50 protein-coding genes (1 of these 50 only partly in view) are annotated in these 57,671 nt (G+C 72.7%); 18 read left to right on the top strand and 32 right to left on the bottom strand.

The window, feature by feature from the left end:
- Positions 1–622, bottom strand: the 5' portion of a protein-coding gene (locus tag ACZ4M5_RS10845) for an SDR family oxidoreductase (RefSeq protein ID WP_467735190.1). Its footprint begins 500 nt before the window's first position; the window shows 622 of its 1,122 coding nt (coding positions 1–622); its start codon is at positions 620–622; its stop codon lies off the left edge, out of view.
- Positions 623–814: 192 nt separating this feature from the next.
- On the opposite strand from ACZ4M5_RS10845, the gene ACZ4M5_RS10840 reads away from it, so the two are divergent.
- Together ACZ4M5_RS10840 and ACZ4M5_RS10835 are read left to right on the top strand one after the other, a co-directional pair.
- On the top strand, positions 815–2,293 hold the full coding sequence (locus ACZ4M5_RS10840; RefSeq protein ID WP_467735188.1) for a zinc-dependent metalloprotease: 1,479 nt from the start codon (positions 815–817) through the stop codon (positions 2,291–2,293).
- Entirely contained in the window at positions 2,290–2,817 is a 528-nt protein-coding gene (locus ACZ4M5_RS10835) for an NUDIX hydrolase (protein WP_467735186.1), read from the top strand. Before ACZ4M5_RS10840 ends, ACZ4M5_RS10835 begins: the two co-directional genes overlap by 4 nt.
- 187 nt (positions 2,818–3,004) lie before the next feature.
- Here ACZ4M5_RS10835 and ACZ4M5_RS10830 read toward each other — a convergent pair whose 3' ends face one another.
- The 4 genes from ACZ4M5_RS10830 to ACZ4M5_RS10815 all read right to left on the bottom strand — a co-directional run bounded on the left by ACZ4M5_RS10830 (position 3,005) and on the right by ACZ4M5_RS10815 (position 6,922).
- Positions 3,005–3,760, bottom strand: a complete 756-nt coding sequence (locus ACZ4M5_RS10830) for an AIM24 family protein (RefSeq protein ID WP_467735184.1) — start codon at positions 3,758–3,760, stop codon at positions 3,005–3,007.
- 16 nt (positions 3,761–3,776) lie between these two features.
- On the bottom strand, positions 3,777–4,457 hold the full coding sequence (locus ACZ4M5_RS10825; RefSeq protein ID WP_333936841.1) for an AIM24 family protein: 681 nt from the start codon (positions 4,455–4,457) through the stop codon (positions 3,777–3,779).
- Between the two features lie 11 nt (positions 4,458–4,468).
- Positions 4,469–6,172, bottom strand: a complete 1,704-nt coding sequence (locus ACZ4M5_RS10820; RefSeq protein ID WP_467735182.1) for a TerD family protein — start codon at positions 6,170–6,172, stop codon at positions 4,469–4,471.
- Positions 6,173–6,310: 138 nt separating this feature from the next.
- On the bottom strand, positions 6,311–6,922 hold the full coding sequence (locus tag ACZ4M5_RS10815; protein ID WP_467735180.1) for a M48 metallopeptidase family protein: 612 nt from the start codon (positions 6,920–6,922) through the stop codon (positions 6,311–6,313).
- A gap of 205 nt (positions 6,923–7,127) precedes the next feature.
- On the opposite strand from ACZ4M5_RS10815, the gene ACZ4M5_RS10810 reads away from it, so the two are divergent.
- Together ACZ4M5_RS10810 and ACZ4M5_RS10805 are read left to right on the top strand one after the other, a co-directional pair.
- The gene (locus tag ACZ4M5_RS10810) at positions 7,128–8,342 is read left to right on the top strand and encodes a ThiF family adenylyltransferase (protein WP_467735178.1); all 1,215 of its coding nucleotides are present in this window, start codon (positions 7,128–7,130) and stop codon (positions 8,340–8,342) included.
- Positions 8,335–9,705 (top strand): ABC1 kinase family protein, encoded by a 1,371-nt coding sequence (locus tag ACZ4M5_RS10805; RefSeq protein ID WP_467735176.1) that lies wholly within the window; start codon positions 8,335–8,337, stop codon positions 9,703–9,705. The genes ACZ4M5_RS10810 and ACZ4M5_RS10805 overlap by 8 nt, the downstream gene beginning before the upstream one ends.
- A gap of 27 nt (positions 9,706–9,732) precedes the next feature.
- Here ACZ4M5_RS10805 and ACZ4M5_RS10800 read toward each other — a convergent pair whose 3' ends face one another.
- From ACZ4M5_RS10800 to ACZ4M5_RS10765, 8 genes are all read right to left on the bottom strand, one after another.
- Positions 9,733–9,957: a hypothetical protein gene (locus tag ACZ4M5_RS10800; protein ID WP_467735174.1), complete on the bottom strand. Its 225-nt coding sequence runs from the start codon at positions 9,955–9,957 to the stop codon at positions 9,733–9,735.
- A 154-nt stretch (positions 9,958–10,111) separates the two neighbouring features.
- Positions 10,112–10,435: a hypothetical protein gene (locus tag ACZ4M5_RS10795; RefSeq protein WP_376332539.1), complete on the bottom strand. Its 324-nt coding sequence runs from the start codon at positions 10,433–10,435 to the stop codon at positions 10,112–10,114.
- Positions 10,432–10,800, bottom strand: a complete 369-nt coding sequence (locus ACZ4M5_RS10790; RefSeq protein WP_037766327.1) for a WhiB family transcriptional regulator — start codon at positions 10,798–10,800, stop codon at positions 10,432–10,434. Before ACZ4M5_RS10790 ends, ACZ4M5_RS10795 begins: the two co-directional genes overlap by 4 nt.
- 173 nt (positions 10,801–10,973) lie before the next feature.
- Positions 10,974–11,300, bottom strand: a complete 327-nt coding sequence (locus ACZ4M5_RS10785) for a hypothetical protein (RefSeq protein WP_369193809.1) — start codon at positions 11,298–11,300, stop codon at positions 10,974–10,976.
- A 165-nt stretch (positions 11,301–11,465) separates the two neighbouring features.
- Positions 11,466–13,718: an ATP-dependent DNA helicase UvrD2 gene (locus ACZ4M5_RS10780; protein WP_467735171.1), complete on the bottom strand. Its 2,253-nt coding sequence runs from the start codon at positions 13,716–13,718 to the stop codon at positions 11,466–11,468.
- A gap of 366 nt (positions 13,719–14,084) precedes the next feature.
- Positions 14,085–14,312: a hypothetical protein gene (locus ACZ4M5_RS10775; RefSeq protein ID WP_467735169.1), complete on the bottom strand. Its 228-nt coding sequence runs from the start codon at positions 14,310–14,312 to the stop codon at positions 14,085–14,087.
- Between the two features lie 58 nt (positions 14,313–14,370).
- Positions 14,371–14,511 (bottom strand): hypothetical protein, encoded by a 141-nt coding sequence (locus ACZ4M5_RS10770; protein WP_467735167.1) that lies wholly within the window; start codon positions 14,509–14,511, stop codon positions 14,371–14,373.
- 536 nt (positions 14,512–15,047) lie between these two features.
- Positions 15,048–15,203, bottom strand: coding sequence for a DUF6131 family protein (locus ACZ4M5_RS10765; RefSeq protein ID WP_467735165.1), 156 nt, complete (start codon positions 15,201–15,203; stop codon positions 15,048–15,050).
- A 243-nt stretch (positions 15,204–15,446) separates the two neighbouring features.
- Here ACZ4M5_RS10765 and ACZ4M5_RS10760 point away from each other — a divergent pair, with 243 nt between their 5' ends.
- The 5 genes from ACZ4M5_RS10760 to ACZ4M5_RS10740 all read left to right on the top strand — a co-directional run bounded on the left by ACZ4M5_RS10760 (position 15,447) and on the right by ACZ4M5_RS10740 (position 18,382).
- Positions 15,447–15,716, top strand: a complete 270-nt coding sequence (locus tag ACZ4M5_RS10760; RefSeq protein ID WP_467735163.1) for a hypothetical protein — start codon at positions 15,447–15,449, stop codon at positions 15,714–15,716.
- A gap of 316 nt (positions 15,717–16,032) precedes the next feature.
- Positions 16,033–16,593, top strand: coding sequence for a DUF5994 family protein (locus ACZ4M5_RS10755; RefSeq protein WP_467735161.1), 561 nt, complete (start codon positions 16,033–16,035; stop codon positions 16,591–16,593).
- Between the two features lie 31 nt (positions 16,594–16,624).
- Complete coding sequence (locus ACZ4M5_RS10750) at positions 16,625–16,909, top strand: hypothetical protein (protein WP_467735159.1); 285 nt, start codon at positions 16,625–16,627, stop codon at positions 16,907–16,909.
- A 412-nt stretch (positions 16,910–17,321) separates the two neighbouring features.
- On the top strand, positions 17,322–17,693 hold the full coding sequence (locus tag ACZ4M5_RS10745; RefSeq protein ID WP_467735157.1) for an STAS domain-containing protein: 372 nt from the start codon (positions 17,322–17,324) through the stop codon (positions 17,691–17,693).
- A gap of 95 nt (positions 17,694–17,788) precedes the next feature.
- Positions 17,789–18,382, top strand: a complete 594-nt coding sequence (locus ACZ4M5_RS10740) for a hypothetical protein (RefSeq protein ID WP_467735155.1) — start codon at positions 17,789–17,791, stop codon at positions 18,380–18,382.
- A 280-nt stretch (positions 18,383–18,662) separates the two neighbouring features.
- Here ACZ4M5_RS10740 and ACZ4M5_RS10735 read toward each other — a convergent pair whose 3' ends face one another.
- Positions 18,663–19,493, bottom strand: a complete 831-nt coding sequence (locus tag ACZ4M5_RS10735; protein ID WP_467735153.1) for a ribonuclease BN — start codon at positions 19,491–19,493, stop codon at positions 18,663–18,665.
- Between the two features lie 255 nt (positions 19,494–19,748).
- Between ACZ4M5_RS10735 and ACZ4M5_RS10730 the strand changes: the two genes are divergently transcribed.
- Positions 19,749–19,991, top strand: a complete 243-nt coding sequence (locus ACZ4M5_RS10730; RefSeq protein ID WP_333936850.1) for a mycoredoxin — start codon at positions 19,749–19,751, stop codon at positions 19,989–19,991.
- 75 nt (positions 19,992–20,066) lie between these two features.
- Here the strand turns inward: ACZ4M5_RS10730 and nudC are convergent, their stop codons facing one another.
- From nudC to ACZ4M5_RS10705, 5 genes are all read right to left on the bottom strand, one after another.
- On the bottom strand, positions 20,067–21,011 hold the full coding sequence (gene nudC, locus ACZ4M5_RS10725; RefSeq protein ID WP_398106656.1) for an NAD(+) diphosphatase: 945 nt from the start codon (positions 21,009–21,011) through the stop codon (positions 20,067–20,069).
- Positions 21,012–21,166: 155 nt separating this feature from the next.
- The gene (locus ACZ4M5_RS10720; RefSeq protein ID WP_467735150.1) at positions 21,167–22,570 is read right to left on the bottom strand and encodes a dipeptidase; all 1,404 of its coding nucleotides are present in this window, start codon (positions 22,568–22,570) and stop codon (positions 21,167–21,169) included.
- A gap of 10 nt (positions 22,571–22,580) precedes the next feature.
- Positions 22,581–26,168, bottom strand: a complete 3,588-nt coding sequence (locus tag ACZ4M5_RS10715; protein WP_467735148.1) for a UvrD-helicase domain-containing protein — start codon at positions 26,166–26,168, stop codon at positions 22,581–22,583.
- Between the two features lie 91 nt (positions 26,169–26,259).
- The gene (locus ACZ4M5_RS10710; protein WP_467735146.1) at positions 26,260–29,811 is read right to left on the bottom strand and encodes an ATP-dependent helicase; all 3,552 of its coding nucleotides are present in this window, start codon (positions 29,809–29,811) and stop codon (positions 26,260–26,262) included.
- A gap of 266 nt (positions 29,812–30,077) precedes the next feature.
- Positions 30,078–30,467: an MGMT family protein gene (locus tag ACZ4M5_RS10705; protein ID WP_467735144.1), complete on the bottom strand. Its 390-nt coding sequence runs from the start codon at positions 30,465–30,467 to the stop codon at positions 30,078–30,080.
- A 186-nt stretch (positions 30,468–30,653) separates the two neighbouring features.
- On the opposite strand from ACZ4M5_RS10705, the gene ACZ4M5_RS10700 reads away from it, so the two are divergent.
- From ACZ4M5_RS10700 to ACZ4M5_RS10690, 3 genes are all read left to right on the top strand, one after another.
- Positions 30,654–33,377, top strand: a complete 2,724-nt coding sequence (locus tag ACZ4M5_RS10700; protein ID WP_467735142.1) for a lysylphosphatidylglycerol synthase transmembrane domain-containing protein — start codon at positions 30,654–30,656, stop codon at positions 33,375–33,377.
- A gap of 111 nt (positions 33,378–33,488) precedes the next feature.
- Positions 33,489–35,036, top strand: coding sequence for an alpha/beta fold hydrolase (locus tag ACZ4M5_RS10695; RefSeq protein ID WP_467735140.1), 1,548 nt, complete (start codon positions 33,489–33,491; stop codon positions 35,034–35,036).
- A gap of 168 nt (positions 35,037–35,204) precedes the next feature.
- Positions 35,205–36,677: an alpha/beta hydrolase gene (locus ACZ4M5_RS10690; RefSeq protein ID WP_467735138.1), complete on the top strand. Its 1,473-nt coding sequence runs from the start codon at positions 35,205–35,207 to the stop codon at positions 36,675–36,677.
- A 98-nt stretch (positions 36,678–36,775) separates the two neighbouring features.
- Here ACZ4M5_RS10690 and moeZ read toward each other — a convergent pair whose 3' ends face one another.
- From moeZ to ACZ4M5_RS10630, 12 genes are all read right to left on the bottom strand, one after another.
- The gene (moeZ, locus tag ACZ4M5_RS10685; protein ID WP_333936861.1) at positions 36,776–37,954 is read right to left on the bottom strand and encodes an adenylyltransferase/sulfurtransferase MoeZ; all 1,179 of its coding nucleotides are present in this window, start codon (positions 37,952–37,954) and stop codon (positions 36,776–36,778) included.
- Between the two features lie 63 nt (positions 37,955–38,017).
- Complete coding sequence (locus tag ACZ4M5_RS10680) at positions 38,018–38,767, bottom strand: spherulation-specific family 4 protein (protein ID WP_467735135.1); 750 nt, start codon at positions 38,765–38,767, stop codon at positions 38,018–38,020.
- Positions 38,755–39,714, bottom strand: a complete 960-nt coding sequence (locus ACZ4M5_RS10675; protein ID WP_369193827.1) for an NAD-dependent epimerase/dehydratase family protein — start codon at positions 39,712–39,714, stop codon at positions 38,755–38,757. The genes ACZ4M5_RS10680 and ACZ4M5_RS10675 overlap by 13 nt, the downstream gene beginning before the upstream one ends.
- 162 nt (positions 39,715–39,876) lie before the next feature.
- Positions 39,877–41,256, bottom strand: a complete 1,380-nt coding sequence (locus ACZ4M5_RS10670) for a hypothetical protein (RefSeq protein WP_467735565.1) — start codon at positions 41,254–41,256, stop codon at positions 39,877–39,879.
- 452 nt (positions 41,257–41,708) lie between these two features.
- Positions 41,709–43,457 carry a DUF3492 domain-containing protein gene (locus ACZ4M5_RS10665; RefSeq protein ID WP_467735133.1) on the bottom strand — a complete coding sequence of 583 codons (1,749 nt, stop codon included), beginning with the start codon at positions 43,455–43,457 and terminating at the stop codon, positions 41,709–41,711.
- A 270-nt stretch (positions 43,458–43,727) separates the two neighbouring features.
- Entirely contained in the window at positions 43,728–45,392 is a 1,665-nt protein-coding gene (locus ACZ4M5_RS10660; RefSeq protein ID WP_467735131.1) for a dipeptide ABC transporter ATP-binding protein, read from the bottom strand.
- Entirely contained in the window at positions 45,389–46,387 is a 999-nt protein-coding gene (locus ACZ4M5_RS10655; protein WP_467735129.1) for an ABC transporter permease, read from the bottom strand. The genes ACZ4M5_RS10660 and ACZ4M5_RS10655 overlap by 4 nt, the downstream gene beginning before the upstream one ends.
- Positions 46,384–47,376 (bottom strand): ABC transporter permease, encoded by a 993-nt coding sequence (locus tag ACZ4M5_RS10650; protein WP_467735127.1) that lies wholly within the window; start codon positions 47,374–47,376, stop codon positions 46,384–46,386. Before ACZ4M5_RS10650 ends, ACZ4M5_RS10655 begins: the two co-directional genes overlap by 4 nt.
- Before the next feature lie 4 nt (positions 47,377–47,380).
- Positions 47,381–49,099: an ABC transporter substrate-binding protein gene (locus ACZ4M5_RS10645; protein ID WP_467735125.1), complete on the bottom strand. Its 1,719-nt coding sequence runs from the start codon at positions 49,097–49,099 to the stop codon at positions 47,381–47,383.
- Between the two features lie 188 nt (positions 49,100–49,287).
- Positions 49,288–49,380 carry an Ms4533A family Cys-rich leader peptide gene (locus ACZ4M5_RS10640; RefSeq protein ID WP_332836563.1) on the bottom strand — a complete coding sequence of 31 codons (93 nt, stop codon included), beginning with the start codon at positions 49,378–49,380 and terminating at the stop codon, positions 49,288–49,290.
- Between the two features lie 68 nt (positions 49,381–49,448).
- Positions 49,449–51,119 carry a DUF3152 domain-containing protein gene (locus tag ACZ4M5_RS10635; protein WP_467735122.1) on the bottom strand — a complete coding sequence of 557 codons (1,671 nt, stop codon included), beginning with the start codon at positions 51,117–51,119 and terminating at the stop codon, positions 49,449–49,451.
- Between the two features lie 8 nt (positions 51,120–51,127).
- A complete protein-coding gene (locus ACZ4M5_RS10630) occupies positions 51,128–52,168 on the bottom strand; it encodes an alpha/beta fold hydrolase (RefSeq protein WP_467735120.1) in 1,041 nt (346 codons plus the stop codon).
- A 245-nt stretch (positions 52,169–52,413) separates the two neighbouring features.
- On the opposite strand from ACZ4M5_RS10630, the gene ACZ4M5_RS10625 reads away from it, so the two are divergent.
- From ACZ4M5_RS10625 to ACZ4M5_RS10610, 4 genes are all read left to right on the top strand, one after another.
- Positions 52,414–52,638 (top strand): hypothetical protein, encoded by a 225-nt coding sequence (locus ACZ4M5_RS10625; protein WP_467735118.1) that lies wholly within the window; start codon positions 52,414–52,416, stop codon positions 52,636–52,638.
- Positions 52,639–52,845: 207 nt separating this feature from the next.
- Complete coding sequence (locus ACZ4M5_RS10620) at positions 52,846–53,493, top strand: TetR/AcrR family transcriptional regulator (protein ID WP_467735116.1); 648 nt, start codon at positions 52,846–52,848, stop codon at positions 53,491–53,493.
- 135 nt (positions 53,494–53,628) lie between these two features.
- Positions 53,629–53,856 (top strand): DUF3107 domain-containing protein, encoded by a 228-nt coding sequence (locus tag ACZ4M5_RS10615; protein ID WP_397696155.1) that lies wholly within the window; start codon positions 53,629–53,631, stop codon positions 53,854–53,856.
- 218 nt (positions 53,857–54,074) lie between these two features.
- Complete coding sequence (locus tag ACZ4M5_RS10610) at positions 54,075–54,344, top strand: hypothetical protein (RefSeq protein ID WP_467735114.1); 270 nt, start codon at positions 54,075–54,077, stop codon at positions 54,342–54,344.
- Positions 54,345–54,441: 97 nt separating this feature from the next.
- Here ACZ4M5_RS10610 and ACZ4M5_RS10605 read toward each other — a convergent pair whose 3' ends face one another.
- Positions 54,442–55,191 carry a ferritin-like domain-containing protein gene (locus tag ACZ4M5_RS10605; protein ID WP_467735112.1) on the bottom strand — a complete coding sequence of 250 codons (750 nt, stop codon included), beginning with the start codon at positions 55,189–55,191 and terminating at the stop codon, positions 54,442–54,444.
- Between the two features lie 476 nt (positions 55,192–55,667).
- Here ACZ4M5_RS10605 and ACZ4M5_RS10600 point away from each other — a divergent pair.
- Positions 55,668–57,671 (top strand): DEAD/DEAH box helicase (locus ACZ4M5_RS10600; protein WP_467735110.1); only part of this gene is annotated, 2,004 nt, incomplete at its 3' end.

Here is a 57,671-nt window from a genome sequence, read left to right as displayed (position 1 = left end):
GGGGCGACTCGAAGTACCGGGTCAGGGCCGTGTCGGTGCCGCCGACCAGGACCGCCGGCCGCACCACGGTGACGTTGAGCCCGGGGTGCGCGCGGGGAGCCCGGCGCGCCAGGCGCTCGACCTCCAGCAGGTCGCCGACCCCGGTCGCCTCGGCCGTGGCCCGCAGCTCCGCGTCCTCCGACAGCGGCAGCTCGTTGTCCGGCAGTGCCCCGTAGACCATCGCCGAGGTGCACAGCACGACCCGGTGGACCCCGGCCGCCGCGGCGGCCGTCAGGACGGTCTGCGTCCCCCGTACGTTGTAGGCCGTCCGGGCGGCCGCGTCGGTCTCCAGGTCGAGGTCCAGCGCCAGGTGGACGACCACGTCGGCGCCGCGCAGCTTGTCGGCGATGGCCGGGTCCCGGACGTCGAGGATGTGCCACTGCGCGGCGGCGCACTCGCCGCGCCGCTCGTCGATGGCCACGACCTGCTTGACCTCGTCGGACGCCGCGAGCCGCTCCGTGAGCAGGGCTCCTACGCCGTAGGCGGCGCCGGTGACCGCGACGACGGGTCCGCGCGGCGCGGGACTCGCGGAACTGGTTGACTGGTTTCGCGCTGCGCGAACCTGCGGATCTGGGGAACTCACCGGGCGTCTCCAGCGGTTGTCTTCAGTACGAGCACGTGCCACGCGTGCGTACCAGGTGGCATCCATCCTGCCGCAGGCCGTCAGTCGGCGACGCACCGAGGCCCGATCCGCCCCAGGTGTCTACGCTGGGTGGTGTTGTCGGGCAGCCGTGCCGCCGGAAAGAACCGGCGGCCCTACCAGCCGAGGAATCCCGTGAGTGACACCCCATTCGGATTCGGCCTTCCGCCGGAGGAGCCGGACGACGGCGACGAGGGCAAGAAGAAGGACCAGCAGAGCGGTGGTGGTCAGGGACCGGCCAACCCGTTCGGTTTCGGCGGCCTGCCCGGAGCCGGAGGCTTCGGCGGAGGCCCCGGTGGCCCCGGCGGCCCCGGTGCGGACAATCCGTTCGCAGCCATGTTCGGGTCGCTGAACCCCACCGACCTGGGCGCCGCGTTCCAGCAGCTGGGCCAGATGCTCTCCTACGAGGGCGGCCCGGTGAACTGGGACATGGCCAAGCAGATCGCCCGCCAGACGGTGTCCCAGGGCTCCCCTGACGGCACCAAGGACGCGAGCGTCGGCCCCGCCGAGCGCCGTGCCGTCGAGGAGGCCGTCCGCCTGGCCGACCTGTGGCTCGACGACGCCACCTCCCTGCCGTCCGGCGCCGCCTCGGCGGTCGCCTGGAGCCGCGCGGAGTGGGTCGAGGCGACCCTGCCCGCGTGGAAGGAGCTGGTCGATCCGGTCGCCGAGCGCGTCGGCACCGCCATGGGCGACGTCCTGCCGGAGGAGATGCAGGCCATGGCCGGCCCGCTGATCGGCATGATGCGCTCGATGGGCGGCGCGATGTTCGGCACGCAGATCGGTCAGGCCGTCGGCGTGCTCGCCGGCGAGGTCGTCGGCTCGTCCGACGTCGGCCTGCCGCTCGGCCCGGCCCGCAAGGCCGCCCTGCTGCCGGTGAACATCGAGGCGTTCGGCAAGGACCTGAGCGTCCCCCAGGAGGAGGTGCGGCTCTACCTCGCCCTGCGCGAGGCCGCCCACCAGCGCCTCTTCGCGCACGTGCCGTGGCTGCGCTCGCACCTGTTCGGCGCGGTCGACGGCTACGCGCGCGGCATCAAGGTCGACACGGCCAAGCTCGAGGACGTGGTCGGCCAGTTCGACCCGCAGAACCCCGAGCAGTTGCAGGAGGCCCTCCAGCAGGGCATGTTCCAGCCCGAGGACACGCCCGAGCAGAAGGCCGCACTGGCCCGGCTGGAGACCGCTCTGGCGCTCGTGGAGGGCTGGGTGGACGCGGTGGTCCACGCCGCCGCGAAGCCCCGCCTGTCGTCCGCCGACGCCCTGCGGGAGACGCTGCGCCGCCGCCGCGCCTCGGGCGGGCCGGCCGAGCAGACGTTCGCCACGCTGATCGGCCTGGAGCTGCGTCCGCGCCGTCTGCGGGACGCCTCGCGTCTGTGGGCCTCGCTCACGGACGCGCGCGGGGTCGACGGCCGGGACGCCCTGTGGCACCACCCGGACATGCTGCCGACGGCGACCGACCTGGACGATCCGGACGGCTTCGTGCACCGCGAGCAGATCGACTTCTCCGAGCTGGACAAGATGCTCGGCGAGGCGGCCGGCAAGCCGGACCTCAAGAAGCCCAAGACCGAGGACGGCGACGACGGCGGCGAGGACGAGCGCAAGGGTGACGACGCCGGGTGAGCCTGTACGACGACGCGGTCCTCGTCCTGAAGGGGTACGAGGACCAGACGGAGTTGCGTGAGGCCTACCTCGCCCATCTGGCGGAACACCCGGACGGTCTGTGGAAGGCCTGCCACGCCGGCCACCTCACGGCGAGCGGTCTGGTCGTCGACCCCGAGCGCGGCCGGGTGCTGCTGACCCTGCACAGGAAGCTGCGGATGTGGCTGCAGATGGGCGGCCACTGCGAGCCCGGTGACACCTCGCTCGCGGCCGCGGCCCTGCGCGAGGCGACGGAGGAGTCCGGCGTCCCCGGGCTCTCCCTGCTGCCCGGCGGCCCGGTGCGCCTGGACCGGCACCCGATCCCGGCCCCGTGCCACTGGCACTTCGACGTCCAGTACGGCGTCCTGGCGCCCCCGGACGCCGTGCACGCCGTCAGCGACGAGTCCCTCGACGTGCGCTGGTTCGGCTACGACGAGGTCGCGGACGTGGCCGACGAGTCGGTCGTCCGGCTCCTGGCGGCCACGCGCGCGAGGCTCGCGGCCTGACCCTCGGTAAGCCGCCCGACCATCGGTGAGGGGCGACCGCTCGTGCGGCCGCCCCTTGCCTTCGCATCCTGGCCGTGGGCTGCGCACCGTCACAGGCGCGGGGAACTGCGCGAGCACGCACGGACGGCCCTCGGCCGGGACCAGATGGCACAGCCCCGGCCCCGTCCCGGCCCAACCCGCGGAGCACTCAGCTCCAGACGTTGCCCTGGTTCTGCCCCCGGGCGCCCTGCTGACCCATCCCGTACTGCGCGGCGAGGCCCGAGCCGATCTGGGCGTTCTGCGGCGGCAGCAGTTCACTCGGCTGGACCAACGCGAAGCCGGAACCCATGAAGCTGAGCTCCCAGCCCTCGCCGGTGTTCCCACGCCGCCGCCACACGCCCGAGGAGTGCGTCTGTGCCTGCATCTGCACGCGCAGGCTCGTCGACCAGGCGACGATCGCGTCGGCGTCGCAGTTGACGTACTTGTCGGGCGTCACCTGCATCAGCAGCGGCATGCCGGAGGTCATCAGGGCGACCTTGCCCCGGCCGCTGATGTTGAGCTGGTACTTCCCGGAGCCGGCGATGCCGTAGAGGCTGTCGACGGCGATGACCTCGTGGTGCAGCGAGGAGTCCATCGCCAGCACGTAACTGCTGTCGACGGTCAGGCCCTCCTGGTCCACCTCCATGACGTGCACGTGCTGCTTGAGGTTGGCCAGGTAGACCGTGCCCTGCCCGTGGCAGCGCATCAGGTCCAGGCCCTCCCCGGTCCGGGCACGCGCGCGTGACTGCTGGTTCGTCTGGAACTCGGCGTCGAACTCGACGAGCCCCTGGTAGGCGACCATGGTCCCCTTGCGGGCCAGCACGTCGTCGTGGCCCTCCAGGCTGACGCGCAGCATCTGCTTGTTCTGCAGGCTCCAGCGTTCCTGGGTCTGCTGATCGTTGTAGGCGAAAATCGGGCTCTGCATGGCGTGTTGCTCCCCCTCAGCCCCGGAACCGGAGGCGGTCGGTGCTGTCCTCGCTGGGCTGGACGACGACGATGCCCTGACCGGAGAAGGCCATCTGGTAGGCCTCGCCGCTGCCGCGGCCGATCAGCGACTGGGCCCGGAAGCTGCGCTTGCCCTTCACCTTGAGGTTCGGGGACCAGGCCACGAGGGCGTCCGGGTCGACGTAGGTCTCGTCCTCGCCGCCTCCGCAGTCGACGACGATGGGCTTGCCCCGGGAGGTCAGCGCCACCCAGCCCTGTCCGGAGATCCTGGTGTTCCACAGGCCCTGGCCGGCGAACTTCGCCAGGCCCTTGACCCGCTCGACGCCCCAGTTCAGGTGGGCGTCGAAGGCCAGCAGGTTGGTGGCGTTGACCGAGATGCCGTCGCCGTTGAGATTGATGACGACGACGTTCGCCCCGTAGTCGGCCAGGTAGAGCAGGCCGTCGCCGGAGCACTTCATCAGGGGCGCGCCCTCGCCGGTGAGCCAGTCCTTGGCGATCTGGCGCACGGCCGGCGGGTTGGGCTCGTACTGGACGAACCCTTCGTAGGCGACCATCGACCCCACGCGCGCGAGGAGGTCGTTGCCCGTCTGCATGGCGACCTTCAGCATGTGGTTGCCGTGGTTCTCCATACGGGCGGTGACGGGTGCGGGGGCGTAGCCCGCGAGCGGCTGGTTCATCGGGCTCTCCCTCAGATCTCGTACGGCTGGACGACGATGAAGTTGCCGGGGGCTCCCCGGAACTGGAGGTTGATGCTCTCGCCGGTGTCGCCCGGGTAGGCGTTGCGGCGCATCCGCACCTGGCTGGAGACGATCACCTGCGCGGCCGACGACCAGGCGACCACGGCGTTGCAGTCGGCGAACGTCGTGGGCGTGACCGGGAGCACCACGGGCGTGCCGTGCGTCTTGACGACGACCGTGCCGGTGCCCGTGAACTGCATCGTGAACAGCGCGCCGCCGGGGATGCCGTGTCCCTCGATGCGGCGGACCTCGTACTGCAGGCTCTCGTCGAAGGCCAGGACGTTCTCGGCGGAGACGCAGATGCCGTCGCCCTGGAGCTCGATGGGGTGCAGCATCGTCGAGTTCTCGGCGAGGAACACCTGCCCCTGGCCGGTGCAGCGCATCAGCTGCATCTCCTGGCCGGTGGCGTTGCCGACGATCCGGCCGGAGAAGCCGGCCCCCTTGTAGCTGAAGTCGACCTTGCCCTGGTAGAGCACCATGCTGCCCTGACGGGCCAGGACGGGCTGTCCGCCGACGCCGAGGTCGACGCGTACCAGTTTCTTGTTCTGCTGGGTCCAGCGCTGGCCGGTGGGCGTCTCCTTGAACTGCTGCAGCGCGGCGGCCACACCGGGGCCCTGTCCGGCACCGGCCTGCGGGGCGGCCTGCTGCGGGACGCCGTGGGGCGCCTGACCGTACGGCTGCTGCCCGTAGCCCGGCGGCGGGGTGGGCTGGCCGTAGCCGGGGGGCGGTGCCGGGGCGTGCGGGGCCGCGGGCTGGCCGTAGCCGGGAGGCGGCGGGGGCGTCTGGCCCGGGGGCTGGCCGTACGGCGCCGGCTGCTGGCCGGGCTGTCCGTAGGGAGGCGGTGCCGCGGTCGGCGGGGGCACCGGGGAACCGCCGGGCGGGGTGTGCAGGGGCGCGACGATGGTCGGGGCGGCGTGCACCTGGGGCGCGGGCGCCGGTGCCGGGGGCGGAGTGGCGCCCGGCGGGGGCGCGAAGCCCTGCGCGGCGGGCTGCGCCGCCGGAGCGGGAGGCGCGCCCGGGGCGGGAGCGGGGGCCGGAGGCGTGCCCGGGGCCGCGAAAGCGGGCGGGGCGAAGCCAGGGGCGGCGCCGGTCTGGGGCTGCTGCGGGGCGGGGGCCGGAGCCTCCTCCTCGGCCACCTCGCCGCCGAAGTTCTTCAGCAGCGCATCCAGCCCGCCGTCGAAGCCCTGACCGACGGCGGCGAACCGCCACACGTCCTTGAGGTAGAAGTCACCGAGCATCACGGCCCGCTCGGTGGAGAACTCCGAGCCGCTGAAGGAGTAGCGGGCCACCTCCTCACCGCCGGCGACGATCCGGATGTATCCCGAGGTGATCTGCGACATCTGTCCGGCGCCGTCGATCGTCGCCGTGAAGGACAGCTTGTGGATCTGCGGCGGGATCCGGTCGAGCGTGACCCGGAAGGACTCCGTGTCGCCCGCCTGGGCGCCCAGGAGCTGGACGGCCTCCTCGGGGGACTTCGGCTGGTTGAAGAAGACGAAGTACCGGTCGTCGGAGAGCCGTTCGTCGGCGTCGAGACCGAAGCAGCTGATGTCGAAACCCAGACCGGGGCCGGAGATCTGCACACCTACGTACAGATCCGTGCCCGCGGTGAGGTCACTGATCCTGGCCTTGTGGCCGCGTTGGAATTCCCTGGCCATGCGTAACGACCGTCCCCCATCCAGAACGTGAGTGCGTCGCGCCAGGCTAACGGCAAATTCGGACACCGGTAGATGTCGGTACAGACCCGGTACACAACCCGTGCCCGGCCGTATCGGCTGCTCGCTCGGGGTGAGCGGTCACTCACCCTCGGGGGGCTCGCTCCGCGCGCCCGGCACGTGGGGCAGCCGCCCGGCGGCGACCACGCCTTCGAGGTAGCCACGCGCGCGTTCGGTACGCGGATAGGCCTCCAGCAACGCCCAGAAGCGAGGGCCGTGCCCGGGGACGAGGAGATGGGCGAGCTCGTGGAGGAGGACGTAGTCGACGACGTACTCGGGCATCCCCTGCAGACGGTGCGACAGGCGGATGCTGCCCTCGGACGGGGTGCAGGAGCCCCAACGGGTGTTCTGGTTGGTCACCCACCGCACCGTCGCGGGCCGTGCCCGCCCCCCGAAGTACTGCTCCGACAGGCGCCGGGCCCGCTCGGCCAGCTCGACGTCGCCGAGGGCCCGTTTGCTTTCCTGGGCCGCCAGCTTGGCGAGCATCACGTCGACCCAGCGCTGCTCCTCCGCCTCGGACATCCGGGCGGGGATGAGGACCACGGTGCGATCGCCCTCGCGGTACGCGGAGACCGTTCTGCGGCGGCGGGTGCTCCGGCGGACCTCGATCGCGCTCGCCCCGGAGCCGCTCGGCGGCTGGCTCGTCGTACTGCGCTGTGGGTTTCCGGCGCGGTGCAGTGGGTCGGCGGGCACGCCCCGACCGTACCCGCTGGGCCGGGGGAAGTCCCGGCTCCGGGAGGCTTCCGTGCCGGCTCCGCCATCGGCCGCCGGATTTGTACGACGATTCCCCGTCCCTGTGGACAACTCTCGGCGGTGGATCGCCGGCGCGGGCATTCTGGATCGCGTCGGCGAGCACCGCGACGTGGACGGGAACGATCTATGACATACGGGGGTTGTCATGCATCCGGTGGTGAAGCCTGCGCTCAGGCGCGGCTGGCGTGATCTGAAGACCGTGCAGTTCGGGATGGCGCCGGCGCACGCGATGACGCTCGGTCCGCTGGACCAGGCGTCCGGCTATTTCCTCGACCTGCTGAACGGCACCCGGGGCATGGAGCTGCTGCGGCAGGAAGGCCACCGGATGGACTTCCCCGACGGCCACGTCGACCGGCTCGTGCGTGGTCTCGCCGAGGCCGGGCTGCTCGACGACGCCCGGGGCGGCGGGCCGGACGCCGACGCCCTGCGGCAGAACAAGGAGGTCCTCGACCGTCTGCGGCCGGATCTGGCCACCCTCTCCCTGACGACGTCCCGCCCGGGCGAGGCGATGGGCCGGCTGGCCGCCCGGCGTGCGCAGCGGGTGCAGGTGCGGGGCGCGGGCCGGGTGGGCGCCGTGCTCGCCTCTCTCCTCGCCGGAGCGGGTGTGGGCGAGGTCGAGGTGCTCGACGGGGGGTGCGTGGAGCCCTGGGACGTCGCCCCGGGCGGTCTGCCCGCGGATGCCGTCGGGGATCGCAGGGACGCGGCGGCTCGCCGTGCCGTGCGGCGGGCCGCTCCGGACCGTCCGCCGCGCCGTCCGGCGGCGGATTCCGCGCCGCTGGGGCCGGACCCGGGCTTCTCCCTGGTCGTCCTCGCTCCTCGTGACGACGTCGCCGTCCACGCGCCGGACCCCGTCGCCGCCGAGCCGTTCATGGCCTCCGGAACGCCGCATCTGTACGCCGGTGTCGTGGAGGGGACCGGGGTGGTCGGCCCGTTCGTCCTGCCCGGGGAGACGGGCTGCGCGGGGTGCCTGCAGCGCAGCCGCACCGACCGGGACCCGACGTGGCCCCGTCTCGTCGCCCAGTGGCGTTCGGGCCGGCAACCGCAGGGGCGGGCCTGTGATCTGGCTCTGGCCACCACCGTGGCCGGGCTGGCGGCGGCCCACGCGCTGGCCTTCCTGGACGGCCGGCTCCCGTCGAGCGCCGGGGCTCGCTGGGAGGTCTCCGTTCCCGAGCTGCACTGGCATGCGCGGCCCGTCTACGCGCATGCTGCATGTCCGTGCGGGGCGCTGACGGAAGAAATCGAGGAGCACCCTTCGGAGGACGGGGAGCCGCACGAGACAATGGCTGTGCAACGGCCGCCGACGCAGTGCCGTGAGGCAGCGGCGGAGCGGCCGGCTGGGACTTGGAGGGCGCATGTCTGATCTTCCCCGGAAGGCGGTCACCCGGACCGCCAAGCTCGCCGCGCTCCCGCTCGGCATCGCCGGGCGGGCGACCTGGGGGTTCGGCAAGCGGATCGTCGGCGAGTCCGCCGAGCTGGTCGGCCGTGAGCTCCAGCAGCGCACCGCGGAGCAGCTGTTCAAGGTGCTCGGCGAGCTCAAGGGCGGTGCGATGAAGTTCGGGCAGGCCCTGTCAGTCTTCGAGTCGGCCCTGCCGGAGGAGGTGGCCGGGCCCTACCGGGCCGCCCTGACCAAGCTGCAGGAAGCCGCGCCGCCGATGCCGACGCGCACCGTGCACACGGTGCTGCGCGAGCGGCTCGGGGAGGACTGGCAGGAGTTGTTCCTGGAGTTCGAGGACAAGCCGGCCGCGGCCGCGTCGATCGGCCAGGTGCACCGGGCGGTGTGGCACGACGGCCGTGAGGTCGCGGTCAAGGTGCAGTACCCGGGCGCGGGCGAGGCCCTGCTGTCCGACCTGAACCAGCTGAGCCGCTTCTCCCGCCTGCTCGGCCCGCTGATCCCCGGCATGGACATCAAGCCCCTGATCACCGAGCTAAAGGACCGGGTCTCGGAGGAGCTGGACTACGGACTGGAGGCGCAGGCCCAGCGCGCCCACGCCGACGAGTTCGCGGACGACCCGGACGTTCTCGTGCCGCAGGTGGTGCATCAGTCCGAACAGGTCCTGATCACCGAGTGGATCGACGGCATCCCGCTGTCGGAGGTCATCTCGGACGGCACCGAGGAACAGCGCGACCGTGCCGGCCAGCTCCTGGCGCGCTTCCTGTTCTCCGGCCCCGCGCGCACCGGCCTGCTGCACGCCGACCCGCACCCGGGCAACTTCCGCCTCCTGCCCGGCGGCCCCGAGGGTGAGGGCGACTGGCGCCTGGGCGTGCTCGACTTCGGCACGGTCGACCGCCTGCCCGGCGGACTGCCCGCCACCATCGGGGAGTGCCTGCGCCTGACCCTGGACGGGGAGGCCGAGACGGTCTACGAGCTGCTGTGCGCGGAGGGGTTCGTCAAGGAGACGATCGAGCTGGAGGCCGACGCGGTCCTCGACTACCTGCTGCCGATCATCGAACCGGCCCAGGTGGACGAGTTCACCTTCACCCGCGGCTGGATGCGCAGCCAGGCGGCCCGCGTCGCCGACCCCCGCTCGCCCGCCTACCAGCTCGGCAAGCGGCTCAACCTGCCCCCGGCCTACCTGTTGATCCACCGGGTTACGTTGAGCACCATCGGCGTGCTGTGCCAGCTCGGGGCGACGGTGCGGCTGCGCGAGGAACTGGAGGAGTGGCTGCCGGGGTTCGTCCCGGAGGACCCGGCGGACGGTGAGGAGTCCGTCGCCCAGGCGTGATCGCGCAACGGGCCGGAGCCGGAGGCTTCACCACCAGTCGGAGTCCAGCCGCCCCTCGATCGACCTGAGGTTCTCCCGGGAGCAGATGTCGCAGTAGTGGCGGCCGACGCCGTGCTCCACCGAGAACGTCCAGGTCGGCGGCGGGCCCTCGGCCCCCGCGTCCGCTGTCGCACCGCAGCGGGCGCACACCGGCCGCGTGGCCTTCGCGGCGTCGCCGTCGTCGGCTCCGGAAGGACTCGTCGAACTCGCCACGCGCCGACGATACGCCGAAGCACCGGACGCGGACACCGGGGCGACGCGCTGCCGCCTGCCGAAACGCCGCGAGGGCCGGTCCCTCGGTACGGACCGGCCCCCGCGAGAGAGCCCGGCCTCCTGATCGGGAGGCCCGTGCTTCAGATCTGGACGGTCACTGCATGACCGCCATGGCGAGCGCCCGGCGGGCACGCCGCGAGGCTCGCTCCGCCCTGCGCTGCATCCGGCGGGCGGTCACCAGGCGCACGGCCCGGCGTTCCTGCTCCGCCTCGTGCAAGCGCTCGTGCATATGCGCACGCGCCAGGGCTTCTGGGATGAGTTGCATCTCTCGGGTCCTGTTCTGACGCGAGTCCTTCGCGCCGGTGGTGGTGAAATCGCGGGTCGCGGAGCCTGCGGGCTCGTCGGTGGACGGCTTCATCGGGGCCTGCTTCTGGGGGTCGTGCGTGAGGGGGCGGTCGATCGTTCCTGCGGTGTTCATGCCGTGACCGGGTTCTTGCGGGGGCGGCCACGCGGCCGCTTCCGGGCGACGACGACACCCTGGACGAACAGCTCGCCACCCCAGACGCCCCAGGGCTCACGCCGCTCCTTGGCGCCGGCGAGGCAGGCCTCGACCAGCGGGCAGGTACGGCAGAGGGACTTGGCGTACTCGACGTCCGCCGGCGACTCGGCGAAGAAGACCTCCGGGTCGTAGGAGCGGCACGGGACGGGTACGCCGAGGTTCTCGATGGCGTCGTCGAGCGCGGTGAGCGCGGTGAGCGGGGTCAAGGCGGAGTCCTCCGTGGAGCCGGGCTTGGGGATCGTGTCGGAAGGCGGTACGGACGGTGCGTGCGCTTCGAGTTGCACGGTTCGTCTTCCTCGTCTGGTCGTTCCGGCCTGTTGGCCGGGGGCGGCTGGTACCGGGTTCTTTTCTTGTCCCGAGGCTCCTTCGGTCTGTCGTCCCTGGTCGGGGACAAACAGAAGGGCCGCGGATCCCGGATGGGGTTCCGCGGCCCTGAAGGCGCCGGCCTGATCTTCGATCAGGCTGGATCACTCCAGGGTTCTGGCCCACGGAAGGCCCACATCTGGTGGTGCTGCGTCGTCTGCTTCCGGAATCCGGCACCGGTCGCCGTAAAGGCATAGGCCTGCGCCTGTGCCACTACTGCTGCTTCCAGTGCCTTGGTCGGTCGCTCATTGCGCTCGCGGACAGGAAGGGCCGCGGGAGCAACGGAGGAGGCAGCCGGAAGGACGGCACGAATGCCGGACAGACCGGTGCCCAGGTTGGAGACGCCGAGCATGCACGTGGAGACGGCCGAGCGATCGGTCATTTTCACGGTGCTGGAGAAGCTGGTGTTGATGCTGATCACTGGACTCGCCTCCTCTCGGCGTCTCGGGGGGACTGGACGGACCAGTCCTGCGGGTATGCAAGTACAACACGGGATCAGGGCCTTCGAGAAGGCCGCTGCTCTCGTGCCTAAGAACCTATGGGGATTGCCGGGGCATGCGCAAACTATTTTTTCGACGAGTTCGTGTCAGTCCTCGTCGGTGTCCGGGGAGCCGTACTGGCCTGCGCAGATGGCCAGCACATCGGCCCCGTAGCGGTTGAGCTTGCGCTGGCCGACGCCCGGGATGCGGGCCAGCTCGTGCGCGTCGTCCGGGGCGGTCTCCGCGATCGCCATCAGGGTGCGGTCGGTGAAGACGCAAAAGGCGGGCTGACCACTGGTGCGTGCCTGGTCCGCGCGCCACTCCCGCAGCCGCTCGTAGAGGCCCTCGTTCATGTCCGAGGGACAGCCGTCGCAGCGCATCAGCTTCATCTCGCCGGCGTCGGTCAGGGTGCGGCCGCAGACCCGGCAGCGCGCCGGGACGCGACGCGTGCGTCTCGGGGCGGAGCCCCTGGTTCCGGGGATGCCGCGCTCGATTCCGCCCGCTCCGCCTGCGGCGGAGCGTCCGGTGGTGACCGTGGAACCGGGGCGCAGCCCTTCCAGGAAGCGACTCGGGCGACGACCCGGCCGGCCCCCGGGTGAGCGGGAGAGCGACCAGGAGACGTGGAGGCGCTCCCGTGCGCGGGTGACGCCGACGTAGAGCAGGCGGCGCTCCTCCTCGATCTGCTCGTCGGTCTTGGCGTAGGTGATCGGCATCATGCCCTCGGCCACGCCGACCAGGAACACCACGTCCCACTCCAGTCCCTTGGCGGAGTGCAGCGAGGCCAGGGTGACGCCCTGCACCGTGGGGGCGTGCTGGGCGTTGGCACGCTCGTCGAGCTCGGCGACGAGGTCGGCCAGGGTGGCGCCGGGCCGGGCGGCGGCGAAGTCGTGGGCGAGGTTCACCAGGGCGGCCAGCGACTCCCAGCGTTCGCGCACGGCGCCGGAACCGGCCGGCGGTCGCGGGGTCCAGCCCTCGCCCGACAGCACCGCGCGCACCTGGGAGGGCAGGTCCACGGCGTCGTCCAGCAGGGAGTCGTTGCCTCCGAAGCGGGCCGCGCCGCGCAGGGCGACGCTCGCCTTGCGCACCTCCGGGCGGTCGAAGAAGCGCTCGGCTCCGCGCAGCTGATAGGGCACTCCGGCGTCGGCGAGAGCCTGCTCGTAGATCTCGGACTGCGCGTTCGTGCGGAAGAGGATGGCGATCTCCGCGGCCGGGACGCCCGAGTCGACGAGTTCGCGGATGCGGCGGGCGGCGCCTTCGGCCTCGGCCGGCTCGTCGGTGTACTCGGTGTAGACGGGCTCGGGGCCGGGGCCGCGCTGGGAGACGAGTTCCAGTCGGTGGTCGGCGGCCCGGCCCCGGGCCTGGGCGAGCAGGCCGTTGGCGAGGTGGACGACCTGGGGCGTGGAGCGGTAGTCGCGGACCAGTTTGACGACCGTCGCCCCGGGGTGGCGGGTGCGGAAGTCCAGCAGGTGATCGGGGGTCGCCCCGGTGAAGGAGTAGATGGTCTGGCTGGCGTCGCCGACCACGCAGAGGCTGTCGCGGTCTCCCAGCCACAGTTCGAGCAGGCGCTGCTGGAGAGGGCTGACGTCCTGGTACTCGTCGACGACGAAGTGCTGGTACTGGGCGCGGACCTGTTCGGCGATGTCGTGCCGGTCCTGCAGGACGGCCACGGTCAGCAGCAGGACGTCCTCGAAGTCGATGACGGAGCGCTCGCGCTTGACGTCCTCGTAGGCCGCGTAGAGCTGGGCGATCTCGGCCGGGTCGCGGGGCGTCTCACGGCCGGCCTTGGCGGCTGCGGGCGCGTAGTCGGCGGGGACGGTCTGGGTGACCTTGGACCATTCGATCTCGGCGGTGACGTCCCGCAGCTCGCCCCGGTCGAGGCGGATGCGGCAGGCGGCGGCCGCGTCGGCGACGAGCTGGATCTTGCGGTCGACGAGCCGCGGCATGGAGCCACCGACTGCTTTCGGCCAGAAGTACTGGAGCTGGCGCAGGGCCGCCGAGTGGAACGTGCGCGCCTGGACGCCCTCGGCGCCGAGCTGGCGCAGCCGGCCGCGCATCTCCCCCGCGGCGCGGTTGGTGAAGGTGACGGCGAGCACGCCGGAGGGGTGCAGGATGCCCGCACGCACGCCATAGGCGATGCGGTGGGTGATGGCCCGGGTCTTGCCCGTGCCGGCGCCCGCCAGGACGCACACCGGACCGTGCAGGGCGGTGGCCACCTCGCGCTGCTCGGGGTCGAGCCCTTCGAGCACCGCGTCGGCCGAGTCCGGTACCCGCGGGAAGAGGGGGGAGTGCGTTGCTGCTGTCACATGGCCATGCTGCCAGGTCGCGGGAGACGGCTGTGCCGGTCGTCCACAGGCACGCACCGATAGTCGTACTGATGCGGCAGGCGTCACGTCGGCCGCTGCGGTGGACCTCGCATCGGCGGGGGCGGCAGGCGCTACAGCGCCCGGCGCGGGCCGCCCCCGTTGCCGGTGCGGGTGGGTGTCACAGCTCTCGGAATGAGCCCGGCATCATCGGCCCGGCCGCCGCCCTGCTCCGCGCGTCATGGACCGCCGAACCCGCCCGGGGAGGTGAAAGCGGGAGCTGCTCAGGAAATGCTCGGCGCGTTCTCAGGACCTGCCGTTCTGAAGTGCGCGCCGCTCGACGACGTGCTGGACACTGCGGCGCCCCCGCGACCCCCGCGACTGCGACCGACAGCGCGGATGTCCGGGAGCCGACCGGCTCACCGGTCAGCGCAACCGCTGTCCTTTAACCCGTCGCCGGTCATCGCGGAGGCGGTCCTGCCGGTCCCGGCGGCGGATGAAGTCGCCCGGTTCGAGATCACCGTCCATGAGCCGCCCGATCACCAGACCGACGATGCCCAGCCCCAGCACCAGGAGAAAGGCCCAGAAGTCACCGAAGTACGCGGCGAACCCCAGCGTCATTCCCGCGGTCAAACCCACTGTGCCCCGGCTCATCACGCGCTCCTTTCGACGCACGAGCCTGATCGGTCCCCTTGCTCCGGTCCGGCCTGTCCTACTCCCTCTGCCGCTGCGCCCTTCGAACGAGCAAGAAGACGGCAACACCGACCAGGGCGATCCCGACCAGGATCAGCATCGCCCCCAAAAGGATCAATATCGTCCCGATGAGGAGAAGAAGCGCCGCGAGGACGATCATGAGTGCCTCCTGCCCTCACTCGACTCTGACCCCTTCTTGTCCGCTTTGTAAAGAATGCGGACCTTGCCAGCAATGCCCTTTCCGGTGCGGACGCCGCGGGCCACGACCCGGGCAGGGCGGCAGCTCCCAGCCGCCGCCCGCGGTGCGCCGGGCAGACCCACGCCGGGCAAGGCCGGTGATCGCGGGAGGGACCGCAGCCGGTGGCGCGCCGATGGGGGTCCGGGCGACGGACCGGCGTCCGGGCGAGTGGATAGCTGCCAGAGCCGCGCCGGGGGATGCTGTGGACCGGTGGAGGAGGCGGCCTGGGGGGCAGGCTGACGCGGACGGACGCGGTGTTGGCCGCGTCGGGCGACCCCACCGGCGTCGGCTGGGACGCCTGCTTCGCCCGATGTCGGCCCGCGCCGGCTCGCAGCCGGGCAGCCCGGCGCGAGCAGACGGCCGGCAGGCGGCGCCATCGCCGGACGCCTTGGTGCGACGCCTGGCCGGACAAGGGCTGTGCCGGTGTGCCGCTGTCGGTGCGGTCCCGCCGAAGACGGTTACCAATAATGGCGGCGGCCGGCGACCGCGTGCCCCGTGGAGCCCATGATCCACAGAATCGCGCCGATCACCGCGAGGATGATCCCGATCGTCCACAGAATCGATATACCGGCGACGAAGCCGACTACCAGCAGGATGATGCCGAGGAGGAGCATGACTGCCTCCGGTGTGAAGGGGTGCCGCTTCCACTGTGGACTGCAACGCCGCGATGGGGAAGCGCTGACGCCGAAGCGGAGAACGAGACTGCGCGAGCTGCGTGTACGGAACCAAAAGGGACACTCGGCGGGAGTGGCGGCTCGGACCGCCCCAAGAACCGCAGGCGCCACACCCGTAGAGATGGTGCCTCTGCTGCCCGCGTCGGCAGCGAGTCGCCCCCCGGCATACACGAGGACTGACTCATGGCGAAGGTCCAGCAACCCCTCACCGACAACAGCATCAAGGTCCGCCAGGTCAACCACTATCAATTCAGCTGGGTGGCCGGAAAACCCGGCGGGCGTGGCACCTTCACCTTGCAACTGGTCCTGGACGAAGGCGCCTGGGAAGAGGTTCTGACCGTGGACGCCGGTGACGCCGACGTTCTGCAGGACCTGCTAAAAAACACCAGGACCGTGCACTACGACGTCCCCCGCCGCACCCTGATGTTCGGCGTCACCTCCACCGGCGACTAGCGCACACTCACCGAAACCGCTGCCTTCGTCGACGGGTTCCGCGACCGATCCGCGTGCGTCCATGCCCTGAGCGGGCGCGCGGCATGTGATGCATGTGATGCATGTGATGACGGACGGGCAGGGGACGAAGGCGGACCCTGGGCGTTCGTTCCGCGTGGAGCCGCTTCTCGACCGACCGTACGGTCCGTTCGGCCTGCGGGAGGAGTACGCTGGAATCACCGAGGATATTTCGCGCACCGGCTTCCAAGCTCGTGTCGTTTTCGGCGAACGAAAATGCCGGGTCGGCTACGGCCGGCCCGGGGGCAGGGTCCGCGCCATGACTGCGACCATCTCCCTCACGCGCACAGCCGAAGTGCCCGACCGGTCCCCATCCGCCGGACTGCGCCTCTCGCTCGCCCCCGCCGGTGCGGCCCCGCCTCTGCTGGACGGCGCCTGGTGGCCCCGCTCCCGCGACCTCCAGGCCGAACTCCCCGCTCTGACCGCCGCATTGGACCCACTGTGGGGCCGCATCACCAGGGTCACCGTGAATCCCACTCACTGGCCGGCCATTGCACGCAAGGTGCCGGTCGCAGGCCATGTTGTGCATGTGGGCTGGTTCTTGGCCGAACAGGACCCGCACGAGCTGCTGCTGCTGTCGTATCGCGTCGGCCGCTGGAACCTGCTGGTGGTCCCGCCGCAAACGGATCCCGACTCGGCCGCCTGGCTGATGGCCGCCGCGAGTGACCCGCACGGAACGTCGTCCGGAAGCCGGCTGATGGAGGAGGCGGCGCTTGTGCGGACGTCGACGGAGGCAGACCTGGCCGTGGAAGCGGTCTGGAACTCCGAGGGAGGGCACGAGGGCCGTGACATGACCGGCGTGCAGGGGCCGACGCCGTGAACGCCGTGACACCCCGGCGATCGAGGAGAGGGTGAGCACCATGGAGATCTTCGTGACCGTGCTGGTGATCCTGGCCATGACCGCCCTGGGGGTGCTCCTGATCCGCCTGCTCAACTCACAGCACGGCGACCGGTCCGGCGCCGTCCATTACACCCGTTCCGGGACGCTTCTGGCGGGGCCGGCTCCCTCGTCACCCCGGAGGGCTTCCGGCCGAGCGGGCCGGGCCGGGCGGGCGGCGCCGGCCGCCGCGATCGTGCCGGGTCCGACCGACGCGGTCGAAACCCACCCACGCCGCACCCACGACCGAGCCGATTGAGCCTTCCCGAACGGAGCGCTCTCCCGTCCTTGTTCCGAAGGGAACGCTCCCCCGGTCCTTATCCGAGCGGGCCGAGCTGACCGGACCGTCGCGACAACCAACCCCCAGCCGAGGACCCCGGCCGCAGCACCACAAGCTGAAAGGCCGGGGTCCTGTACGCCTCCCTTGCCTTTGGCCGGGCAGCCTGGGGGCCCCGTAGGCACGGAGCCGCTCACCGAAGGACACGATGCCCACGAGGCGGACCGTGCGTCCGCCTCGCGACGCATCCCGGAGGGCCACGGTGCTCGTCGGCTCGATCTCGTGGACCGCCCGTTCGGCCACCTCACACAACCCCCATCGGCGGTCCGCCGCAGGGGCCGGACCCGCTCCGGCGCCCCGCCGCTCGTCCGACGGCACCTGGAACCGAGGATCCATGCCCCCTCCACAGCTGTACGTCCGCCGGCACGACCACAGCACCCGCGCGCTGATCACGCTCGCGGGCGAGATCGACCTGGTCACCGCACCACTCGTGCGGGCCGCTCTCGCCGCGTGCCTGCACGACGGCATCCGCACCACAGACGTCGATCTCACAGCGGTGACCTTCTGTGACGCCTCCGGACTCAACGCCTTCCTCACCGCCTCCCTGTACGCCACCGACGCCGGAGGGGTTCTTCGACTCCACCACCCGGCCCCGGCCCTGGCCCGCGTCGTCGAGATGACCGGCTCCTCGTTCCTGCTCCACGAGCCCCACGCCGCTCGGCCCCCCGCACACCGGGCGTCCGCCGCCTCGGGCGGTGCGTCGTGACGGCCCCGCCGCCCCGGGGTGACCGAGGCGCACCCGCATCCGCTCCGGCCCACGCCCTACGCCTGCGCAGGCTGAACCGCTGGCAGACCGAGACCGTGCAGGAGGAGCTGGCCGATCTGTACGTGGAGTCCTCCAGCACGCAGGCGGGTCGGCAGTACCGGGCCAGGGAGGCTTTCCTGCGACGGCTCACCAGCGCCGTCCGGCAAGCCGGGTTCGCCCTGCTGATCGCGGAGGACACCGCCTTCGCCGGGTGTGCCTATGGATTCCCCGTACCGCGTGAGGGGACATGGTGGAGGGGCTTCGACGGGGCCCTTCCACGCAGCGTCGAACAACTCACCGCCTCCGGGCACGTCTTCGCGGTCGTCGAGATCGTGGTGCACCCGCACACGGACGACCAAGGGCTCGCCCGCAGGCTCCAGGAACGCCTCCTGGCGGACCACCACGCCTCGCTCGGAGCGACCCTGATCGACCCGGCCGACGCTCGGGCCTACGACGCCTTCCTGTCGTGGGGATGGCAGGACATCGGCGCGATCGACAGGCCGACCGACTCCACAGCACTCCGGCCGCCGCCCTGCGTGCCGATGCGGGCCCTGGTTCTCCCCATCGGGCCGAGAACACCGGGCGAGGCCATCCGCACGGACGGCCTTGCACACGACAACCGCACCCAACGACCCGGCAGCCCTTCCTAGGGGGTGTCGGAGTGTGGGCGCGCCAGTCTTCCGAGCGCGCATGCACAGGGGCGGAGCGGGCGAGGAGTGCGCCCCGTCCGCATCTGATGTCCAGCAACCGCTCGCCGAGCGGGAGCGCCGTTCGGCAAGGCCGTTCGTGGCTGGCCAGGTTTGGCCGGCCCGGCGGATCCAACAGGTTCTCGAAGCGGTCGACGCGCACAACGCCGAGGAGGCGGCGCAGGACCCGTAGGGGCGTGCCCATGAGGGCGCCCCTCCTCCACGGGTACGCCCCGCAGACGGGTCACCCGCGCTGTTTCAGCGCCTGTGCCCTGCGCAGCAGTGCCTCGTACAGCAGTCGGCCGACCAGGGACCCGCCGAACACCACGACGCCCACGCCGACCAGCCAGGACTCGATGACCAGGACGGTTCCGACGGGCCCGTAACTGACGGCGTTGGCTGCGATCAACGGCGAGAAGACGAGTCTGGAGAAGACTCGCAGGCCGAGCAGTCCGATCACGGTGGCCACAGCGCCGGGCAGCAGGGCACGCCAGCGGACCCTCCCACCGACCAGCAGGTGCTGGGACCACCACAGGAACAGGACGGCACTCAGCGATGCCACGACCCCGCCGGCCAGGTGTCCGCGCAGGAGCGTTGTGGCGGAGACGTTGAGGTAGCCGGTGAGGACACCGAGCCACACCACGTGCCGCCACCTGGCCCACCAGCGGGCCGGCGGCAGGCCCCAGACCTTCTCGTAGCCGGTCTGCACCGCCGCCCCGAACGTCAGGCCGAACACGGCAAGGGCGGCGATACCGAACGCGGTCGTGGTCCGAAGGGCTTGGCCGGGCCGGAAGAACAACTGCTCGACCTGTCGCCTGGAAGCCGGCGAAACGCCCAGCCCTTCCCCCAGCCATTGCGCGAATCCCCGCCCGTGCTCTGCGTCGGCAGCGGAGACGATGATCAGCAGCGGCACCAGCGTGAGCAGCCCCAGCGCCGCGAAGCCCAGCGAACGCGACCACAGCTCGATATCCCTGCTCCGCCTCCATCCCTGGCCAACCGGCGAGCAACTGATCACGCGGTGCAGTCTCCCGAGCCAGGAGGGCCGGTCCACGGCACCGGAAGGCTTCCTCGGCATACCCGTCGAGTACCACGTTCGGGGCACTTGCCGCGCGGGCGGCCCACGAGCCTGCCCCTACAGGCACCTACGGCAGATGACCCGCACCGCCCGGGCCCTCGAGTTCGTGATCGGTCCAGCTTCACGATCGCCGGCAGAGGCGGCCGGAGAGCCGGTGGAAAGCGGGGACGGCGGGGCAGCGGGAATGGTGGAGGTTTCACATACGTTCCCTCCACTGCGAACCCGTCCCCGAGTCACCGAAGGAGCGCGAGCGACATGCCGGGCACTGTGACGATGTACAGCACCACGTGGTGCGGCTACTGCCGCCGGCTGAAGAGCCAGATGGACCGCGAGGGCATCGCGTACGACGAGATCAACATCGAGCAGGACCCGGAGTCCGCCGCGTTCGTGGAGAAGGCGAACGGCGGGAACCAGACGGTGCCCACCGTGCTGTTCCCCGACGGCTCCACGCTGACCAACCCGTCGCTGGCCCAGGTCAAGCAGAAGATCGGCGCCTGACGGCCCGGTCGTACGAGGAAGGCGGCTCCTGACAGGCTCAGGAGCCGCCTTCTCGCGTCGGGCCCAGGGTCCCTGTCAGGCGGCCGTCCTCGTCGGGAGCGGCTTGCCGTACCAGAGCTCGATCAGGCGGGCCGCGATCGAGATGCCGTAGGGCGGGAGCACCTCGCCGGACTCGAAGGCGGCGCGCAGTTCGTCTCGGGAGAACCAGCGGGCCTCGTGGATCTCGTCGCCGTCCACGTCGATCTCCGTGGAGGTGGCGCGGGCCAGGAAGCCCAGCATGAGGCTGGAGGGGAAGGGCCAGGGCTGGCTGGCGACGTACTCGACCGGGCCGACCGTGATGCCGACCTCCTCCTGGACCTCGCGGCGCACCGACTGCTCGATGGACTCACCGGGCTCGACGAAGCCGGCGAGCGTCGAGAAGCGGCCCTCGGGCCAGTGCACCTGGCGGCCGAGCAGGATGCGGTCGTCCTCGTCGGTGACGGCCATGATCACGGCCGGGTCGGTGCGCGGGTAGTGCTCGGCGCCGCAGGCCGGGCAGCGGCGGATGTGGCCGGCCGCCGCGATGACCGTGCGCTCGCCGCAGCGGGAGCAGAAGCGGTGGGTGCGCTGCCAGTTCTCCAGGCCCACGGCGTGCACCATCAGGCCGATGTCCCGGGCCGACAGCAGCAGGCCCGCCTCGCGCAGACCCGCCGCGCGCGCCGACTGGTCCATGCGCCCGGGCAGGGCGTCCTTCTGGAGCGCGAAGTAGCTGACGCCCTCCTCGTCGATGCCGAGGAAGTAGCGGTGCGCCTCGGTGAGGGGAGCCTCGAATGAGGGGGTCATGACGAGTTCGGTGCGCCCGTCCGCCGTCTCGTCGATGAGGACCTGGCCGCCGGAGACCACGAAGCAGCGCGTGGTGGGGTGACTCCACGCCGCCGCGAGCCAGGCCTCGTCGAGCCGGTGGTGGGCGGCCCGGTCGATGCCGCTCGGGGCGGTGAGCGAGATGGGACGGTCGGCGTTGTGGTCGGTCCAGGTGGTCACGGGTGCTTCCAACTCCCCCGGTGGAACGGTTGGTTCGGCTGACAGATCGGCGGGCGGTACGGCGGGAGACGACCGGGTGCGGCGGGCTCGGGCGGTGCGGGGCGGCCCTTCCAGTGTGCCCCGCGCGCGTGGCCGGTCCGGACGGCGCGGAAGACTCAGGGGGCGTGGCTCCAGTGCTCGGCGAGGTCACCCCACAGGTAGGCGGTGGTCTCGACGCCCTTGAGGAGCAGGTCGAGCTCGACCTTCTCGTTCGGGGCGTGCCAGCCGTCGGACGGGACGGAGATGCCCAGGAACAGCACCGGTGCGCCGAGGACGTCCTGGAGGTCGGCGGCCGGGCCGGAGCCTCCCTCACGGGTGAAGCGGACCGGCTTGCCGAAGGCCCGGCCCATGGCGCGCACGACCGACTGCAGGGCCGGGTGGTCCAGCGGCGTCAGGCACGGGCGCGTGGCCCCGCTGAAGGTGATCTCGCTGCGGATCCCGTCGGGCACCTGCTGTCCGGCCCACGCGCGGACGGCCTTCTCGACGTGGCCGGGGTCCATGCCCGCCACCAGGCGGAAGGACAGCTTCACCATGGCGGAGGACGGGATGATCGTCTTGCTGCCGGGGCCCTGGTAACCGCCCCCGATGCCGTTCACCTCGGCGGTGGGGCGGGCCCAGACCCGCTCCAGGGTGCTGTAGCCGGCCTCGCCGTGCGCCGCGTACGACTTGGCTCCGCGCAGCCACCGTTCTTCGTCGAAGGGCAGCTCCGCGAAGAGCTCACGTTCGCGGTCGGTCAGTTCGATCACGCCGTCGTAGAAGCCGGGGATCGCCACGCGCCCGTGCTCGTCGTGCAGGGCGGCGACCAGGCGGGCGGCGGCCGTCGCGGGGTTGGGCACGGCCCCGCCGAAGGAGCCGGAGTGGATGTCCTGGTCCGGGCCGTGCAGCCGTATCTCGCACTCGGCGAGGCCGCGCATGCCCGTGCACACCGTGGGGGTGTCCTCGGACCACATGCCGGTGTCGGAGACGATGACCGCGTCGGCGGCGAGCCGCTCCGCGTGCTGTTCGACCAGCGCCCGGAAGTGCGGCGAGCCGGACTCCTCCTCGCCCTCGACGAGCAGCTTGAGGTGCACGGCCGGAGAGGTGCGGCCGCTGGCGGCGAGGTGGGCGCGCACACCGAGGGTGTGGAAGAACACCTGGCCCTTGTCGTCGGCCGCCCCGCGCGCGTGGAGGCGGTCGCCGCGCACGACCGGCTCGAACGGCTCGGTGTCCCAGCCGTCCTCCCGGGCGGCGGGCTGCACGTCGTGGTGGCCGTAGACCAGCACCGTGGGCGCCTGCGGGTCCTCGCAGGGCCACTCGGCGTAGACGGCGGGCGCGCCCGGGGTCGGCCAGACCTCGGCCGTCGGGAAGCCGGTCTCCCTGAGCTTGGCGGCGAGCCAGTCGGCGCTGCGTCGTACGTCGGGCGCGTGGTCGGGCTGGGCCGACACCGACGGGATGCGCAGCCACTCGGCGAGGTCGTCGAGGAAGGCGGCGCGGTGCTGCTCGATGTACGTACGGACGACGCTGTCCGGGGTCTGGCTCATGGTCACGAGCCTATCGGCCCGGACCGACGTCGTCGGAGTGCGGTTCCTCACCGAGCTGCCCTCCCGGGGGCTCGTCCAGGAGCAGCCGCTCCAGCTCCGCCCGGCCGGGCAGGTGCCGCGGGCGTACGAGCTCTCCGCTGCGTACGTAGAGGAACGCCGCCGTGACCCTCTCCGGGGGAACGCCCTGCTGCTCGGCCCAGGCGAGGCGGTAGACGGCCAGCTGGAGCGGGTCGGCGGTGCGGGAGCGGCTGGTCTTCCAGTCGACGATCTCGTACGTCGCGCCTCGTCCGTCGCCCTCCTTGTAGACGGCGTCGATGCGACCCCGGACGACCCGGCCGGCGATCGCCAGCTGGAAGGGTGCCTCGACCCGGTAGGGCGTGCGGCGTGCGTACTCGGTGCGTTCGAAGGCCTCCTTGAGCGCTTCCAGGTCCCGTTCGTCGGCGATCTCGGCGTCGCCGCCGGGCAGTTCCTCCGGTTCCAGCATCGGAAGGGTGAGTTCCTCGAAGCGGGCCTCGACCCAGGCGTGGAAGCGGGTGCCGCGGCGGGCGGCGGGCTGGGGCGGGCGCGGCATGGGGCGGGCCAGTTCCTGGGCGAAGCCGTCCGGGTCGGCGGCCAGGTGCATCAGCTGGGAGGCCGTGAGCGATGCCGGCAGGGGGACCTCGGTGACACTGTCGCGGGCGCGCAGCAGCTCGCCCGTGAGGGCGTCGAGGTCGCGGTCCCAGGAGGCGACGGTGCGGGCCTCCTCGGGGGTGAGACGGGGTTCGTCCCGGAAGGGCGCGGGGTCGGCCGGGGCGGCCTGGCGGGGGACGGTGGGCCGGTGCCCGGGCCTCGCGTCGGCGTCGGGCGCGGCCGGTTCCGCAAAGGGGCCGCGCTCGTCCGAGGGGTCTGGGCCGTCGAACAGACCGGGCTCGCCGGACGGGCCTGGTTCGCCGGACGGGCCGGGCTCGCCGGACAGGCCGGGTTCGTCATAGGGGCCGGGTTCGTCGAAGGGGTCCGGCTCGTCGTAGGGGGGCTCGTCGTCCTCGGGCGGCGGTGGCCACTCCGGGTCGTCGAGGACACCCGGGTCGTGCACCGCCGTAGGGGTCTCCTCGTGCGACGCGAGGCGCTCGAGGTGCGTCAGGACGGTCTCGGCGGCCGCTCGGCGGCGGGCGAGGGCCGCGTCGTCCAGCGGCAGGGGCCACACCTGGTCGGCGGCGGCCTGGTGCAGGGCCGGGTTCTCCTCGTCCTCGGCGGGTTCCTCCGCCCAGGCCTCGATCTCGCCGTGTCCCGCTGCGCAGTGCTCGTAGAGGGCCTGCAGGAACGCCGAAGGGCCGCGGCGCTTCTTCTGGGTCGGGCCCCACCAGTGGCCGGAGCCGAGCAGGAGGGAGCGGGGGCGGGTGAAGGTGACGTAGCCGAGGCGGAGTTCCTCGGTGTGCTGGTGGTCCTTCATCGCCTCGTGGAAGGCCTTCAGGCCCCGGGCGTCCCACGAGGTGACGTCGGGCAGGGTGTCGGCGTCACCGCGCAGCTCGTGCGGCAGGACCTTGCCCTGGGAGGTCCACTTCTCACGGCCCTGGCTGCTGGGGAAGGTTCCGGTGACCAGCCCCGGGACGACCACGACGTCCCACTCCAGGCCCTTGGACTTGTGCGCGGTGAGCACCTTGACGGTGTTCTCCCCACCGGGCAGGGCGTTGTCCAGGCCCTTCTCGTACTGGGCGGCGGTGCGCAGGAATCCGAGGAAGGCGAGCAGGGTCGCCTCGTTGTCACCGGCGGCGAACGAGGCGGCGACGTCGAGGAAGTTCGACAGGGTCTCGCGGCGGCGGGCGGCCAGGGCGTGCGGGGAGGCCGACAGCTCCACTTCCAGTCCGGTGACGGCCAGCACGCGGTGCAGGACGTCCATCAGCGGATCGGACAGGGCGCGGCGCAGCTCGCGCAGTTCGGTGGCCAGCCGGGCGAAGCGCACGCGCGCGTCGGGCGAGAACGGCAGCCCGTCGTCGTCCCCACGGCCGTCCAGCGGTGTCTCCAGGAACGTGTCGAGAGCGTCCGCGAGGGAGATCACCTCGGACGGGTCGGTGCCCTCGACCGCCTCGGCGAGCCGGCGGTCCGGATCGTCGTCGTCCTCCACGCGCGCGTGGGCCACGAGCAGCCTGGCGCGCCGCCCGAGGAGGGCGAGATCGCGTGGGCCGATGCGCCAGCGGGGGCCGGTCAGGAGGCGGACCAGCGAGGCGTTGGCACCGGGGTCCTGCAGGACCTCGCAGACGGCCACGAGGTCGGCGATCTCCGGCAGGTGCAGCAGTCCGGACAGGCCGACGACCTCGACCGGGACGTCCCGCGCGACCAGGCTGCCCTGGATCTCGGCGAAGTCGGTGGCCGTGCGGCACAGCACGGCGATCTCGCCGGGCGGCGTTCCCGTCCGGACGAGGTGGGCGACGGAGTCGGCGGCCCAGTCGAGTTCCTCCGCATGGGTGCGCAGCAGGGCGCAGCGCACCATGCCGTCGCGCTCGGCGCCCGGAGCCGGACGGAGCGCCTCCACGCCCGCGTGCAGGGCGCGCAGCGGCTCCGCGAGGCCGTTGGCGAGGTCGAGGAGGCGACCGCCGCTGCGGCGGTTCTCGCTGAGCGCCTGCCGGGTCGCGGGGCGGCCGTCGGCGTGGGCGAAATGCTCGGGGAAGTCGTCGAGGTTCGCCACCGAGGCGCCGCGCCAGCCGTAGATCGCCTGGCAGGGGTCACCGACGGCGGTGACGGGGTGGCCGGTGCCCTCCCCGAACAGGCCCGCCAGCAGGACGCGCTGGGCGACCGAGGTGTCCTGGTACTCGTCGAGCAGGACCACCCGGAACTCGTCCCGCAGCAGGCGTCCCACCTCGGGGACCTTCGCCAGACGGGCCGACAGGGCGATCTGGTCGCCGAAGTCGAGCAGGTCCCGCTCGCCCTTGGCGGCTCGGTAACGGGTGACCAGCTCGGCGAGTTCGCGGCGGGCGGCGGCCGCCTCGGGCACCTTGCGCAGGTCGGCGTTGCTGAGCTTGGCGCCGCGCAGGGTCAGCAGCAGCTCGGCGTCGTACGCACGCAGCGCCTGAGGGCGTACGAGGTGCTCGGAGAGCTCGGCATCGAGGGCGAGGAGGTCGCCCACGAGGTCCGGGAAGGACCGGGTCAGCGCCGGGTAGGGGCCGGGCGACTCGCGCAGCACGCGCGCGGCGAGCTGGAAGCGGGTGGCGTCGGCGAGCAGGCGGGAGGTGGGCTCCAGGCCGATGCGCAGGCCGTGGTCGCTCAGCAGCCGGCCCGCGAAGGCGTGGTAGGTGGAGATCACCGGCTCGCCGGGCGGGTTGTCCGGGTCGATGGCGTCCGGGTCGGTGACGCCGGCCCTGACCAGTGCCTTGCGGACGCGCTCGGCGAGTTCGGCGGCGGCCTTGTTGGTGAAGGTGAGTCCGAGCACCTGCTCGGGGGCGACCTGGCCGGTGCCGACCAGCCACACCACGCGCGCCGCCATCACCGTCGTCTTGCCCGAGCCGGCCCCGGCCACGATCACCTGCGGGGCGGGCGGCGCGGTGATGCAGGCCGTCTGCTCCGGGGTGAACGGAATGCCGAGGAGCTCTTTGAGCTGTTCGGGGTCGGTGATACGGGCGGGCACGTCGAAGAGGCTAGCGGCGGCCAGTGACAGCGGTGACCGGATCGCCTTCCGGGACGACGGAAGCGCAGGTCGGCACGGGTGGTGCGATGGGTCACTCCACCACGTGGCGCCCTTCCTGACGCGCGCTGCAGGAGGCCCGGAACGCGCAGTGCGTGCAGTGCTGCCCGGCGGTCGGTGTGAACCGCTCGTCGAGGACCTTGCCGGCGGCCGTGGCCAGCAGATCGCCGACCCACTCCCCCTCCAGCGGCTCCTGCGCCTGCACCTTGGGCAGGGCCTCGCCGCCGTCGCGCTTGGCCGCCCCCTGCCGGAGGTGGACCAGTTCCGCTCCGCCCGGCTCGGGGCGCACCCCGTCGAAGACCTCGTCGACGGCGCCCTCGCGAACGGCCAGCTGGTAGACGGCCAGCTGCGGGTGGCGCTCTACCTCCTTGGAGGTGGGCGCCTGCTTGCCGGTCTTGAAGTCGACCACGTAGGCACGGCCGTCGCCGTCGGCCTCGACACGGTCCATCTGGCCACGGATGCGCACCTCGTAGTCACCCGCCTCGAGGGTGACGTCGAAGTCGTGCTCGCTGGCCACCGGGGAGCGCCCGGTGCGGTCCATGACGTGCCACTGGAGGAAGCGCTCGAGCGCCACGCGCGCGTTGGCCTTCTCCTGCTCCGACTTCCAGGGCGCGTCGAAGGCCAGGGCGTTCCAGACGGAGTCGAGGCGTTCCATGAGGACCGACAGGTCGGCCGGGGTGCGTCCGGAGGCGACCTCGTCGGCGAGGACGTGCACCACGTTGCCGAACCCCTGCGCGGCGGTCGCGGGCGCGTCGGCCTTCACCTCCCGGCCCAGGAACCATTGCAGGGCGCAGGTGTTGGCCAGCTGGTCGAGGGCGCTACCAGAAAGGACGACGGGCTGGTCGCGGTCGCGCAACGGCACTTTGGACTCGGTCGGCTCGAACATGCCCCACCAGCGGTAGGGATGGGCGGACGGCACCAGGGGACGGCCGTCCTCGTCGGAGAGAGCGGCGAGACGGGCCAGGCGGCGGGCGGCGGCCTCCCTGAGGGCGCCGGAGACACGCGGGTCGACCGTGGTGGCGCGGAGCTCGGCGACGAGCGCGGCGACGGACAGCGGGCGGCGGGGCCGTCCGGTGACGTCCTTGGGCTCGACGCCGAGTTCGGTGAGGAACCGGGACGGCTGGTCGCCGTCGTCGGCGGGGGCCTTGACGGCGGTGACGACGAGCCGTTCACGCGCGCGTGTGGCCGCCACGTAGAACAGGCGGCGCTCCTCGGCGAGCAGCGCACCCGGGGTGAGGGGTTCGGCGAGCCCGTCGCGGCCGATGCGGTCGGCCTCCAGCAGGGAGCCGCGGCGGCGCAGGTCGGGCCACAGGCCCTCCTGAACCCCCGCGACGACCACCAGGCGCCACTCCAGGCCCTTCGAGCGGTGAGCGGTCATCAGGCGCACGGCGTCCGGTCGCACGGCCCGCCGGGTGAGGGTGTCCGCGGCGATGTCCTCGGCGTCGATCTCCTCCAGGAAGTTCAGCGCGCCCCGGCCGCCGGTGCGCTCCTCGGCCCGGGCCGCGGTGGCGAACAGGGCACAGACCGCGTCCAGGTCGCGGTCGGCGTTGCGTCCCGCAGCGCCGCCCCTGCGGGCGGTCCGCTCCAGCCGGGCGGGCCACGGCGTGCCCTCCCACAGGTCCCACAGCGCCTCCTCGGCCGTGCCGCCGCCGGCCAGCCGCTCACGTGCCGTGCGCAGGAGCGCGCCGAGCCGCTGGGCACCGCGCGCGTACGTCGGGTCGTGCACGGCGAGCCGTTCCGGCTCGGCGAGCGCGCGTGCGAGGAGCACGTCCGAGGGCGGCGGCAGCGGGTTGCCGGCGGCCCGTTCCTCGTCGCGCAGGGCGCGGCCCAGCCGGCGCAGGTCGGCGGCGTCCATGCCGGCGAGGGGGGAGGTGAGCAGGGTGAGGGCGGTCTCGGTGTCGAGCCAGCAAGGGTCGGCGTGGCCGTCACCGGCGTCGGAAGCGGGGATGGTGCCCGAAGGGGCGGTGTCCGAAGAGGCGGTGCCGGAAGCGGGGTCGGTGCCCGAAGGGGCGGTGTCCGCAGGGGTGGTGCCGGAAGCGGGGTCGGTGCCCTCGCCGGTGCCCGAGGCAGCTGCCTCGCCCGCGCCCGGGGCTGCTCCGTCCGCCGCCCTGGAGGGCCCCGCGTCCGTCAGACCGGAGAGCCCGACCTGCGCCGCGCCGGGGAGCCCCGTCCGCGCCACTCCGGAGAGCCCGGCCTCCGCCCCGGCCACCGCCCGCAGTGCCGTCAGCAGCGGTGCCACCGCCGGTTCGTGCCGCAGGGGCACGTCGTCACCGTCGACGTCCACGGGGACGCCCGCCGCAGTGAGGGCGCGGCGGATCGTCGGGATGGTGCGGGAACCGGCGCGCACCAGCACGGCCATGTCGCTCCAGCGGACGCCGTCCTCCAGGTGGGCCCTGCGGAGGATGTCGGCGATGTTGTCCAGTTCCGTCCCGGAGGTCGGGTAGGTGTACGCCTCGACGCGGCCGCCGTCCCGCACGGGGGCGAGTTCGCGGTGGGCGCGGACCTTCTCGGCGGGCAACCGGGTCAGTGGCATGCGCTGGGTGAGCAGCCGGGTGGCGGCCAGCAGGGCGGCGCCGGAGCGGCGGGACGTGCGCAGCACCGCGACGGGGGCGGGGCGGCCGTCCGCGCGCGGGAAGGCGTGCGGGAACTCCAGGATGCCGTTGACGTCCGCCCCGCGGAACGCGTAGATCGACTGGTCGGGGTCGCCGAACGCGACGAGGCTGCGACCGCCGCCGGCGAGGGCGTGCAGGAGCCGCACCTGAGCGGGGTCGGTGTCCTGGTACTCGTCGACGTAGACGGCGTCGTACCGGGCGGCGAGCCGGGCGGCGACCTCGGGGCGGCGGGCGAGGAGCACCGCGCGGTGGACGAGTTCGGCGTAGTCGATCACGCCCTGCAGGTCGAGCACGTCCAGGTACTCGGCGAGGAAGGCCGCCGCGGCGCGCCAGTCGGGGCGGCCCGTGCGGCGCGCGAAGGCGTCCAGGGCGTCGGGGCCGAGGCCCAGTTCACGGCTGCGGGCGAGGACCGCGCGGACCTCGTCGGCGAAGCCCCGGGTGGTGAGGCAGGCGCGCAGTTCGTCCGGCCAGCGCACGTGCGCGAGCCCGAGCCGCTCCAGGTCCACCTGGCCCGCGAGCAGTTCCCGGACGGAGACGTCCTGCTCGGGGCCGGACAGCAGGCGCATCGGCTCGACGAACAGGTCGTCGTCCTGGTGGGCGCGGACCAGGGCGTAGCAGAACGAGTGGAAGGTGGTGGCCCGGGGGGCGCGGGCCGCACCGGTCCGCAGGGCCATGCGGTCGCGCAGTTCGACGGCGGCCCGGCGGCTGAACGTCAGCACCAGGATGCGCTCGGGGTCCGCGCCACGGGCGATCCGCTCGGTCACGGACTCGACGAGCGTGGTCGTCTTGCCGGTGCCCGGACCTGCGAGGACGAGCAGGGGGCCGCCCGCGTGCTCAACCACGGAGCGCTGCGCCGCGTCCATCACGGGGGGATCCACCCGGGCGGGCGGGGTACGGACCAGTCGGTAAGCGCCACGGCTCCCCCGCCGCACCCGGGGGTGCGTCAGGCCGCTGGTGGAGGAAGAGGAGCTCACGTGGTTCGCCGGTCCTGGTGGAAGTGCTGGTTGGCGGGCCACCGCGCGTGGCGGGCGGTGACCGCGGGATGACGGGGACAGGTGCGGCCGACGCTACGCCGCCGAGTGAGGCGGAGGCAGGGCTTCCCCTTCTTCCCTCCGGTCACCCGGGACACGCTCGTCACTCGAGTCCCTCGTCCCACGAACGTACGTCATGCCACCGACGTGCCCCGTGTCCCCCGTCCGGATCACGGGTCACACGAGGGCGCCCGCGATGGCGGAAGCTGTCAGGTGTGACCCCCCGCGCGATCGCCGCCGTCCCACCGCGCGCGTCTCATGTCGATGCGCGGCAGGTGGCCCTCGGCGGCCCGGCTCGCCTGCTTCAGGGGCGTGCCCTCCTGGCGGTAGTGCCCGAGCGCGCGCTGTTCGTGCCCCGGGAGCAGAAGGCCGTCCGCGCGGACCACACGCCACCACGGCACGGCTCCCCCGTAGAGCGCCATCACGCGGCCGACCTGCCGGGGGCCACCCTCCTCCAGCCATTCGGCGACGTCGCCGTAGGTGAGGACGCGACCCGGCGGGATCAGCTCCGCGACGTCGAGGACCCGCTCGGCGTACGCCGGCAGCGCCGGCACGCCGCCGTCCTCGTACCGGCCCCCCTCAGGGCTCTGCTCACTCATCCGTCCCATCCTGCCCCACCCCACCGACAACGGGCCGGGGGTGCGCACAGGCTTGCGAATCGCCCGGCACAGGCGCGTCGGGCAGACTGTCCGCCCCCGCATGTGCACCCTGATGCCCGCGCGTATCGGTGTGGCATGCCACCATCGTGCGGGCGGTGACCGGTGATACGAGACCAAGAAGAGACCATGAAGCAGCAGGGTGCACACGACACGGAGGGCACCTCTGACGCTTCGTCGCGCCCGGAACCCCCGGACGGCGGCCGCAAGGCGCCCGGGAAGAGGAGCCGGCCGGCCGCCGAGGAGCCCGACGTCGCCCACATCGACCAGGTCGAGGGCGACGAACCGCTGCTCCCCGCGCGCGTGCACCGGCCGTCCGATCTCATGCGGCTCCTGGTGGGCGTGCTCGCCGTCGCGGTGCTCATCGGGATCGCCGCGTTCGCGCACGGCACCACGTCGGGCCTCGAACAGGACATCAACAAGGGCACCGGCCAGGCCCCCGACCTGCTCATCAAGATCGCGGGACTGGCCTCCAGCATCGCGATCCTGCTGGTGCCGGTCGCGTTCGCCATCGAACGGCTGATCAAACGGGACGGCCTGAGGATCGCCGACGGCGTGCTGGCGGCCGTCCTCGCCCACGGTGTGACGCTGGCCACCGACCTGTGGGTGGCCCGGGCGGCCCCCGACTCGATCCAGGAGGCGCTCACCCAGCCCTCCCCGGGCGACGTCCACGCGCTGACCGACCCCGTGCACGGCTATCTGGCGCCCGTGATCGCGTACATGACCGCCGTCGGCATGTCCCGCAGACCGAGATGGCGCGCGGTGCTCTGGGTCGTCCTGCTCCTCGACGCCTTCTCGATGCTCGTGACCGGGTACACCACGCCGTTCTCGATCATCCTCACCGTGCTCATCGGCTGGACGGTGGCCTACGGCACGCTCTACGCGGTCGGCTCGCCCAACGTCCGGCCCACCGGGCGGACCCTGATGGCGGGCCTGCGGACCGTCGGCTTCCGGCCGGTCAGCGCCTCCCGCGAGGACACGTCGGACAACCCGGACACCGGCGACCGGGGCCGCCGCTACTTCGTCACCCTGGAGGACGGCCCGCCCCTGGACGTCACCGTGGTCGACCGGGAGCAGCAGGCCCAGGGCTTCTTCTACCGCGCCTGGCGCAACCTCACCCTGCGCGGTTTCGCCACCCGCAGCAGCCTGCAGTCGCTGCGCCAGGCCCTGGAGCAGGAAGCACTGCTCGCGTACGCGGCCATCGCGGCCGGCGCCAACGCGCCCAAGCTGATCGCCACCTCCGAGCTCGGCCCCGACGCGGTGATGCTCGTCTACGAGCACAGCGGCGGCCGCAGCCTCGACTCGCTGTCCGACGAGGAGATCACCGACGATCTGCTGCGCGACACCTGGGACCAGGTCAAGGCCCTGCAGTCCCGGCGGATCGCGCACCGCAGGCTGGTGGGCGACGCGATCCTGGTGGATCGTTCCGGCACGGTGATCCTCACCGATCTGCGCGTAGGTGAGATCGCGGCCGGCGATCTGCTCCTGCGGATGGACATCTCGCAGCTCCTGGTGACCCTCGGCCTGCGCGTGGGGGGCGAGCGTGCGGTCGCCTCGGCGGTCGGGGTGCTCGGCCCGGACGCGGTGGCGGACTGCTTGCCGATGCTCCAGCCCATCGCGCTCAGCCGCTCCACGCGCGCGACGTTGCGCCGGCTCGCCCGGGAGCGGGCGGAGCGCGAGCGCGAGGCGGTCCTGGAGGCGTCCCGGCAGGCGAAGCAGGCCCGTCTCGACGAGGCCGCCGGCGAGGCCGCGCCGGCCCCGGAGAAGGCCGACAAGAAAGCCGTGCGCGCCGAGCAGCGGGCCGAGAAGCGGGCCATCGACGAGGCCCTGGAGGAGGCGCGCGAGGAGGATCTGCTCACCCAGATCCGGCACGAGGTGCTGCGCATCCGGCCGCAGGCCCCGGTCGAGCCGGCCCGGCTGGAGCGGGTGCGGCCGCGCACCCTCATCAGTCTCATCGCCGGTGCGATCGGCGCGTACTTCCTGCTCACCCAGCTCACCCATATCGAGTTCGGGCCGCTCATCGCGAACGCCGAGTGGGGCTGGGTGGCCGCAGCGGTGCTGTTCTCGATGGCCAGCTACGTCGCGGCGGCGATGGCCCTGCTGGGCTTCGTGCCCGAGCGGGTGCCGTTCGTGCGGACCGTGGCGGCTCAGGTGGCCGGCTCGTTCGTCAAGATCGTCGCTCCGGCGGCGGTCGGAGGTGTGGCCCTGAACACGCGCTTCCTGCAGCGTGCGGGCGTGCGCCCGGGGCTGGCGGTGGCGAGCGTGGGCGCTTCGCAGCTTTTCGGGCTGGGCTGTCACATCCTGATGCTGCTGTCCTTCGGCTATCTCACCGGCACCGAGAAGACGCCGTCGCTGTCACCGTCCCGGACGGTCATCGCCGGTCTGCTGACGGTGGCGGTGCTGGTGCTCGTGGTGACCTCGGTGCCGTTCCTGCGCAAGTTCGTCGTCACGCGTGTGCGGTCGCTGTTCGCCGGTGTCGTGCCGCGCATGCTGGACGTGCTGCAGCGGCCGCAGAAGCTGGTCACCGGCATCGGCGGCATGCTGCTGCTGACGGCCTGCTTCGTGATGTGCCTGGACGCCTCCATCCGGGCGTTCGGCGACGAGACCACCTCGATCAGCATCGCCAGCGTCGCCGTGGTCTTCCTCGCGGGAAACGCCCTGGGGTCCGCGGCGCCCACTCCGGGCGGTGTGGGCGCGGTGGAGGCGACCCTGACGGTGGGTCTCATCGCCGTGGGCTTGCCCAAGGAGGTCGCGGCTCCGGCGGTGCTGCTGTTCCGCCTGCTGACCCTGTGGCTGCCCGTCCTGCCGGGCTGGCTGGCCTTCACCCATCTGACCCGCAAACAGGCGCTCTAGGGGAGCGTCGGCCGGCCGGTCCCTCCCGGCCTCACAGGTCCCGGTGGCCCCTCCTCCCTCGTACGGCACGCGTCCCGCGCGGACCGTGGCGGGCCGCCGCAGGATGGACTCATGCCGACCCGCCTCCGCCTGCGCGCCACCGCCCTGACCGCCTCAGCCGCGCTGCTGTCCGCCGTCCTCGCGGGCTGCGGGGGCGACGACGCCAAGGACGAGGACCTCACGCGGCAGACCCTGGACTGGAAGGAATGCCCCGCGCCCGACGAGGCCCAGGGAGGTGGTCCCGCGCCGTCCCCGCTGCCGGACGACGGCGAGTGGGAATGCACCACCATGAAGGCACCTCTGGACTGGGACGACCCCAAGGGGGACACGATCGGCCTGGAGCTGATCCGGGTGCGCACCACCGGTGACGACAGCGCGCGCATCGGCTCGCTCATCTTCAACTTCGGCGGCCCCGGCGGCTCCGGCGTCACCTCGCTGCCCGCCTTCGCGGAGGGCTACAAAACGCTGCGCACCCGTTACGACCTGGTCAGCTTCGACCCTCGCGGAGTCGGCCGCAGCGCACCCGTGATCTGCGAGAACGACCAGCAGCTCGACGCGTACTTCCAACAGGACGCGACACCCGACGACGCCGCGGAGCGCACCACGCTGCTGGACAACACCAAGGAGTTCAACGCGGCCTGCGAGGACAACTCGCGGAAGATGCTGCCGAACGTGCGCACGACCGACGCGGCCCGCGACATGGACCTGATGCGCCAGGTCCTGGGCGACGACAAGCTGCACTACTTCGGCATCTCCTACGGCACCGAACTCGGCGGCGTGTACGCCCACCTGTTTCCCCGGCGCGTCGGCCGGGCCGTGTTCGACGCCGTCGTCGACCCCTCGGAATCCGCCGAACAGGGCTCGCTCGGCCAGGCCAGGGGCTTCCAGCTGGCCCTCGACAACTTCGCCGAGGACTGCGTGTCCAAGACCGAGGACTGCCCCGTCGGCGACAGCGCCCAGGACGTGAAGGACCGGATCGCCAAGCTGCTGGCGGACCTCGACCGCAAGCCGATCCCGGGCGTCTTCCCCCGCGAGCTGACCCAGACGGCCGCGACGAGCGGCATCGCGCAGGCGCTGTACTCCAAGGACTTCTGGGAGTACCTGACCGAGGGCCTGGAGCAGGCCTACGACGGCAACGGCCAGATCCTCATGCTCTTGTCCGACTCGATGAACGGACGCAGCGAGAACGGCGAGTACAGCAACAGCGCCGCGGCCAACGCCGCCATCAACTGCGCCGACGACAAGGCGCGGTACGACACCGCCTACGTGGAGCGGAAGCTGCCCGAGTTCCGGGCCGCCTCCGAGCTGTTCGGCGACTACCTGGCCTGGGGCATGATCAGCTGCACCGACTGGGCCGTGCCGGGCGCGGCCGATCACCCGGACGTGAGCGCTCCGGGCTCGGCGCCGATCCTGGTCGTCGGCAACACCGGTGACCCGGCGACCCCGTACGAGGGAGCACGGGCGATGGTGGAGGCCCTGGGCAAGGGGGTGGGGATCGAGCTGACGTACCGGGGGCAGGGGCACGGGTCGTACGACAGCGGGAACAAGTGCGTGCAGGGCGCCGTGAACGGATATCTGCTGGACGGGAAGGTGCCGCCGGCCGGCACGGTCTGCACCTGACGCACACCGGACAACACACCCGACATCCCACCGCACATCCCGGCGACCCGAAGAAGTCGCAGGTCAGCAGGTTATCCACAGGCCGGACCGGCGGCCGCGGGTTCTGCCTACCATGGCCTGACCGCCATCCGCGGCACGCAGCGGACGGCTTGTGAGGGGGGATGGGCGATGACGCGCTTCGTACGGTGGGCCGCTGCGGCGGCGGCCTCGGCCCTGCTGGCCGCGGGCTGCAGCGGCGAAGACACGTCCGACGACGGCAAGGGCGGACTCTCCTGGGGCCGTTGCAAGGCCACGGCCGACGGGCCCGCGCCGAGCAGCGAATGGCAGTGCGCCACGCTCGAGGTGCCGCTGGACTGGTCGGAACCGGACGGCGAGACGATCGGCCTGGGGCTGATCCGGGCCAAGGCCCGGGGCGGCGACCGCGTGGGCTCGCTGCTGTTCAACTTCGGCGGCCCGGGCGCTTCGGGCGTGTCCATGATGCCGTCCTACGCCCCGACGGTCTCGCGACTGCGTGAGCGCTACGACCTGGTGAGCTGGGACCCACGCGGCGTGGGCGCCAGCGAAGGGGTGCGCTGCCGCGCGGACAAGGAGATCCAGGCGGCCGAGTCGGTGGACGTCACCCCGGACACACCGGCCGAGGAGAAGGCCTACCTCGCGGACGCCGCCGACTTCGGCAAGGGCTGTGAGAAGGCTGCCGGCAAGCTGCTCTCGCACGTCTCCACCGCCGACTCGGCGCGCGACATGGACCGCATCCGCGAGGTCCTCGGCGACGCGAGCATGCACTACTTCGGCATCTCCTACGGCACCGAGCTGGGCGGCACCTACGCCCACCTGTTCCCGGAGAAGGTCGGGCGCATGACCCTGGACGCGGTAGTCGACCCCGGCGCCGACACGGTGGGCCACGCCGAGAATCAGGCCCGGGGCTTCCAGCGCGCGCTGGACAACTACCTCACGTCCACCGGCCAGGACCCGAAGGAAGGCTCCCGCGAGATCGCGGCCCTGCTGCGGCGCATCGACGACCACCCCCTTCCGGCGGGCACGCCCGAGCGGAAGCTGACCCAGTCCCTCGCCGTCACGGGCATCATCCTGCCCCTGTACGACAAGGACGGCTGGCCGAGCCTCACCAGCGCCCTGGACGCGGCGAAGAAGGGCGACGGCTCGGAACTCCTGGCCCTGGCCGACGGCTACAACGAACGTGACTCCTCGGGGCGCTACGGCACGACGACCCACTCCCAGCGGGTCATATCGTGCCTGGACGACAGGCAGCGGCCGACCGCTGCCGGGACGAGGAAGCTGCTGCCCCGCTTCGAGAGGATCTCCCCGGTCTTCGGCACGTTCCTCGCGTGGGACACGGCCGGCTGGTGCCACGACTGGCCCGTGCCCGGACAGCACGACACCCCGGAGGTCGGCGCGCCGGGAGCGGCACCGGTCCTGGTGGTGGGCAACACGGGCGATCCGGCGACGCCCTACGAGGGCGCCCGGAGGATGGCCGACGAGCTGGGCGAGGACGTCGGGGTGATGCTCACCTGGCGTGGCGAGGGCCACGGGGCGTACGGCAGCGGGAGCGACTGCGTGGACTCCACGGTGGAGGCGTACCTGCTGGACGGGTCGGTGCCGAAGGACGGCAAGGTCTGCTCATGACGACGGCGGGGGCCCCGGGCACCCGTGGTGCCCGCGACCCCCGCCGATGTGACCGGGCGTCACGGTCCGGCGTGGTGGGCCGGACCGTCAGGTCGTTGTCAGTAGACCGGCTTGCTCGGCTCGATCTGGTTGACCCAGCCGATCACGCCGCCGCCGACGTGGACGGCGTCCGAGAAGCCCGCGGACTTCAGGACCGCGAGGACTTCCGCACTGCGGACACCCGTCTTGCAGTGCAGGACGATCTTCTTGTCCTGCGGGAGGCTCTCCAGGGCGGTGCCCATGAGGAACTCGTTCTTCGGGATCAGCCGGGCGCCCGGGATGGAGACGATCTCGTACTCGTTCGGCTCGCGGACGTCGATGATGTCGATGCTCTCGCCGTCGTCGATCCACTCCTTGAGCTGCTTGGGAGTGATCGTGGAGTCGGCGGCCGCCGCCTGGGCCTCCTCGGACACGACACCGCAGAAGGCCTCGTAGTCGATGAGCTCGGTGACGGTCGGGTTCTCTCCGCAGACCGCGCAGTCGGGGTCCTTGCGGACCTTGACCTGGCGGTACTGCATCTCCAGGGCGTCGTAGATCATCAGGCGGCCGACGAGAGGTTCGCCGATGCCGGCGAGGAGCTTGATGGCCTCGTTGACCTGGATGGAGCCGATGGACGCGCACAGCACGCCCAGGACGCCGCCCTCGGCGCAGGAGGGGACCATGCCGGGGGGCGGGGGCTCCGGGTAGAGGCAGCGGTAGCAGGGACCGTGCTCGGACCAGAAGACGGAGGCCTGACCGTCGAAGCGGTAGATCGAACCCCACACGTACGGCTTGTTCAGCAGTACGCAGGCGTCGTTGACCAGGTAGCGGGTCGCGAAGTTGTCCGTGCCGTCGACGATCAGGTCGTACTGGCTGAAGATGTCCATCACGTTGTCGGCCTCGAGCCGCTCCTCGTGAAGGACCACGTTCACGTACGGGTTGATGCCCTTGACGCTGTCGCGGGCGGACTCGGCCTTCGACCGGCCGATGTCGGCCTGGCTGTGGATGATCTGGCGCTGCAGGTTCGACTCGTCGACCTCGTCGAACTCCACGATGCCCAGGGTGCCGACGCCCGCTGCGGCCAGGTACATCAGCGCCGGCGAGCCCAGGCCGCCGGCGCCGACACACAGCACCTTGGCGTTCTTCAGCCGCTTCTGCCCGTCCATCCCGACGTCGGGGATGATCAGGTGGCGGGAGTACCTGCGGACCTCGTCTACGGTGAGCTCGGCAGCCGGCTCGACCAGGGGTGGCAACGACACGGGGACTCCGTTGGTCGGTCAATCACTACGGTTGTTCTCCCCGTAACACTGCCATGCCCTTTTTCATTCCGAGACACCCGTTCCGACCAGCGAGACGATATCGTCCCAGTAGCCGGGCATGGCCTCCCAGGGGTCGGCCCGGCCACCGCGGTCGGTGTGGTCGGTGAACCAGATCGTCGCGGCTCCCTGCCAGCGGGCGATGCGCAGCGCCTCCTCCAGGTGGGGCCGGGGGACGCCGTGCACGAAGTGGCAGAAGCGCTCGGGTTCGTACTCGGCGGTCCACTCGGCCACCTGGGACCAGCGGTAGTCGCTCCACGGCCCGGAGAAGGTGACCAGCTGGTCGGCGAGGTCGGCGTATCCCGGGTGCGGGTGGATGCCATGGCCGAGGACGATGTGGGCCTCGTCACGGATCACGCGGAGCGTGGCGACCGTGCGGCGCACCTCGGGCAGCCCGACGTGGTCGGCCGGGCAGCGCTCCAGGAGGAAGCCGTCGACCTGGTACCAGTCGACGAACCGGTGGGCGTCCGAGATGACTTCGCCGAAGTTCCGGGTGCCGTAGCGGGTGTCGAGGTGCCCGAGGACGCGGACGCCCGCGTTGCGCAGCCGGCCGGCGGCTTCCAGACAGTGCGGGTCGGGCCGAGTGCCGGGCCCGTCGGCCACGTTGAGGACCACCCAGTGCAGCGGGGTGCCCGGTCTGGCCAGTTCTCCCCATTCGGTGCGGGCGAGGAGGGGGTGCGCGTAGCCCGGGACGCCGACGCCGGGGCGCAGTTCCGTGCCCGAGGTTCTGGGCCGTGGCCTGGTCAGATGCGGCATGCCGCCTCCATCCAGATGTCGGCCAGGGACTCCTCCAGACCGATCCGGGGGCGCCAGCCGAGCCGGTCGCGGGCGGTGCGCACGTCGGCCTGCTGCCAGCTGCCGCAGCCGTCCGGGTACGGATACGCGACCGGGGCCGCGTGGTCGGAGTCGGGCCGCGGGTGGCCGATGGCCGGACGCAGGGCACCGGGCGGGCCGTCCAGTTCGTGGAGGGCGCCGCCGTACCCGGCCACGCGGGCGAGGACCGCGGCGGCGTCGCGCAGCCGCACGGCGCGCCCGGAGCCGATGTTGATGACGCCCTGCGCGGCGGAGAGGGAGGCGGCGTGCACGGCGCGGGCCACGTCGCGGACGTCGACGAAGTCGCGCTGGGCGCCGAGGCCGCCGAGTTTCAGCTCGCCGTCGCCGGACTGCATGGCCCGGCGCATGGCCTCGGCGAGTCGGCCCAGGGGGGAGCCGGCGGGGGTGCCGGGACCGGCCGGTGAGAAGACGCGCAGGATGACGGCGTCCAGTCCGGAACCGAGGACGAGTTCCGTGGCGGCGAGCTTGCTGACCCCGTACGGGCCGCCCGGGCGGGGCACGGCGTCCTCGGCGGTGGAGGAGCCGGGTTGGCTGGGTCCGTATTCGGCGCTGCAGCCGATCTGCACCAGACGGGCGCCGCAGCCGCTGCGGCGCAGGGCTTCGCAGACGGTGGCGACGGCGACGGTGTTGTGGCGGGTGAGTTCGCGGGCACCGCCGCGGGTGGCGCCGGCGCAGTTGACGACGACTCCCGGGTGGACCGCGTCGAGGAAGCGGGTGAGGGCCCCCGGGCTGCCCGAGGCGAGGTCGAAGCGGACGTCGGCGTCGTCACCGCGGCCGAGGGCGGTGAGCTGGACGGCCGGGTCGGCGAGCAGGCGGTCGGCGACGAAGCGGCCGATGTAGCCGTTGGCTCCGATCAGCAGGACTCTCATCGCGCGGCTCCCGATGCGGCCGGGGCTCCTGGCTGGGTGGTCATGCGGGTTCTCCTTGAGGGCGGGGCGGAACGGGTGTGGGGGGTGGTGTCCGAAGCTGTGGGGGGTGGGTCTGCGAGGCGGTGGCCTCGGCGTTCGCGCCGGCCGGGCATGGCCGGCCGTTCAACCGGAGGGCGTCACCGGGTACTGGTCGGGCGGCGCGTGGGCCGAGGCCCGGGCCAGCTTGCGCGTGGTGTGGAGCAGCAGGGCCAGGGCCCCGGCACCGCACGCCAGAACCGGGACGCTGCCGGCTCCCCAGGTGGCCACCAGGGCCTCGACCGGGGTGGCGACGAAGCCGCATCCGGGAAGTCGGGAGACGAACACCGCGGCGAGAGCGGCCGCCTCGACCAGGGCGGTGGCCGTGAGGACGAGGGCCGGGGCGTAGGCGAAGCCGTGGACGGTGAGGAGGCGGGCCAGGTGGAGCAGGGCGCCGAGGGTGAGCACCTCCCCGTAGGCCGACGGCTCGTCGAGGAGGGTGGTGCTGAGGACGGCCAGGGCCGTCAGGGCGGCCACGAACAGGGCGAACGTGCCGAGCAGCAACGGCCGGACGGAGGCGGCGAAGTCCTCCAGACCGCGGCTCGCGACGAGTTTGCGCCGGGCGCGCGCGGTCAGGAGGTGGGCGCTCCAGGCCGCCGGCGCACACGCCAGGGTGAGGGCCAGGACCGGGGCCACGGTGAGGGGCCAGGGCCCGTCCGCGGCCCCTGTGGGCGGGAGGTCCGGGCCTCCGGCGAGGGCACTGCGGAGCAGACCGTCACCGAGCAGTGCGTAGCCGAGGAGCCACAGCGTCCATACGGCGGTCCTGCCCCGGGTGGCACCCGGACGGGGGCCCGGTCCGCCTCCCTCGGTGAGGCTCAGTGGGCCACGGCGCAGGGCAGCGCGGAGGGCCAAAGCCACGGCGAGGGCCCCGGCGACCGCCACGCACAGGCGCGCCCGGCCCTGGGTGAGGTCCAGGGCGGTCACGGCGGCGGCGCAGAGCGCCCCGGGCAGGAGCGTCAGCACCACCCAGTCGGCGCGCACGCGGGGAGCGGCGGTCGGGGCGGGCGGGGGTGCGTCGCTCTCCCGGGAGACGCGTGCGTACATCTCCTCCGCGAGCGAGAACACGTCGCGGTGCCGGAAGCGGGCGGCGGTGCGGTCGGTGATGCCGTGCGCTTCAAGGCCCGCGGCGATCTCGAGCGGGTCCACCGCGCGCTCGCAGAGCTCGCGGTGGCGGTGCATGAGGGCCTTCACGGGGTCGGCCGCGCCTCGACGCGGGGCCGGCGCCGGGGCAGCGGCGGCACCACCGGGCGCCGTGACCCGCGAGACACCTGCGTGCCCGCCCGCCGACGGAGCGATCACCTCCGCGCCCCCCGTCACCCCGGACGCGGACTCCGCGCGCTCCGACACCGACGACTCCCATCCCGCGCGCTCCGACAACGAGGACTCCGAGCCCGCGCGCTCCGACACCGACGACTCCCCTCCCCCGCGCTCCGACATCGAGGACTCCGAGCCCGTGCGTTCCGACATCGAGGACTCCGAGCCCGCGCGCTCCGACGCCGACCACTGCCGTATCGACCGCTCCGACACCGCCGACTCCGGTTCCGCGCCCTGTGCTACCGACGGCTGCCGTCCCCCGCGCTCCGCCGTCGACGGTTCCCGCTCCGGACGCCGCGGCATCGCTCCCACCGCCGCCGCCCGCCGCAGTCCCTCGCACTCCGGCTCCGAGGCGACACCGGCTCCCATGGCCGCCCGCTCCGAGGCCCCGTCGGCTCCCGTCGGCGTCGAGTCCGAGTCCGAGTCCGAGTCCGCGTTGGCCTCCGACGCCGTCGACTCCGCGGCCACGGAAATCTCGGCGGCCTCCCATGCCGTCGGCTCCGAGCCGCTTTCTCCCCGCCCGGAGTGCAGCGCCCGCTCCGATCCGGCGTCCCGTGCACCGGGGACGGCCGGGGTGCCCGGCCGGTCCAGTGCGCCCAGGTCCTTCATCGCGCTCCCTCCGGGGCGGGCACCGGCGCGGTCGCCCGGACGGGGTGGCCCGCGGCCCAGCCGGGGCCCCGGCGCGCGGCGAGGCGGGGCGACGGGGAGGACCACCGCACCGGAACCCGCGCCTCGGCGGGCACCGCGAAGGGCAGCGGCTCGCCCGCGCCGTCGAGGACCCGGCGGACGGGCGCGCGCGAAACGATCTCCAGGTAGATGCCGTGGAAGGCCTCGATGTTCTGCTCGACCGTGAACAGTTCGAGCGCCCGGGCGCGGGCGGCGGCCCCGAGGCGCAGACGGCGCTCGGGGTCGCGCAGCAGCGCCACGCACGCGTCGGCGAGCGCCCGGGGATTGCGCGGCGGGACGACCAGCCCGGTGCCGCCGATGATCTCCACGACCGCGCCGACGTCGGTGGAGACCGTCGCCCGCCCGCAGAGCATGGACTCGACGAGGCCGGCCGGGAAGCCCTCCACGACGCTGGACAGGACGGTCACCGCGCCCGAGGCGTAGGCCTCGGCGGGGGACGGCAGTTCGGGGCCGCCGATCTCCTCGAAGGAGACGGGGTTGTCCCCGGCGGCGTGCGGCCCCGCGGCCTCGTCGGGGAACAGCTGGGCGGCCAGCGTCCGGCAGTGGCCGAGGTAGGCGGCGCCCTCGTCGCCGGCGGCCGCTCCGACGACGCGCAGGCGCGTCCGCGGTTCCTGCCTGCGGATCTCGGCGAAGGCGTGCAGCAGGGAGACCAGGTCCTTCGCCGGCTCGACGCGGCCGACCCAGACCAGCGTGTGCGGGTCCGCGTACTCGGGGGACTCCCCCACCTCCGCGAACGGCCGGGCGTCCATGCCCGGGTAGACCGTGCGGAGCTTGCCCCGGTCGGCCCCGCAGCGCTCCTGCCACCGCCGGGCGTGGGTGTTGCCGGCGGTGACGACCTCGGCCCGCCGGTAGGCCTCGGCCGCGAGCAGGCCGTGGAAGGCCGCGAGCAGGGACCGTACGGCGGGCGGGGCGTCCGGGGTGGTGAGGTAGTGCGTGCGCAGGCGTACGCCGTACTCGGTCACCATCAGGGGCACGCCGGTGAAGTGGTGGGCCAGCAGTCCCGGCAGGGTGGCCGTGCCGCCGGACGCGGCGTGGCACACGTCGACGGCGCCGAGGCCGTCGTCCTCGTACCAGTCGAGGGAGAGGGGGCGCAGGGCGCCTTCCAGGTGGGCGGTCACGGTGAGGAGGTCGGGCACGCGGGCCTCGCGGGCCGCCCGGTGCGCGCCGGGCGCGCGGCAGGCGCGCTCCAGCGTGCGTACGGCGGCCTCCGAGCGGAGCGCTCCGGTCAGGCCGCCCTCCTCGCGGGCCAGCTCGGCGAGCGCGTACAGAGCGTTGGCGAAACGGTCCGCCTCAGGGGTGAACCCCTCCGCGAGAGCCCCGGCGGCGGTGGCCGTCCCACCGACGGACGCGCCCGCACCCGCTCCCGGGCCGGGACCCGCACCGCACAGGACCGCCGCCAGTTCGGCGAAGCACTCGGTGAAGCGCCTGCGGGCCCGGCGGCCCAGCACGGCTTCGTCGTCCTCGGCGGACCAGGGTGAAGCGGTGCGCACCCTGCGGACGTTGGGCGGCAGCGGGATCCAGCCCTCGTCCTCCTGGTGCCGGCTGCGGCTGAGTGCGTAGACGTCGAACTCGTGCTGGGCGAGCCCGTGTACGAGCCGGTCACACCAGAGCCTGGCGTCACCGCTCACGTACGGATAGCCACCCTCCGTCAGCAGTCCGATGCGCACGAGTGCACCCCCGATCTCCCGTATGGGGAGCCGCCGTTGCCCGGCGGCTCGCAGCGGGACGAACGTATGCGGACAAGGCGGGGGTGCGACGGACGGTTGTCCGTCGCACCACCAAAAGGGGTGAACGGTCGTAACTTTCCCGTGCGGGTCGCGTTCCGTCGCGCTAGGAGATCAACCGGACACGCTTCGTCACGCCCCGGCCAACTCCTGTCGCCGGAGCGGCGTTGCCCATCGCCCTCCCCCGGGCACCTCGTGCCGCACGACCGGCGCTCACGCCATCGCCGGCTCCCGCCGTCGCGCCCGGCGCACGGCCGCGACCTCGGGGTCGACGGCCGGTACGGCGGCCAGCAGTTGCCGGGTGTACGGGTCCCGCGGCGAGGCGTACACCTCGTCGGCCGGCCCTTCCTCGACGACCCTGCCCCGTCGCATGACCGCGACCCGGTCGCTGACCTGGCGCACGACGGCCAGGTCGTGCGCGACGAACACCAGCGCGAGTCCGAGCTCGCGCTGCAACTCCCCCAGCAGGGCCACCACATGGGCCTGCGTGGTGACGTCGAGCGCGGAGACCGGCTCGTCGCAGACGATGACCCGCGGGTCGGCCGCCAGGGCCCGGGCGATGCCGATGCGCTGGCGCTGCCCGCCGCTGAACTCGTGCGGGTAGCGGTCCTGGTGTGCCGCATCCAGGCCGACGCGTTGCAGCAGCTCCCCCACCCGCGCCCGCACGCGTTCCTCGTCGCGCTCGCCGCGCGCTCGCAGGGGGTCGGCGACGGACTCGCCCACGCTGCGCCGTGGGTTGAGCGACGACACGGGGTCCTGGAAGACCATCTGCACGGCCGGGTTCACCCCGGTGTGCGGGCGGCCGTCGAAGGTGATCGACCCGGCCGTCGGCTGCAGGAGCCCGACGAGCATGCGACCCAGGGTCGTCTTGCCGCTCCCGCTCTCGCCCACGATGCCGAGGGTCTCGCCTCGTCGCAGGGTCAGCGACACGTCGTCCACGGCCGTGACGGCACGCTTGCCCCGCCCGAACGCCCGCCGCAGACCGCGCGCCTCCAGCACGACCTCCCCGGGCGTCCCCGGCACGGCCTCCCCAGGCACCCCGGGCACGACCTCCCCGCCCACCGCCGACACAGGGCCCCCGCGCACCGCCGTCACGGCCCGCGGCGCGTCCAGCCGCGGTACCGCGGCCAGCAACTCGCGCGTGTAGGGCCGCTCGGGAGCGCTCAGGACGGTGGCGACCGGGCCGTGCTCGACCGTCCGGCCGTGCCGCATCACCAGCACCTCGTCGACGCTCTCGGCGGCCACGCCCACGTCGTGCGTGACGAGCAGCAGCCCCATGCCCGTCTCGGTGCGCAGGTCGTACAGCAGGTCGAGGACCTGGGCCTGCACGGTGACGTCGAGGGCGGTGGTCGGTTCGTCGGCGATCAGCAGGGCGGGTTCGCAGGCGAGCGCCATGGCGATGAGGGCGCGCTGGCGCATGCCGCCGCTGAACTCGTGGGGCCGGGAGCGCGAGCGGCGTGCCGCGTCCGGGATGCCCACCCGGTCCAGCACCTCCACCGCACGCGCGCGTGCGGCCCGCCGGGACACGCGCGCGTGCACCCGGTGCACCTCGGCGATCTGGTCGCCGATCGCGTAGTACGGGTCGAGGGAGGACAGCGGGTCCTGGAACACCATGGCGGCCCGGCCGCCGCGCAGCCGCCGCAGTTCCTCCTCGGAGGCGGCCTGCACGTCGGTGCCGGCCACCCGGACGGCGCCGCGCACCCGGGCCCCGGTGCCGCGGTGCAGACCGAGCAGGGCGGACGCCACCGTCGACTTGCCGGACCCGGACTCCCCCACCAGGGCCAGGGCGGCGCCCTGCTCCAGCCGGAAGGAGAGCCCGTCGACGGCCCGCAGCCCGCCGAAGTCCACCTGGAGACCGGTCACCTCGACCAGGCTCATGTCAGCACCACCCGTCGGTCGGCCACCGCGTAGAGCACGTCCGCGACGGCGTTGGCGAGGACCACGAAGAAGCCGGTGACCAGGACCATGCCGACGACCACCGGCAGGTCGACGACCTTGACCGCCTCGACCATCTCCCGGCCCACGCCGGGCAGGCCGAACAGCGTCTCGGTGAGCACCGCACCGCCGAACAGCACGCCGATGTTGTTGGCGTTCACGGCGATGAGGGGGGCCACGGCACCGCGCAGCGCGTGCCGCCGGATGACGGCCCGCTCGCCGACGCCGTAGGCGCGGAAGGTGCGCACGTGGTCCTCGGCGAGGGTCTCCAGCATCGCGGCCCGGGTGAGCCGGGCGTACGTCGCGGACTCGATGAGCGCGAGCGACAGCCAGGGCAGCAGCAGGTTCCAGGCCCACTGCTCGGGGTCGTCGGTGAAGGCGACGTACTGCGGGAAGGGCAGCAGTTCGAGCTGGCCGCAGACGACGATCATCAGCACCAGGCCGATGACGAACACCGGCGTGGACATACCCGCCAGGGTCAGCGTGGTCAGCAGCCGTTCGGTGAACCGCCCGCGCCGCCACACCGACAGCACGCCGGTGCCGACGCCGATGACCAGCCACAGCACCATCGCGCCGAGCGCGAGGGAGGCCGTGACCGGCAGCTTGGCCAGGATCAGGGCGGTGACCTGCTGGTCGCTCTGGTACGACAGCCCGAGGCAGGGCGCGGAGCAGTGCTGCACCGCGGTGCCGGTGGAGTAGTCCTGGCCGGCGACCAGGCCCTGCAGGAAGTGCCAGTACCGCTCGTACAACGGGTCGCCCAGGTGGAGCTGGTCCGCGACCTGCTGCACCTGGGCGGGTGAGCAGCGGGGCCCGCAGGTGATCTGGGCGACGTTGCCGGGAGTGACGTAGAAGACGACGTAGATGATCAGCGAGAGGGCGAACAGGGTGACGAGGGCGCCGACGGCGCGGCGCAGCACGAACCCTCCGAAGCCGGTCACGAGGCCTCCCCTTCGCGGCCCGTTCCGACGCGCAGACGCGAGGACGCGCGCGGGTCGAGGGCCGTGCGCACACCGTCGCCGAGCACGGTGAGGGCGAGGACGGTCACGAACAGCGCGCCCGCGGGCAGCAGCAGGTACTGCGGCGCGGCCTGGTACCAGACGTCCGCGGAGGTGAGCATCTGCCCCCAGGACGGGGTCGGCGGCTTCACGCCCACGCCGAGGAAGGACAGGGCCGCCTCGACGGTGATGTTCGTCGGGACGAGGATGGCCGCGAAGGTGATCACGGGCGCCGCGAGCCCGGGCAGCAGTTCGCGCCGGGCGATGCGGACGGTGCCCCAGCCGCTGAGCCGGGCGGCGGCGACGTAGTCGAGTTGCTTGAGGGTGAGGGTCTGCGCGCGCACCATCTTGGCGAGCGTGCCCCAGCCGGAGACCAGCCCCACGACCAGCGCGACCAGCACCGGGCGCGGGAAGCTCGTGGGCACGACGGCGAGCAGGGCGAGGGCGACGACCATCAGCGGCATGGCGACGAAGATGTCGGCGACCCGGGTCAGGACGAGGTCCACCCAGCGGTTGCCGAGCCCGGCCGCGACGCCGATGACGACGCCGAGCACGAGCTGCACGACCGTCGCGGCGAGCGCGACACCCAGCGACACCCGCGCGCCGTACACCAGCCGGGCGAAGAGGTCCCGGCCGGTCTGCGGTTCGACGCCGAGCCAGTGGCCGGCGCCCGCTCCGCCGAACGGGCCGACGGGCACGCCGCCGCGCGCGGAGTCGACGAGGGCGGGGTGGTAGGTGGTCGGGTCCTGCCCCTCGACGGCGGTGAGCAGGGGCGCGGCGAGCGCGACGAGGACGAGAGCCGCGACGACGACCGCCGCGACGAGGGCGGCGCGCTGCGTCCGCAGCCGCCGCCAGAACTGACGGGCCCCCGAGGCGGCCGGGACGGTGGTGTCCGTCCGGGCCGCCTCGACGGTGACGAGTGCCTCGCTCACGACGTCACTTCACCGCGACCTGCGAGACGTCCAGCACACCGGTCCAGTCGCTGATGACGACGTTCTTGACGTCCTCGCCGTAGAGGCGCTTGTAGACCGGGTGGAACAGCGGGACGGTCAGGGCCTTCTCACCGATCTTCTTGTCCAGCGCGCCCCACCGCTTCGCGGCCTCGTCGAGGTCGGTCAGCTTGTTGATCGCGTCGATCTCGGCATTGACGGACTTGTCGTCCAGCAGGCCCGTGTTGAAGTTCGCGCCGTCGCGGACGATCTGCCGGCCGTCGAAGATCGGGGCGAGGAAGGGACCGCCGGAGGGCCAGTCGGCACCCCAGTGGGCGAGGAAGAGGCCCGGCTCGGTCTTCACGTCGTGGATCTTGTCGGAGTAGTCGTTCTCCTCCAGGCCCTGGAGCTTGACCGTGATGCCGGCCTTCTTCAGGGCGTCCTGGACGGCGGTCGCGATCTCCGGGCTGGTCTCGAAGTCCTTGGCGTTGGAGTGCGTCAGCGTGATGGTCAGGCCGTTCGGGTGCCCGGCCTCCTTCAGCAGCCGCTTCGCCTCGGCCGGGTCACCGGCCCTGCCCGCCGGGAAGAGGTCGTAGGGCGTGTAGCCGAAGGACTTCTGGTTCGGCAGGAAGGTGGTGGCCGGTTCGGCCAGGGCGGATCCGCCGGCCGCGTTGACCACGGAGGACCGGTCGATGGCGTACGAGATCGCCCGGCGCACGCGGACGTCGTCGAACGGCTCGATCTCCGGGTTGAACGCGAGGTAGTTGGTGTAGCCGAAGTGCCCGGTGCCCACGCGCGCGGCGAGGTCCTTGTCGCCGGTGACCTTGGCGAGTTCGGCCGGGCCCAGGTTGGTGTCCGTGGTGACCGCGGCGGCGTCGGCTCCCCGGGAGGCGGACAGCCGCTGGTTGATGACGGACGAGTCGAGCCCGGACCGTACGTCGATCTTGTCCGGGTAGGCCTTGCGCTCCTCGTCGGTCGCGGCGGACCAGTGGGTGTTGCGCTCCAGGATCAGCCGCTCGCCGTCGTTCTCGTTGCGCACGACCTTGTAAGGACCGGAGGAGACCGGGTGCTCCTCGTACTTGGTGCCCTTGTCCTTGCTCTTGGGCACGGGCGTGAACTGCGTCTGCGTGGCCAGGTAGGGGAACTCGCCCTCGGGCTTGTTCAGGTGGAACACGATGGTCCGCTCGTCCGGCGTCTCGATCGCGTCCAGGCCCTTCTTGTCCTGGTAGGGGCCCTGGTAGTCGGCGGCTCCGGTCAGCCAGTCCCGCAGGTAGGGGGCGCCGCCGGACAGCTCGGGGGCGAAGGAGCGCTCGATGCCGTACTTGATGTCGGCGGAGGTGATCGGCGTTCCGTCCTCGAACTTCAGGCCCTCCTTCAGGGTGTACGTCCACACGGTCGCGTCCTTGTTGGGACGCCCGGTGTCGGTGGCCAGGTCGGGGACGACCTTCGCGCCGGCCGCGCCGTCCTCCCGGTTGCGGGTGGTGAGGGTGCGGAAGACCAGGGACGGGACGTTGCCGCCGCCGGAGGTGTAGAGGCGGGCGGGGTCGAAGTCCTGCTGCGGGTTGGCGTTCAGGACGGTGAGGGTGCCGCCCTTGTGGGGCGTCGCGTCGCCGCCGGCGGCCTTGGCATCGTTGTCCTCAGGCCCGCAGGCGGCGGCACCCGCTGCCAGGACCAGGCTGACGGATGCCGCGGCCACGCGGCGCGCTGTGACGGACGGTTGGCGCATCGGGATGACGACCTCTCGGAAGGGCGTCCCGCGTGCTCCGGGGTCGGTCGATCCCGGATGGCGAGACGGAGTGACGAAGGGTGAGACGGAAGAAGACAGACGTCTGCCCGGCGCCGGGTCGTCGAAGAAGGCGTGACGGGGTCACGCGGAAAAGGGTGCTGATTCGCGACGCGCGCCTCGGGCGGGCGTCAGCAACAGTGGATGTCGGCCACGCAGAGCGGGGTCACGCCGATGAGCGCCAGCTCGATGGCGGCGCGAACGGAGACGTGACGGGACGACATGCCCAGAAATATGTACGAACTCGGTGCGCATGTCAACGCGAGCCGCGCCACACCCACCGCCCGGTGGGTCAACTGCCCGGATACGGCCAGGCGTTGGCGCGGCAGCTGATGCCGTCGTGCTCCAGGAACTTGGTCTGCTGCTGCATGACCGGGGCGAGATCGCCGTCCTTGTCACAGGTCACGTGACCGTATCCGAGACGGTGACCGACCTCGTGGTTGATCAGCATCTGGCGGTAGGCGTGGATCTCGCCGTCGCCGTAGGTCTCCGAACCCTGGGCCCACCGGTAGGCGTTGATCATCACGCGCTCGGTGGCGGCCGAGTCGCAGGAGACGTTGTCCACGGTGGTGTCCAGACCGGACTTGGCACACCAGTCGGCGGTGGTGCCGGGGCTGGCGAGCGTGATGACGAAGTCGGGCTCGCCGGAGTGGATGCGCTCGAAGGTGCGGGCGCCGCCGTGGGCCCAGCTGCGCCGGTCGTTGAGCGTCTTCTGCACGGCCTCGGCGAACAGTTCCCCGTCCAGCCCGAGTCCCCGCTCCACGTCCACGCGGTAGGTGTACTTCTGCCCGGTGCCGGGGGCCTTGGCGATACCGGGGACGGCGTCGAACTTCCCCGAGCTCGTGAACGTGGCGCCGAGCGGGTAGATCCGGCCCATCTTCTCGCCGTACGTCAGCGGGGGCGCTGCGGGCAGCGGGGCGGGCGCCCTGCCGTCCGCGCGCGAGGCGGAATCACGCAGGTCACGGGCCTGATCGGTGGCGGACTGCGACTGCACGCCGGTCCCGCCCTGGTCGTCGGCGACCTGTCCGGCGACGACGACGGCCAGCACGGTGGTCACGGCGGCGGCCGCGATGCCGGTGAAGGCGCGGCCCTTGCCGCCCCTGCCGGGCGCGGGCGTACCGCCGGGCCGGCCGGCGTCGCCGGAACCGGCCGGGGCGCCGGCCTTCCGGTCCGGCGCGGAACCGCCGGCGTCCGCGGCGTGCGCGGAGGCGGGCGTACGGGGCGCGAAGACGTCGTCCTCCTCGTCGAAGGCGTCGAGATACTCCTGCCGCGGCGCGGGCACGGTCGCCCGGCGCTGCCGCGGTATCGGAGCACCGACTCCGGCGGGTCCCCCGCCGGTCCCCCTCGACTCACCCCAGCCGCCCCCGGCTTCCCGCTGCTCGGGGTGACCGCCCCGGACCTGCGGGAACCCGTGCGCGGGCGTGCCGTCCGGCAGCCGATGCGCACCCCGGGCGGGGGTGCCGTCCGGCATGCGCGGCACTCCGCGCGGGGGCGTGCCGTCCGCGAACCGCGGATCACCCTGCGGGGACGTCCCACCGCCGGCACCCGGCACTCCACGAACAGGGGTACCGCCCGCATGCCGAGCCACACCTCGAACCGGCGTGGCGTCGGGCAGACGCGGCACGCCGCGCGCGGGCGTGCCGTCCGGCAGGTGCGGCAGACCGTGCGCAGGCGTGCCGTCCGGCATGCTCGGCGCACCGTGCGACGGCACGCCGTCCGGGAGGTCGTCGGGGTGACGCGGGGTCTCGCCGTGCTCGGCGCCCGGGGCGGGCGCCGGCGCGGGACGCGGTCCCGGAACCCTGCGCGTGCCCGGCACCGGCCGACCACCCTGCGCGGCGCCGGGTGCCGCGGCGCGGCCGCCCCGGCTCGCGTCGGAGCCCGGCGCCGGCCTCTGCGCCGAAGCGGCCCTGCTCTCCGCGGTGTCGCCCTTGGCGACCGGCCCGCGGCGGCTGTGGCGTCCCACGTCGCGCCTCAGCCCCCCATGCTCTCGTCGGTGCTCTCCGGCTCTGGCCCGTCCTGCGCGGCCCTCTCGGCCCGCCGCGCCCGCTCGGTGCCCAACTCTCCCGCATCGGCGAGGAGTTCGCGAAATGCCGTGGCCACCGTCTCCGGGTACTCCATCATCGCCACATGACCCGCCTCCGGCAACGTCACCAGCCGGGAGTCACGGAAGGCACGGGCCGCCCGCTGCGCCATGCGGAAGCCGACGAGCTGGTCACGGCCACCGTAGACGAGCAGGGTGGGTGCGAGGACCCGCTCGGCCTGGCGCCACAGTCCGTGCTGGCCGCCCAGAGTGTAGGCGTTGACGATCCCACGCGCGGAACGCGCCATCGCGTCCCAGAAGTACGGCAGTCTCAGTCGCCGCTCCATCTCCTGCACGGCGTTGCGGAATCCTTCCGGCGTCACGCGCCCGGGGTCGCCGTAGCAGAGCGCCATGACGCCGCGGACCCGCTGTTCGGCCGTCCAGGTCCGGGTGAGCCGGGTGAAGAGGGGGGCCACGCCGGGCACCGCCAGGAGCCCGGTGGGCACGGCGGAGCGCTGGACGCGGATCTCGGGCAGAGCGGGTGACACAAGCGTGAGCGTACGGACCAGATCGGGACGAACCGCGGCGACACGGGTGGCGATGGCGCCACCGAGCGAGTTCCCGAACAGGTGCACGGCCCCGCGGCCGGAGGCGTCGAGGTACCGGATGACCGCGCGCGCGTGCCCGGTGACCGAGTAGTCACCGTCGTCCGGGGGCGGCGAGTCGCCGAAGCCCGGCAGGTCCAGTGCCTCGCTGTCGACGGCGTCCGCCAGCAGCGACATCAGCGCCGACCAGTTCTGCGACGACCCCCCGAGCCCGTGCACGTACAGGGCGGGCGGCAGCCCTTCGCGCGCCGGCGGCCTGGACCGGACGGTGAGGGTGACCCCGGGCAGCTCGACCGACCTCAGCCGCTCGCCCTCCGCGACCCGGACGGTGCCCACCTTCGGCAGCACGTTGGCTGGCGGCACGAACGGCAGCTCGGTCGAAGACATGCGGCAATGTTACGAGACGATCACGCGGCGGCCCGTGTGTTCGCCGTCACAGGAATGGGCCGGATGGGGGGTCGCACCCGAGGCACTCGGTAGCACCATGGAAAGCAGTCGACGGGACGCACAACGGGTCACACTCCGGACGCGGATCGCATAGCGTCCGGAACGGGTGTCTCCTACGCTCGTGGAGAGGGCACCCGCGTGTGGCCCCTGCATTCCCAGGGACGATCGCAGGAAGGGAGCCCAGCATGGCCGTAGACCCCACCGACCCGGAGACGTTCGAGGCCGAGGACGCGCCGCAGGCGCCGGAGTTCGACGTCGAGGCCCCCGAGGTCGACGCGGCCGAGCAGCACGCGGACATCGCACCGGACCGCGACGACCCGCTGACGGTCGTCGACCCGGAGCGCGCCAACGAGGCCGACATGGCGGAGCAGGCGCGCGTCGTCTCGCTGGACGAGGACGACTACCGGTGACGCACGTCGCCGAAGGGCGGCGGGACGCACCACCGAGCAGGAAAGGGGCCGCATTTTGCCCGCTCTGACCCTGTTTGAAACCTTGTCGACCGCTTTCGTAACCGTCCGGTCCGTGAAATTCTGCGCTCTCACCGCGCACACCACGGTTACCGAAAAGTACGATGGCGACGCGGCCAGATCCGCACGTGGACGACTTTGGGAGGCGGCGTGACAGCCATCGAGCAGACAGAGGCGGTTCGCCCGAGGGGCACACGCCTGCCGCGCCGTGCCCGACGGAACCAGCTTCTGGGCGCCGCCCAGGAGGTGTTCGTGGCCCAGGGCTACCACGCCGCCGCCATGGACGACATCGCGGAGCGGGCCGGCGTCAGCAAGCCGGTGCTCTACCAGCACTTCCCGGGCAAGCTCGACCTCTACCTCGCCCTGCTGGACCAGCACTGCGAGTCGCTCATCCAGTCCGTGCGCAGCGCGCTCGCCTCGACGACCGACAACAAGCAGCGCGTCCGGGCCACGATGGACGCCTACTTCGCGTACGTCGAGGACGACGGCGGCGCCTTCCGCCTGGTCTTCGAGTCGGACCTGACCAACGAGCCCGCCGTGCGCGAGCGCGTCGACAAGGTCACCAACGAGTGCGCCGAGGCGATCTGCGACGTGATCGCCGAGGACACCGGCCTGTCGCGCGCGGAGTCGATGCTGCTCGCCTCGGGCATGGGCGGTCTCGCCCAGGTGGTGGCGCGCTCCTGGCTGCACAGCGACCGCAGCGTGCCCCGCGACCAGGCGGTGCAGCTGCTCACCTCGCTGGCGTGGCGGGGCATCGCGGGCTTCCCGCTGCACGGGACGGATCAGCAGCACCACTGACGGGCGCCTTGTTCCCGCCCGGTGTTCGCTCGTGGCGTTCTCGGGCGGAGCATGTACGTCCCCTCACCGGGCTAATGTGTGCTGCGTACGGCGCGGAAGGTCGCGCACATCACTGACCGTCGGAGGGACATAGCCGTGGAGGTCAAGATCGGCGTGCAGCACGCGCCCCGCGAGATCGTTCTGGAGAGCGGTCAGAGTGCCGAGGAGGTCGAGCGGGCCGTGTCCGAGGCGCTGGCCGGGAAGTCGGCGCTGCTGAGCCTCGTGGACGAGCACGGCCGCAAGGTCCTGGTCCCGGCCGACCGTCTCGCCTACGTGGAGATCGGCGAGCCGGCTCCGCGCAAGGTGGGCTTCGGCGCGCTGTAGGCGCTCGCACGCGAACGGGGCGGGACGGCCGGCTGCCGTCCCGCCCCGTTCGCGTTCCCGCCTCCGGATTTCGGCCCGCGTTCCCGCCTCCGTGTTTCGGCCCCGTCTCCACGAATGGAGCACAGGCACCCCACAGGGTGGATTGGATTCCGCAGGTCAGGGGTAAGACGGGCTACGACCGATTCGGGCAGGCCGGCCGTGTGGGAGGGACCCCCGACATGCTCCTGGAAACGCTGACTTCCGCGCTCCTCGGCCTCACGCTGGCCTGGGCGGCCACGCACCGCCTGCCACACCGTCTCCCGGCCCGCCCCCTGGTCCTGTCGACCGGTGTCATGGGCGCCCTGTTCGGGGCGTTCGTCATGCACAGCGCGCTGGACGCGGGGCATCTGCTGGTGGTGCTGCTCGGCGCGGTGATCGTCTCGGTCGCCTCGCTGTCGCTGCTGCTGCGCCCCGCGGGAAGACTGCGCCGCCGGTCGGCGACCGCGTGAGCGGCCGTCGGCGCCGGCGGCGGGGGCGACGGAACCGGGACCCTGAGGCCGGTCCCGGCCTGAGGGCGGTGGCGGCCGGTGATGCGGTGGTGGCCGGCTAGGCGGCCAGACCGAGGGCGGCCATCCGCTTGGTGTGCGCCTCGGTGATCCGGGAGAACATCTTGCCGACCTCCGCGAGGTCGAAGCCGTCCGCGACACCGCCGACCAGCATCGTCGACAGCGCGTCGCGGTCCGCCACCACCCGCTGCGACTGGGACAGGGCCTCACCCATCAGCCGCCGCGCCCACAGCGCCAGCCGGCCGCCCACCCGCGGATCGGCGTCGATCGCGGCCCGCACCTTCTCCACGGCGAAGCCGCCGTGGCCGGTGTCGTCGAGCACGGCCAGCACGAGGTCGCGGGAGTCGGAGTCCAGCCGGGCGGCGACCTCACGGTAGAAGTCGCTGGCGATGGAGTCCCCGACGTAGGCCTTGACGAGGCCCTCCAGCCAGTCCGAGGGGGCCGTCTGCTTGTGGAAGCCGTCGTACGCGGCGACGAACGGCTCCATCGCCCGCGTCGGCTCCTCCCCGATCTCGGCGAGCCGGTCGCGCAGCCGCTCGAAGTGGTGGAACTCGGCCGACGCCATCTTGGCCAGCTCCGCCTTGTCCTCCAGCGTCGGCGCCAGCTTGGCGTCCTCCGCCAGCCGCTCGAACGCCGCCAGCTCCCCGTACGCGAGCGCACCCAGCAGGTCCACGACCGCGGCGCGGTACTGCGGGTCGGCGGAGGCCGCCGCCCAGTCCCGGGCGGCGACCGGGATGGCCGCGGAGGCTGCGGTGTCCGAGGCGTTCTCAGGCTTGTCAGAGCTCGTCATGCAGCGCACAATAGCCCGCCTGCCGGGGGGTGTAAGGCCCTGGTCGATCACTGTGACGACGACTACGTGACCAAATCGGCCATCGCATGTGCGGGAATCCGGGGTATGGTGGTAATGCGCCTGCTGGTACGTCGACGTACCTCGACAGGCCGCACGTATGAGGATGCCCGGTCGGTGGCCCGATCGGCTCCGACCCGACAGACCTCCAGCCCGTACGGCACAGTGCGTACGGAAGCCGGAGGGACACCCTCAGCGGCATGAGCGCTAGAGCGTCGGCGCGGTCCCGTGCTCTACGGCCCGCCCGTAGGCAGCCGACGTACCCGGCACGGTCCTGACACGACCCCGCGCTCGCCTCGCGCCGCCCACACAGAAGAGGCAGCACCCTGACTACGACGTTCCGAGAGCTCGGAATCCTCCCCGAGACCGCCGAGGCCCTTGAAGCCGTCGGCATCACCACCGCCTTCCCCATCCAGGAGATGACGCTCCCCGTGGCCCTGTCGGGCTCGGACGTCATCGGCCAGGCCAAGACCGGCACCGGCAAGACGCTCGGCTTCGGCCTCCCGCTCCTCGAGCGCGTCACCGTCCCCGCCGACGTCGAGGCCGGACGCGCCAAGCCCGACGACCTCACCGACGCCCCGCAGGCCCTCGTCGTCGTCCCCACGCGCGAGCTGTGCACCCAGGTCACCAACGACCTGCTGACCGCGGGCAAGGTGCGCAACGTACGCGTCCTCGCCATCTACGGCGGCCGGGCCTACGAGCCCCAGGTCGAGGCCCTGAAGAAGGGCGTCGACGTGGTCGTCGGCACCCCGGGCCGGCTGCTCGACCTCGCCGGGCAGAAGAAGCTGAACCTGAAGCACGTCAAGAGCCTGGTCCTCGACGAGGCCGACGAGATGCTCGACCTGGGCTTCCTGCCCGACGTCGAGAAGATCATCAACATGCTGCCGGTCCGCCGCCAGACGATGTTGTTCTCGGCCACCATGCCGGGCGCGGTCATCGGCCTGGCCCGCCGCTACATGTCGCAGCCCACGCACATCAGCGCCACCTCCCCGGACGACGCGGGCGCGACGGTCGCGAACACCAAGCAGTACATCTACCGCGCGCACAACATGGACAAGCCCGAGATGGTCGCGCGCATCCTCCAGGCCGAGGGCCGCGGGCTGGCCATGGTCTTCTGCCGCACCAAGCGCACCGCGGCCGACCTCGCCGACCAGCTCAAGCAGCGCGGTTTCGCCTCCGGCGCGGTCCACGGCGACCTCGGCCAGGGCGCGCGCGAGCAGGCGCTGCGGGCGTTCCGCAACGGCAAGGTGGACGTGCTCGTCTGCACCGACGTCGCCGCGCGCGGCATCGACGTCGAAGGCGTCACGCACGTCATCAACTACCAGTCGCCGGAAGAGGAGAAGACGTACCTGCACCGCATCGGCCGGACCGGCCGCGCGGGCGCGAAGGGTACGGCGATCACCCTCGTCGACTGGGACGACATCCCGCGCTGGCAGCTGATCAACAAGGCGCTCGACCTGGGCTTCAACGACCCGCCGGAGACGTACTCCACCTCCCCGCACCTGTACACGGACCTCGGCATCCCCGAGGGCACCAAGGGCATCCTGCCGCGCTCGGAGCGCACGCGCGCCGGGCTGGACGCCGAGGTGCTGGAGGACCTGGGCGAGCCGGGTGGCCGCGGGCCGCGCGGCCGCGGTGGCCGGGACGGACGCGGTGGGCGGGACGAGTCGCGTTCCGCGGACCGCGAGCGCTCCGACCGCACCCCGCGCCGCCGTCGCCGCACGCGGGGCGGTGCGTCGACCGAGGGCGCCCCGGCGTCCGCGGGCACCAGCGCTCCGGAGGCCGTCGTCACCGGCGGTACGGCCGAGGCGGAGGCCGTTCCGGCGCCGCGCACGCCGCGCCGCCGTCGCCGCACGCGCGGCGGCGCCGCGGCCGGAGCCGCTCCGGTCACGGCTGCCCAGGCACCGGTGGCCGAGCAGGCGGAAGCGGCCGTGGCAACGGCCGAGGGCACGGCTCCGGAGGCCGCGACGGCCACCGAGTCCGACACCGCGCCGCGCCGGCGCCGTACGCGCCGCTCGCAGGAGCCCGTGGTCGAGACGCCGGTGGCGACCGAGACCGTGGTGGCTGCGCCGGCTCCGGAGGCCGCGCCGGTCGCCGAGCCGGTCACCGCCGAGCCCGAGGCCCGTGCGCCGCGTCGCCGCACGCGCAAGACGGCCACCGCGGCACAGGACGCCGTCGACACGGCCGAGGGCACCACCGAGGCCGCGCCGGCGGAGACGAAGCCGCGCCGCACGCGCAAGGCCGCCGCACAGGCGGAGGCCCCCGCCGTGGCGGAGCCGGACGCAGCCGCCGAGGCCAAGCCGCGGCGCACCCGCAAGGCGACGGCCGCCAAGGCCGAGGCAGCGGTCGACACGGCCGAAGCCGTCGAGGCCAAGCCCCGCCGGACGCGGAAGACGGCTGCCACCGCCGCGCAGGACGCCGTC

The sequence above is a fragment of the Streptomyces sp. NPDC026246 genome (assembly GCF_055567995.1).
The sequence above is the reverse complement of the archived record's forward strand: the minus strand, read 5'-3'. Positions and strand labels throughout refer to the sequence as shown.

Coding starts and splice junctions, on each gene's coding strand:
- ACZ4M5_RS10830 (WP_467735184.1), bottom strand. CDS start 3,760: ATGCAGAGCCCGATTTTCGCCTACAACGATCAGCAGACCCAGGAACGC.
- ACZ4M5_RS10825 (WP_333936841.1), bottom strand. CDS start 4,457: ATGAACCAGCCGCTCGCGGGCTACGCCCCCGCACCCGTCACCGCCCGT.
- ACZ4M5_RS10820 (WP_467735182.1), bottom strand. CDS start 6,172: ATGGCCAGGGAATTCCAACGCGGCCACAAGGCCAGGATCAGTGACCTC.
- ACZ4M5_RS10810 (WP_467735178.1), top strand. CDS start 7,128: ATGCATCCGGTGGTGAAGCCTGCGCTCAGGCGCGGCTGGCGTGATCTG.
- ACZ4M5_RS10805 (WP_467735176.1), top strand. CDS start 8,335: ATGTCTGATCTTCCCCGGAAGGCGGTCACCCGGACCGCCAAGCTCGCC.
- ACZ4M5_RS10795 (WP_376332539.1), bottom strand. CDS start 10,435: ATGAACACCGCAGGAACGATCGACCGCCCCCTCACGCACGACCCCCAG.
- ACZ4M5_RS10775 (WP_467735169.1), bottom strand. CDS start 14,312: ATGAGCCGGGGCACAGTGGGTTTGACCGCGGGAATGACGCTGGGGTTC.
- ACZ4M5_RS10770 (WP_467735167.1), bottom strand. CDS start 14,511: ATGATCGTCCTCGCGGCGCTTCTTCTCCTCATCGGGACGATATTGATC.
- ACZ4M5_RS10765 (WP_467735165.1), bottom strand. CDS start 15,203: ATGCTCCTCCTCGGCATCATCCTGCTGGTAGTCGGCTTCGTCGCCGGT.
- ACZ4M5_RS10760 (WP_467735163.1), top strand. CDS start 15,447: ATGGCGAAGGTCCAGCAACCCCTCACCGACAACAGCATCAAGGTCCGC.
- ACZ4M5_RS10755 (WP_467735161.1), top strand. CDS start 16,033: ATGACTGCGACCATCTCCCTCACGCGCACAGCCGAAGTGCCCGACCGG.
- ACZ4M5_RS10745 (WP_467735157.1), top strand. CDS start 17,322: ATGCCCCCTCCACAGCTGTACGTCCGCCGGCACGACCACAGCACCCGC.
- ACZ4M5_RS10735 (WP_467735153.1), bottom strand. CDS start 19,493: ATGCCGAGGAAGCCTTCCGGTGCCGTGGACCGGCCCTCCTGGCTCGGG.
- ACZ4M5_RS10730 (WP_333936850.1), top strand. CDS start 19,749: ATGCCGGGCACTGTGACGATGTACAGCACCACGTGGTGCGGCTACTGC.
- ACZ4M5_RS10720 (WP_467735150.1), bottom strand. CDS start 22,570: ATGAGCCAGACCCCGGACAGCGTCGTCCGTACGTACATCGAGCAGCAC.
- ACZ4M5_RS10705 (WP_467735144.1), bottom strand. CDS start 30,467: ATGAGTGAGCAGAGCCCTGAGGGGGGCCGGTACGAGGACGGCGGCGTG.
- ACZ4M5_RS10700 (WP_467735142.1), top strand. CDS start 30,654: ATGAAGCAGCAGGGTGCACACGACACGGAGGGCACCTCTGACGCTTCG.
- ACZ4M5_RS10695 (WP_467735140.1), top strand. CDS start 33,489: ATGCCGACCCGCCTCCGCCTGCGCGCCACCGCCCTGACCGCCTCAGCC.
- ACZ4M5_RS10690 (WP_467735138.1), top strand. CDS start 35,205: ATGACGCGCTTCGTACGGTGGGCCGCTGCGGCGGCGGCCTCGGCCCTG.
- ACZ4M5_RS10680 (WP_467735135.1), bottom strand. CDS start 38,767: ATGCCGCATCTGACCAGGCCACGGCCCAGAACCTCGGGCACGGAACTG.
- ACZ4M5_RS10675 (WP_369193827.1), bottom strand. CDS start 39,714: ATGAGAGTCCTGCTGATCGGAGCCAACGGCTACATCGGCCGCTTCGTC.
- ACZ4M5_RS10670 (WP_467735565.1), bottom strand. CDS start 41,256: ATGTCGGAACGCACGGGCTCGGAGTCCTCGATGTCGGAGCGCGGGGGA.
- ACZ4M5_RS10660 (WP_467735131.1), bottom strand. CDS start 45,392: ATGAGCCTGGTCGAGGTGACCGGTCTCCAGGTGGACTTCGGCGGGCTG.
- ACZ4M5_RS10645 (WP_467735125.1), bottom strand. CDS start 49,099: ATGCGCCAACCGTCCGTCACAGCGCGCCGCGTGGCCGCGGCATCCGTC.
- ACZ4M5_RS10640 (WP_332836563.1), bottom strand. CDS start 49,380: ATGTCGTCCCGTCACGTCTCCGTTCGCGCCGCCATCGAGCTGGCGCTC.
- ACZ4M5_RS10630 (WP_467735120.1), bottom strand. CDS start 52,168: ATGTCTTCGACCGAGCTGCCGTTCGTGCCGCCAGCCAACGTGCTGCCG.
- ACZ4M5_RS10625 (WP_467735118.1), top strand. CDS start 52,414: ATGGCCGTAGACCCCACCGACCCGGAGACGTTCGAGGCCGAGGACGCG.
- ACZ4M5_RS10610 (WP_467735114.1), top strand. CDS start 54,075: ATGCTCCTGGAAACGCTGACTTCCGCGCTCCTCGGCCTCACGCTGGCC.
- ACZ4M5_RS10605 (WP_467735112.1), bottom strand. CDS start 55,191: ATGACGAGCTCTGACAAGCCTGAGAACGCCTCGGACACCGCAGCCTCC.